At 51.8% G+C, this 57,671-nt stretch carries 44 protein-coding genes; 24 read left to right on the top strand and 20 right to left on the bottom strand.

Translation table 11 applies throughout. From position 1 onward, the window contains the following. Nucleotides 1-345: 345 nt before the first annotated feature. The 8 genes from CFLAV_RS24150 to CFLAV_RS37915 all read left to right on the top strand — a co-directional run bounded on the left by CFLAV_RS24150 (nt 346) and on the right by CFLAV_RS37915 (nt 9,511). Nucleotides 346-1,035 carry a vWA domain-containing protein gene (locus CFLAV_RS24150; protein WP_007417485.1) on the top strand — a complete coding sequence of 230 codons (690 nt, stop codon included), beginning with the start codon at nt 346-348 and terminating at the stop codon, nt 1,033-1,035. A 4-nt stretch (nt 1,036-1,039) separates the two neighbouring features. Further along, nucleotides 1,040-1,804, top strand: coding sequence for a PP2C family serine/threonine-protein phosphatase (locus CFLAV_RS24145; RefSeq protein WP_040549971.1), 765 nt, complete (start codon nt 1,040-1,042; stop codon nt 1,802-1,804). Beyond that, nucleotides 1,794-3,668, top strand: a complete 1,875-nt coding sequence (locus tag CFLAV_RS24140) for a hypothetical protein (RefSeq protein ID WP_150107568.1) — start codon at nt 1,794-1,796, stop codon at nt 3,666-3,668. The genes CFLAV_RS24145 and CFLAV_RS24140 overlap by 11 nt, the downstream gene beginning before the upstream one ends. 300 nt (nt 3,669-3,968) lie before the next feature. Beyond that, nucleotides 3,969-4,232 carry a helix-turn-helix domain-containing protein gene (locus tag CFLAV_RS24130; protein ID WP_237712449.1) on the top strand — a complete coding sequence of 88 codons (264 nt, stop codon included), beginning with the start codon at nt 3,969-3,971 and terminating at the stop codon, nt 4,230-4,232. Continuing rightward, complete coding sequence (locus CFLAV_RS24125; RefSeq protein WP_040549966.1) at nt 4,229-5,434, top strand: DNA cytosine methyltransferase; 1,206 nt, start codon at nt 4,229-4,231, stop codon at nt 5,432-5,434. Before CFLAV_RS24130 ends, CFLAV_RS24125 begins: the two co-directional genes overlap by 4 nt. After that, the gene (locus CFLAV_RS24120; protein WP_007417480.1) at nt 5,435-7,759 is read left to right on the top strand and encodes an ATP-binding protein; all 2,325 of its coding nucleotides are present in this window, start codon (nt 5,435-5,437) and stop codon (nt 7,757-7,759) included. Further along, nucleotides 7,756-8,754: a hypothetical protein gene (locus CFLAV_RS24115; protein ID WP_007417479.1), complete on the top strand. Its 999-nt coding sequence runs from the start codon at nt 7,756-7,758 to the stop codon at nt 8,752-8,754. Before CFLAV_RS24120 ends, CFLAV_RS24115 begins: the two co-directional genes overlap by 4 nt. Before the next feature lie 37 nt (nt 8,755-8,791). After that, nucleotides 8,792-9,511: an HhH-GPD family protein gene (locus tag CFLAV_RS37915; protein ID WP_007417478.1), complete on the top strand. Its 720-nt coding sequence runs from the start codon at nt 8,792-8,794 to the stop codon at nt 9,509-9,511. 49 nt (nt 9,512-9,560) lie between these two features. Here CFLAV_RS37915 and CFLAV_RS24105 read toward each other — a convergent pair whose 3' ends face one another. Further along, complete coding sequence (locus tag CFLAV_RS24105) at nt 9,561-10,367, bottom strand: HNH endonuclease (protein WP_007417477.1); 807 nt, start codon at nt 10,365-10,367, stop codon at nt 9,561-9,563. A gap of 88 nt (nt 10,368-10,455) precedes the next feature. On the opposite strand from CFLAV_RS24105, the gene CFLAV_RS24100 reads away from it, so the two are divergent. Then, nucleotides 10,456-10,701, top strand: a complete 246-nt coding sequence (locus CFLAV_RS24100) for a hypothetical protein (RefSeq protein WP_007417476.1) — start codon at nt 10,456-10,458, stop codon at nt 10,699-10,701. Between the two features lie 303 nt (nt 10,702-11,004). Here CFLAV_RS24100 and CFLAV_RS24090 read toward each other — a convergent pair whose 3' ends face one another. Beyond that, nucleotides 11,005-12,630 (bottom strand): alpha/beta hydrolase family protein, encoded by a 1,626-nt coding sequence (locus CFLAV_RS24090; protein ID WP_007417474.1) that lies wholly within the window; start codon nt 12,628-12,630, stop codon nt 11,005-11,007. Between the two features lie 9 nt (nt 12,631-12,639). On the opposite strand from CFLAV_RS24090, the gene CFLAV_RS36215 reads away from it, so the two are divergent. The 4 genes from CFLAV_RS36215 to CFLAV_RS24075 all read left to right on the top strand — a co-directional run bounded on the left by CFLAV_RS36215 (nt 12,640) and on the right by CFLAV_RS24075 (nt 17,719). Continuing rightward, nucleotides 12,640-13,143, top strand: coding sequence for a hypothetical protein (locus CFLAV_RS36215; RefSeq protein ID WP_202796951.1), 504 nt, complete (start codon nt 12,640-12,642; stop codon nt 13,141-13,143). A gap of 396 nt (nt 13,144-13,539) precedes the next feature. Next, nucleotides 13,540-15,303 (top strand): PLL family lectin, encoded by a 1,764-nt coding sequence (locus CFLAV_RS33030; protein WP_150107567.1) that lies wholly within the window; start codon nt 13,540-13,542, stop codon nt 15,301-15,303. Between the two features lie 180 nt (nt 15,304-15,483). Next, nucleotides 15,484-16,932, top strand: coding sequence for a dihydrolipoyl dehydrogenase family protein (locus CFLAV_RS24080; RefSeq protein WP_007417472.1), 1,449 nt, complete (start codon nt 15,484-15,486; stop codon nt 16,930-16,932). A 49-nt stretch (nt 16,933-16,981) separates the two neighbouring features. Beyond that, a complete protein-coding gene (locus CFLAV_RS24075; RefSeq protein WP_007417471.1) occupies nt 16,982-17,719 on the top strand; it encodes a YoaK family protein in 738 nt (245 codons plus the stop codon). A gap of 24 nt (nt 17,720-17,743) precedes the next feature. Here the strand turns inward: CFLAV_RS24075 and CFLAV_RS24070 are convergent, their stop codons facing one another. Next, complete coding sequence (locus CFLAV_RS24070; protein WP_007417470.1) at nt 17,744-18,496, bottom strand: FecR family protein; 753 nt, start codon at nt 18,494-18,496, stop codon at nt 17,744-17,746. A 360-nt stretch (nt 18,497-18,856) separates the two neighbouring features. On the opposite strand from CFLAV_RS24070, the gene CFLAV_RS24065 reads away from it, so the two are divergent. From CFLAV_RS24065 to CFLAV_RS24045, 5 genes are all read left to right on the top strand, one after another. Next, the gene (locus CFLAV_RS24065) at nt 18,857-19,273 is read left to right on the top strand and encodes a hypothetical protein (protein WP_007417469.1); all 417 of its coding nucleotides are present in this window, start codon (nt 18,857-18,859) and stop codon (nt 19,271-19,273) included. Nucleotides 19,274-19,313: 40 nt separating this feature from the next. After that, on the top strand, nt 19,314-21,101 hold the full coding sequence (locus CFLAV_RS24060; RefSeq protein ID WP_007417468.1) for a hypothetical protein: 1,788 nt from the start codon (nt 19,314-19,316) through the stop codon (nt 21,099-21,101). Nucleotides 21,102-21,182: 81 nt separating this feature from the next. Further along, entirely contained in the window at nt 21,183-22,421 is a 1,239-nt protein-coding gene (locus tag CFLAV_RS24055) for a DEAD/DEAH box helicase (RefSeq protein ID WP_007417467.1), read from the top strand. Between the two features lie 52 nt (nt 22,422-22,473). Next, a complete protein-coding gene (locus CFLAV_RS24050) occupies nt 22,474-23,868 on the top strand; it encodes a glycosyltransferase (RefSeq protein WP_007417466.1) in 1,395 nt (464 codons plus the stop codon). After that, on the top strand, nt 23,865-24,602 hold the full coding sequence (locus CFLAV_RS24045; protein ID WP_007417465.1) for a class I SAM-dependent methyltransferase: 738 nt from the start codon (nt 23,865-23,867) through the stop codon (nt 24,600-24,602). The genes CFLAV_RS24050 and CFLAV_RS24045 overlap by 4 nt, the downstream gene beginning before the upstream one ends. 28 nt (nt 24,603-24,630) lie before the next feature. Here CFLAV_RS24045 and CFLAV_RS24040 read toward each other — a convergent pair whose 3' ends face one another. After that, on the bottom strand, nt 24,631-26,361 hold the full coding sequence (locus CFLAV_RS24040) for a tetratricopeptide repeat protein (RefSeq protein WP_007417464.1): 1,731 nt from the start codon (nt 26,359-26,361) through the stop codon (nt 24,631-24,633). Between the two features lie 120 nt (nt 26,362-26,481). Next, entirely contained in the window at nt 26,482-27,486 is a 1,005-nt protein-coding gene (locus tag CFLAV_RS24035) for an aspartate-semialdehyde dehydrogenase (RefSeq protein WP_007417463.1), read from the bottom strand. 228 nt (nt 27,487-27,714) lie between these two features. On the opposite strand from CFLAV_RS24035, the gene CFLAV_RS24030 reads away from it, so the two are divergent. The 5 genes from CFLAV_RS24030 to CFLAV_RS24005 all read left to right on the top strand — a co-directional run bounded on the left by CFLAV_RS24030 (nt 27,715) and on the right by CFLAV_RS24005 (nt 37,017). After that, on the top strand, nt 27,715-28,905 hold the full coding sequence (locus tag CFLAV_RS24030) for a 3-dehydroquinate synthase (protein ID WP_007417462.1): 1,191 nt from the start codon (nt 27,715-27,717) through the stop codon (nt 28,903-28,905). A 101-nt stretch (nt 28,906-29,006) separates the two neighbouring features. Continuing rightward, nucleotides 29,007-30,404, top strand: coding sequence for an alkaline phosphatase family protein (locus CFLAV_RS24025; protein WP_040549961.1), 1,398 nt, complete (start codon nt 29,007-29,009; stop codon nt 30,402-30,404). A 12-nt stretch (nt 30,405-30,416) separates the two neighbouring features. Then, a complete protein-coding gene (locus CFLAV_RS24020) occupies nt 30,417-31,646 on the top strand; it encodes an outer membrane protein assembly factor BamB family protein (RefSeq protein WP_007417460.1) in 1,230 nt (409 codons plus the stop codon). 717 nt (nt 31,647-32,363) lie between these two features. Further along, nucleotides 32,364-34,697 (top strand): hypothetical protein, encoded by a 2,334-nt coding sequence (locus CFLAV_RS24010; protein WP_007417459.1) that lies wholly within the window; start codon nt 32,364-32,366, stop codon nt 34,695-34,697. A 31-nt stretch (nt 34,698-34,728) separates the two neighbouring features. Beyond that, a complete protein-coding gene (locus CFLAV_RS24005) occupies nt 34,729-37,017 on the top strand; it encodes a YfhO family protein (protein WP_007417458.1) in 2,289 nt (762 codons plus the stop codon). A gap of 75 nt (nt 37,018-37,092) precedes the next feature. On the opposite strand, the gene CFLAV_RS24000 is transcribed toward CFLAV_RS24005, so the two are convergent. The 8 genes from CFLAV_RS24000 to CFLAV_RS33025 form a co-directional block, all read right to left on the bottom strand. Next, a complete protein-coding gene (locus tag CFLAV_RS24000; protein ID WP_007417457.1) occupies nt 37,093-39,477 on the bottom strand; it encodes a glycosyltransferase family protein in 2,385 nt (794 codons plus the stop codon). Between the two features lie 119 nt (nt 39,478-39,596). Next, nucleotides 39,597-40,025 carry an ExbD/TolR family protein gene (locus tag CFLAV_RS23995; RefSeq protein ID WP_007417456.1) on the bottom strand — a complete coding sequence of 143 codons (429 nt, stop codon included), beginning with the start codon at nt 40,023-40,025 and terminating at the stop codon, nt 39,597-39,599. Between the two features lie 2 nt (nt 40,026-40,027). Continuing rightward, entirely contained in the window at nt 40,028-40,663 is a 636-nt protein-coding gene (locus CFLAV_RS23990; protein ID WP_007417455.1) for a MotA/TolQ/ExbB proton channel family protein, read from the bottom strand. A gap of 52 nt (nt 40,664-40,715) precedes the next feature. Next, nucleotides 40,716-41,705, bottom strand: coding sequence for a hypothetical protein (locus CFLAV_RS23985; RefSeq protein ID WP_040549954.1), 990 nt, complete (start codon nt 41,703-41,705; stop codon nt 40,716-40,718). 71 nt (nt 41,706-41,776) lie between these two features. Then, complete coding sequence (locus tag CFLAV_RS23980; protein ID WP_007417453.1) at nt 41,777-42,478, bottom strand: phytanoyl-CoA dioxygenase family protein; 702 nt, start codon at nt 42,476-42,478, stop codon at nt 41,777-41,779. Between the two features lie 126 nt (nt 42,479-42,604). Further along, nucleotides 42,605-42,988, bottom strand: coding sequence for a hypothetical protein (locus CFLAV_RS23975; protein WP_007417452.1), 384 nt, complete (start codon nt 42,986-42,988; stop codon nt 42,605-42,607). A gap of 16 nt (nt 42,989-43,004) precedes the next feature. Continuing rightward, nucleotides 43,005-49,121 carry an MG2 domain-containing protein gene (locus CFLAV_RS23970; protein ID WP_007417451.1) on the bottom strand — a complete coding sequence of 2,039 codons (6,117 nt, stop codon included), beginning with the start codon at nt 49,119-49,121 and terminating at the stop codon, nt 43,005-43,007. Nucleotides 49,122-49,150: 29 nt separating this feature from the next. Then, nucleotides 49,151-49,678 (bottom strand): hypothetical protein, encoded by a 528-nt coding sequence (locus CFLAV_RS33025; protein WP_007417450.1) that lies wholly within the window; start codon nt 49,676-49,678, stop codon nt 49,151-49,153. Nucleotides 49,679-49,714: 36 nt separating this feature from the next. On the opposite strand from CFLAV_RS33025, the gene mutS reads away from it, so the two are divergent. Next, on the top strand, nt 49,715-52,345 hold the full coding sequence (gene mutS / locus CFLAV_RS23960; RefSeq protein WP_007417449.1) for a DNA mismatch repair protein MutS: 2,631 nt from the start codon (nt 49,715-49,717) through the stop codon (nt 52,343-52,345). 6 nt (nt 52,346-52,351) lie between these two features. On the opposite strand, the gene CFLAV_RS23955 is transcribed toward mutS, so the two are convergent. The 7 genes from CFLAV_RS23955 to CFLAV_RS23925 all read right to left on the bottom strand — a co-directional run. Continuing rightward, nucleotides 52,352-53,269 carry a hypothetical protein gene (locus CFLAV_RS23955; RefSeq protein WP_007417448.1) on the bottom strand — a complete coding sequence of 306 codons (918 nt, stop codon included), beginning with the start codon at nt 53,267-53,269 and terminating at the stop codon, nt 52,352-52,354. Between the two features lie 80 nt (nt 53,270-53,349). Further along, on the bottom strand, nt 53,350-53,904 hold the full coding sequence (locus CFLAV_RS33020) for a DUF4190 domain-containing protein (protein ID WP_007417447.1): 555 nt from the start codon (nt 53,902-53,904) through the stop codon (nt 53,350-53,352). Nucleotides 53,905-54,007: 103 nt separating this feature from the next. Further along, nucleotides 54,008-55,198, bottom strand: coding sequence for a galactokinase (locus CFLAV_RS23945; protein ID WP_007417446.1), 1,191 nt, complete (start codon nt 55,196-55,198; stop codon nt 54,008-54,010). Between the two features lie 193 nt (nt 55,199-55,391). After that, nucleotides 55,392-55,781 (bottom strand): hypothetical protein, encoded by a 390-nt coding sequence (locus tag CFLAV_RS23940; RefSeq protein WP_007417445.1) that lies wholly within the window; start codon nt 55,779-55,781, stop codon nt 55,392-55,394. Then, nucleotides 55,750-56,712 carry a GYF domain-containing protein gene (locus CFLAV_RS33015; RefSeq protein WP_007417444.1) on the bottom strand — a complete coding sequence of 321 codons (963 nt, stop codon included), beginning with the start codon at nt 56,710-56,712 and terminating at the stop codon, nt 55,750-55,752. The genes CFLAV_RS23940 and CFLAV_RS33015 overlap by 32 nt, the downstream gene beginning before the upstream one ends. Before the next feature lie 72 nt (nt 56,713-56,784). After that, complete coding sequence (locus CFLAV_RS23930) at nt 56,785-57,264, bottom strand: GYF domain-containing protein (protein ID WP_007417443.1); 480 nt, start codon at nt 57,262-57,264, stop codon at nt 56,785-56,787. Between the two features lie 79 nt (nt 57,265-57,343). Continuing rightward, on the bottom strand, nt 57,344-57,671 hold a 328-nt coding region (locus CFLAV_RS23925), incomplete at its 5' end, for a DUF2752 domain-containing protein (RefSeq protein ID WP_040549948.1).

Below are 57,671 nucleotides of genomic sequence, written 5' to 3'. Positions count from 1 at the left end.
TATGCAGGGCCAGAGTGTTCTCCGCACAATGCCATTTTATTTGAAAGGAGCATGAGATATCCGCAGTTGAGAGGGGGAGGAGAGTTTTGGAGGAGGTGTTTATAAAAAGAATGAATCGATTTCGGGAGTTGGGCAACGTTCTTGCTAAGGAGGTATAGACATAGCGCATCCAGGCAGCCAATATTGCCTTAAAATAGGACATGTGGCTGTAAGAGGTGCCAAGAGGTCGGATGAAAGTGATGTGCGGACCATAAGACTTGGTTTCGCGAATTGGTGAGACTGTGGATAAAGGGACTGTGGATAAAGGGAAGAGGAATTAAGACAGTTAACGAACAGGAATATGCCATGAGTGACCAACTGCCATTTATTGATGTCGAATTCGTCGACAATCCGGAGCCGAGGTGCCCGTGCGTGCTGGTGCTGGATGTGTCCAGTTCGATGCGGGGAGCGGCCATTGATTTTTTGAATTTGGGTGTGGACCTTTTTGCCCATGATTTGACGCGGAGCCGGCTGGCGTGCAAGCGAGTGGAGACAGCCATCATCACCTTTGGTGACGGGGTGCATATTGTGCAGGATTTTGTCAGTCCCTCAGCATTCGTGCCGCCGCGTTTCGAGGCGGGTGGCAAGACGCCGATGGGTGAAGCGGTGGTGCAGGCCTGCGAGCTGTTGGAAAAAAGAAAGAGAAAATACCGGGCGGCAGGGGTGAGTTATTTTCGCCCATGGATTTTTCTGATCACGGATGGAGAGCCAACGGATTACGAAACGGCGAACTGGAGACAGGCGGTTGAGATTGTAAGAGCAGGTGAGGTGGATAAAAAATTAATGTTTTTTGGTGTGGCGGTGTCCGATGCGAATCAAGGGAAGCTGAATGAGTTGTGTCCAGCAAGCCGACCGGCGATCAAGCTGAACGGTTTGGATTTCCAAGGGTTGTTCACATGGCTATCCTCGTCGCTGAGGACGGTTTCCTCGGCCAATCCCGGCACGCAGGGAATCGTTCTGCCTTCCATCGCCGGCTGGGCCACAGTGAATGTCTAGAGCGATGTGGAAATTCGCAAACGCGTCAGTGCGTGGTTCGGCGCATTTGGAGAACTGCCTGCCATGCCAGGACTGGAGCACATTGCGAGTTGTGGGGCCGGATCGGAATGTTGTCATTTGCGCGTTATCTGATGGTGCGGGGTCGGCGCGTTTTGCTGATGAAGCTGCACAGTTGGTTTCGGAGGGAGCGATTGAGTTTTTCGCCCGCGAACTGAATGATCATCCTGATCCAGCGCGGGTCCTGGCAGCTTACGAGCGGCTGGATGGCAAGCTGATGATCCAGGAGCAGCAGAGAACGCTGCAGCAACTGGCTGCTGAACGACGGGCGCCAGTGCAGGATTTTGCCTGCACATTGCTGGTATCCGTGGCGCATCCGAAAATTTCCCTTTTCTTTCAAATTGGCGACGGGTGTTGGGCGGCCTCGCGAGGCGGGATTCTCGGAGCGGTTACGTGGCCGGCACAGGGAGAATTTGTTGGGCAGACTGAATTTGTGACTTCACCGACGGCGGCGAGTTCCTTTCAGATGGGGCGCATCGATGGACGGCTGGATTTCATTGTGGGGATCACCGACGGATTGGAACGGCTGGCGTTGGATATGAATGCGTGTATTCCGCATCCGCCATTTTTTTCACCACTGGCCCGCCGGCTCAAGTCGGAGATGAATCAGGAAAGTTTCAGTTCCGGTCTGCACCAATTATTGGAATCGGAGCGCGTATGCGCCCGAACCGACGACGACAAAAGCCTCGTTCTCATGGTGCATGATGAATGAAGTTTATGACGAGTCGGGAAGGATGCTGCCACTGGGCGACCAGTTTGCCAGCGGCGGCGAGGGGGTGCTTTATCGCCTCAAGGACACCGAGACGCTGTGCGTAAAGGTTTATCATGAAAAGCCGGACGTGGTGCAAACCCGGAAGTTGAAGTTGCTGCGGTCGCGCGCAGAGGCACTTTCAAAGGTGGCGGCATTGCCCAAGTCTTTGCTCTTCGCCGATGCGGATTTATCCAAGGTGGTTGGCATTCTGATTCCATTTGTGCGTGGGCATGAAATTCATGATCTCTACGGCACGCGGGCGCGGCTGCATCATTTTCCCAAGGCCAGTTTCAGGTTCATGGCGCATGTGGCGTATAATCTCGCCCACGTTTTCGATGAGCTGCATTGCCATGAAATTGTGATCGGGGACATCAGCGAACAAAATGTCAAAGTCCTGCCGGATGCCACCGTGCGATTGATTGATTGTGACAGCTTTCAAGTGGCGGATGAAGGGACGGTTTACACTTCGGATGTGGGGACGCCGTTGTGGACGCCGCCGGAGTTGCAGGGCAAAAATCTGGTTGGCCTGCATCGGGATGTGAATCATGATTTGTTCGGGCTGGCACAGTTGATATTTCTTTTGTGCTTTGCCGGGCGACATCCGTTTGCCGGTGTGCCACGCGGGGGAAAACAACTGACACCGGAGGCGGCGATCGGCGAATTCGCGTTTGCTTTCGCGCCGAAAGAACTTGGTTTGCCGCTCGCACCACCGCCGGGTTGTCCAGCCTTGACGGCGTTGCCGGGATGCATGCAGGAGCTTTTCATGCGCGCGTTTTTGAAGGGTTCGGAGGCGCCGAAGGCGAGACCGCAGGCGGCGGAGTGGAAGGAATGCCTGGAAGAATTGTTGAAAAACCTCACGGCGTGCGCAAATCATTCGGGACATATCTTTTGGAAAAAGGCAGTGGAATGCCCGTGGTGTTCCGTGATGCGTGAGACGGAGGTGGATCTCTTTCCATTCCGCGAAGAGCATACCAGTGACACAAGCATGCTGTTGAAGGAGGCGGATTTTATCACGCGCTTGCGCAGCATACGTCCGCATCCGTTTGCCATCGAGCCGCTGCCCGTCTTTGCTGATCTGGCACCCGAGGCGCTGCCATCGGAACCGGCGGGACTTTGGAATTCGCTGCAAAAAACAGTGGCTCTTGGCGGCTGGAAAAAGAATTGGCTGTCCACCGCGCTGGACGCGAACCAGAAAGCCCTGGCGGAAGCCGAAGCCTCGTTGCAGAGCGCCCCGAGTCAACAGATGCTCGTAGCGGATTATAACCGGGAGTTTTCCAAACTGCATGCCGTCGTCCTGCCGATGTTGCGCATGTTGAGCCGGCCGGGGCATGTGCGACGGGACATTGAAGGTGACCTGGCGGGGGATCGCAAGAAGTATCAGATGCAGGAATTTTTGGACGATTTGTTGTTGCGCGATGCGTTGGTGTCCGGGGTGGGATTGGGTGACAAGACGATGTTGCAATCGCACGGCATCGAAACGACGGCCGACATCACGGAAGCGGCATTGGCGAAGATCGCGGGATTGGGTGAAACGCAGGTTTTGGGATTGCTGGCGTGGCGCAAGACGTGTGAAGGGATTTTCAAATATGATGCGTCGAAGCCGATGTCGAATTCGTTGCGGCAGGAGATTGAGCGGCGGGTGCAGGAGCGGCTGGAGAAGCTGAAAGAGGAGGCGCTCGCGTGCGAGCGGAAGTTCGGTGAATTGCAAACGTTGTTCAATGCGCGGTTGCGATTGGTCCAGGCTCAACTGGCTCAACTCGCGCGACAACGTGAACAGGCCCGAGTGAATATCGCGTTTTTGCAGGAGCAGTTGGGGATGGAGTGAGCAAAATTGCGAATGGCGAATTTCGATTTTCGAACTTGAGGTCAGCCGCAGATGGACGCGGATTCACGCGGATGGGGAGAGCTTGGTAAATGCCCAATGACAAATGACCAAGGTCCATGGAATGGCCAATAAGCACGGAGCAGGATGGCTTGTTGCGTGTTGCGTGTGGCGCATGTCGCTGAATAGGGTGTTGAGGATTTCGAGTCTGGCTTCGGTTTTTTTCCTTTTGAAGAGGTTGAACATGGTGCTTCCTTGTCTGGCAATACTTGACCAATTGCCTGTGGACTTGACTCATCGTCCATGGACGAAGCTGGTTGGTCCATAGACGATGAGTCAATGCCATCGCATGATCCTGTTCTCAAGGCATTTGGGGACGCAGTTCGTACAAAAAGGGTTAGCAAAAAATTGACTCAAGAGAAGCTCGCAGAACGGGCTACTCTTGATCCGACGTATGTTAGTGGAATTGAAAGGGGCCTGCGTAATCCTGGTATCAAAAATGTTGCTCGCATTGCAAAAGCATTAGGAATCTCCATTTCCGAGCTTTGTAAGGGGGTGGATGCGTGAGTAAACGGCGCAGACGTCAACCGAATCTAACTGTAGTTGATCTTTTTGCAGGCTGCGGAGGACTTTCGTACGGATTAATGAAAGCAGGGTGGAAAGGTGTAATTGCCATCGAAAAGGATCCGATGGCATTTGCTACACTTAAACATAATCTCGTTGATATGGAGGAGCACTTTGCATGGCCAAAGTGGCTACCCACCACTTCGCATGATATAAAAAAGGTCATAAGGAAGTATCCTTCCGAGCTGAAGAAGCTTGCAGGAAAAATTACCCTCGTGGCAGGCGGACCACCGTGTCAGGGATTTTCCGTTAATGGTAAACGTCAGGAAAAGGACCAGCGCAACAGGTTGGTGAAATCATATGTTGCTTTCGTAAAAATTGTGAAGCCTAAGCTGCTTCTCTTCGAAAATGTGAGGGGCTTTACAATGGAATTTGCGAAAAATGGTTCAGGGGAGATTTACTCGGATAAGGTTTGTAAGCTCCTTCGAAAGCTCGGATACGATGTATTTGCAGACGTGATTGACTTTGCAGGATATGGGGTTCCTCAACGTCGACGGAGATACATTCTTGTCGGAACACTAAAAGGATCTGCTAAAGCCTTCTTTAAGCTTATAAAGAAGCAGAAGGTTGGTTTTTTGAAACGGAAGGGGCTACCTACAAGGTGCACGGTTTCACAGGCAATTCGTGATCTACAGAAGTGTAATGGGCTGATTAAGTCTCCTGATTCCAAGAGCTTTTTAGCTGGTACATATTCAACTCCTCAAAGTCGCTATCAGCGATTCTTGCGTGAAGGCGTGATTTCTGAGGTGCCCGACAGTCATCGCTTTGCTAAACATGAGAAATCCACAGTTAGGCGTTTCCGAGATATTCTTAGGCGTGCGCCGAAAGCTAAGCAAATTTCGGAAGAGTTAAAAGCTAAGTACAAATTAAAGAAAAGATCAATAACACCCCTCTGTGCAAACAGCGTGAGTCCTACTCTTACGAGTTTGCCAGATGACTACATTCATTATAGTGAGCCGCGCATACTGACTGTAAGAGAATATGCGCGATTGCAGTCTTTTCCAGACCGTTTTGAATTCAAAGGAAAATACACCACCGGAGGTAAACTTAGGCGACTAGAGGTTCCTCGTTATACTCAAATTGGAAATGCAATTCCACCGCTTTTTGCCGAGCAGGCAGGTTTAGCTTTACGGAAGCTTTTATAAATGCCAAATCTTCACTTTAAAACTAACGTTCTGCTCAAGAGCATCATTGGAAAAGATTTAATCAACAATGATAATATCGCAGTACTTGAGCTTGTAAAAAACGCATTCGATGCTGGTTCGAGGAAGGTCGATATTAGTTTCAAAAACATTTTATCGAACGATGACTCTGAAAATCCTATTTATTCCAAGCATTCTTCCAAAATTATTATTCAAGATTGGGGAAAGGGAATGGACTTAGGGGCGATCGAAAATAGGTGGTTGAATATCGCTTTCTCAGAAAAGAAAACTAAAAAGAAGGAGTTTGATAGAGTTCTTGCAGGGGCAAAAGGGATAGGCCGTTTTTCTTGCGATCGCTTGGGGCATTTTTTAGATATATATACGAAAACTAAGAAAGGTCCGATTGTTCATCTGAAAGTCAACTGGAAGGATTTTGAGATTGACGATGCTCCAGATAAGCGGATTGAAACGGTGCCAGTTGAGGTGGCTATCATCACAAAATCAACTTTTTTAAAGACCACACGCTTTAAAGGATTCAACCACGGTACGATTCTCGAAATTAGTAAGTTAAGGAGTGAGTGGAACGATGAAAAATTGTTGTCACTGCGTAGATACTTGGAACGCTTACTCAATCCAAATCAGGCCTTTAGTAAAACTCCCTTTTCATTATTTCTCGCCGCACCCGAATTTAACGAATCGGTAAGCGGCGAAATTAAGAACCAAATTTTTACTCGTCTAGATTTTACATCCACATCAATAGAGTCTCAAGTTTCGGAGGATGGGTCTACGATTACAACTATCCTTCGAGATAAAGGTCGACTGATTTTTGAATTAGTGGAAGAGAATAACCGGTTCCATCTTCTAAAGGGGGTGAAGGCTGTGATTTACTACCTCAATCCATATGCGAAAGGATATTTCAAAAAGATGACCGGTTTTGATAAGGTGCAGTTCGGCTCCATATTTTTATTTATTAACGGCTTCCGAATACCACCTTATGGTGAAGAAAAAGACGATTGGCTTGGACTGGATAGACATAAAGCGCAAGGTTACGCAAGAAACCTGGGCACAAGAGAGGTGGTTGGGCGAATTGAAATTGAAGATCCGCAGGGCTATTACAAAATTGTTTCTAGCAGAGAAGGAGTTGTCCGTGACACTCGAACCGAGCAAATTACCGACCGTAAGGGATTTTACTTTTTAGCTCATCGAAGACTGGAGCGGTATGTAACTGAAGGTCTGAACTGGGATAAGGCCCCTGACAGCTCGGTACGAGCCTTCGAGCAAAAAGCAAAGGAACCCGGTTGGAAATTTGACCCGAGTGAAGAAGTTTACACAGAGAGTGAAAAAGATAAAAGACTGCGAGTCTTACAAACTCTTGCTACGACAATCAATACAAGCCCAGATCAGGTCATAAAACTGTTTATTAATACTGAGCTAATCAAAGCTCTTTCCGAAGAAGAGGAAGAAAAGGTTCAACAGATAATTTCTGGATTTTCCGGCTACAGAAACAACTTAGCCTTAGCAACTACTTCTGCGCTTAAACGAGTCCAGGCGCTTTTTGAAAGGCAGAAAAAACGCCTTGAGAGTGTGGTTGCAGAAAAAGAGGAATTGGCGCAAAAGGTTGATTCACTAGCGGGAGAGAATTTGTTTTTGAAGTCTGCCCTCAGTACTGACTCAAAGGAAGTAATGGCTCTGCAACACCAGATCGGAATTTCCGCCAATCGAGTTGATAGAAAGCTTCTTGATCTGAAACGCGCGATTGAGACTGGCGGGAATAGAGAGAAGCAGTACCAATTGATTAATGTAATAAGTTTAGAGATAAGAAAAATACAAAGTGTATCGCGCTATGTTACCAAGGCTAACTTTTCTGTTGAAGCGAAATGGATCGAGGATGATTTGATAAAATTTATCAAAGAGTACGTTCAAAATGTCTATCAAGAATATCAGGAATTTAAGGTCAATAACACTCAGCTGAACATTGAAGTTTTGTGTTCGCCAAAGCTAAAGTGGCACACTCGATTTACACCTCTCGAGATCATAATAATATTAGACAACCTTTTCGACAATTCCCGTAAAGCGGGAGCTTCAGCAGTGGAGGTGAGTTGCCAATTACTCAAGGATCAGGTCTTGGAAATACGTGTTTTGGATAATGGCAATGGCATTATACCAGAGTGTGCAGACAAAATCTTTGATTTCGGATTCACAACTACGGACGGCTCCGGTTTAGGCTTATATCACGCAAAACAACTAATCACAAAAATGGGGGGAGAAATCAAGATAGGTCGAATTCTTAAAAAGGGAGCTGAAATCATAATACATCTAAAAAAATGAAACTTCATTACAGAATATTGTGGTTCGAAGACAACGCCGAATACGTTAAAGACGATTTTGAGCCAGACATTACCGCTTATCTAGACTCTTTTGGTTTTCAAGTTTCTATAGATTGGAGAGAAAGCCGTTCAGGAACAACCAAATATGATCTTTACGATCTCATTATCACTGATCTGAATTTAGCTGGAAATCATAAAGCCAATAATCACGGTGGGGTCTTACTGAAGGAAATCAGGGACCATCGAGTATACACTGAGATCCTTTTTTATTCAGGTAGCCCGGAAATGTTAACCAAAGAACTGAACAGAATTGGCCCGATTGAGCGGGTCTCTCTTTACGCGGGACGGGGTACGGGGCTTTTAGATAAAATAAAACAAGTTATCTTTCTGACCATACGGAAGGTGCAAAGTGTGAATAATGCTCGTGGATTAGTAATTGCTGAAACGATTGATATCGAATCGAAGATGCTCGAGGTAGTCGATGCCTTTCTTTCCCGGAATCTTGATGTCGTTCCAAGAGAAGTCAAAATCAAGCGCCTCCAAAGTTTTTTGAAGGAAAAAATAAAATTTTTAGAAAAACAGGCTCGTGCAGTTGCTGATTGCGATCCAGAGAAAATGGATGCCTTTTGCAAACAAAAGTTCTTAACAGCCTCAGATTCTCTGCGTCTATTTCTTGGGTGTGTCTCTGAGACGATCAGGTCTTTAAAAGAAGAAGAAAAGCTGGGAAATAAGTCTAAAGTGCTTGATGCTGGCAACAGAAGAACAAGATTGGAAGCGATCTTTGCAGAAATGAAGACCGTTGAGGGGGAAATTATAAGTTTACGAAATAGCTTGGCCCACGTGCGAGAAGAACAAAAAAGCGATGGTTCGATTGTCCTTAAAAACCGTAAACAGGACGGGGCCGAATTCATTTTTGACGATAAATGGTGTGTGAAGGTTAGAAAGGATTTGAGAAGGCATTCGCAAAACTTAGTAGAGCTAAGTTCTCTACTCTAGACGAATAAAGACATTTCACCTAAGTTCAGTTGGTGGAATGAAGTGTCTTCTAAATAAGCGGTCGAAAGTTGGTCATAGATTTGTTTTAGATAGAGAAATCGCTATATTCCAGAAGAAATTGTCGCATTGGTGGCGTGTCAATGCACGAGAATTTCCATGGAGAAATGACAATGCAACTAGCTACCACCTAATAGTTAGTGAACTGCTTCTACAACGGACTCGTGCAGAGACGGTTGAACTATATTGGCCCAAGTTTATTAACATTTTTTCTGATTGGGACACGCTTGCTAATACTTCAGAGAAAAAAATTTGCAAAATTCTTCAGCCATTAGGCCTATCTCGACAAAGAGCTCCCAGAATCAAAGCCCTTGCTGTCGAGATATGTACCGAGAAAGGACGTTTTCCGCAAACACAGGAAGACATTCTTTTATTGCCAGGTGTTGGACAATACATTGCTAATGCCATCCTTTTGTTTGTTCACGATGTTCCAGCTCCTCTCCTGGACGTAAACATGGCTCGCGTGTTGGAGCGGTATTTTGGATCTCGAAAGCTTGTCGACATTCGGTTCGATCCTTATCTTCAGTCTCTGTCGAAAATGATCGTAACGAATAACGATCCTCGGATGATTAATTGGGCAATTTTGGATCTTGGCGCACTCGTTTGTAAGTCTGCGAACCCGATTTGTAATCAGTGCCCATTAAAATCGAATTGCAGACATTTTCACCGTTCAGGTAGGTCACTGCGTCAAAGAAAGTAATTTAGTATTAACCTATCTCGGTATAAAAGTAAGCAGGCAAAGAATCCTTTTATTTAAAAACTTCCGTTCTATGGTATTTCAAGAATTCACGATTAGGTTCTGAAAGCTTTTCCGGCTGGCAGATTGTTTTGCCTTGATAGGCGGCAAAGTTTTTTTCTAGGGCTTCTTGGGGAAAATATTTTTCGAGTTCTTTGCTGAGGGTCAGGCGGAGGTTGTCGTCGAAAGTGACGAGGCCGGAGTCGAAGGCGGCGTCGTGGATGCTGGAGAGGCAGAGGCCGTTTTGGGGATCGAGGCGGTGTTCAGGGAATTGGCTCCATGGGACGATATGGCTGGCGACGAGTAGTTCGGGAACGGCGATGCCGGTGATGCAGCAGCGGTGTTGGTAAATGTTGAGAATGGTTTGCCGGAAGAATTGTTGGCTGCGGCGGACTTTGACGAGTGCGGTTTTCTCGGTTGGACCAGTGGGAGGCGTGAGAATTTTGGCTGGTTTTACTTTTACCCCTTTGTCGGAAATTTCGGCTTCTTTTTCACCGGTTGAAACAAAGAGATTTTGGAAGAGGTCTTCGCTTTGGATGCCGAGGGTATTCCAGTCTTTACGAAATTCTTTCCAAACCTCCCGGTCTTGTTCGCTAGCACCTGCGAGTCCTTTGATGCCGCGAGCTTGTTGCACGGGGTCGAGCGAGGCGAAGTTGCTGAGTTTCATGGCCAAGCTGTTGGCTGTGCGTCCCATTTTCTCGGCGGTTTGGATGATGATGGGATTGCGCGAGTGGAATTGGCCGAACTGCAGTTTGCAGTACAGGTTCATGGCGATGAGCAGTTGCTCGCGAGTCCATTTAACGGAGGGTGCTTTGGCCATAAAGCCAGGATGAGGAAAGTTGGAATATTCTGCGAGTGAAAAAGCTTGCCGGAAATGCGATTCCTGGCCAGGTAGTAATGCCCAGATTATGGAGAAAATATTTCATATTAAAATCGGGGCGAACGATCTTGGGCAGTTGTTGGATGGATTGGAGATCAGGGCGTCGGGATGGGAGAATACGGCGGAGTTTTTGCGGAGTGGGGAAATGCCGGAAGAGTTCTTTATTGCTGAGGAGTGTAGTGATGCGGATGAGGCGGAAAAGATTGGGCGGCATTATCGGAGCATCGTTGAAAAGATTCGGGGGCAGATTGAGGAGCAGGGAGGGTGGTCGTGAAGAGGAAAACGAGATTTCGGATTTGGAGAAGGGATTACGGCCCGACAAGGCAGTTTCCGACGGAGGATGTTTATGAGGACATAAATGTCGCAATACGGACGGCGTCGCAAATGACTCGGGAGTTAACGATTCTTGGAAAGAGTGGAATGTATTTTCCATATCCAGAGAGGAAGGCTCCAAATGGTTTTGGGCGGAGGGAATTTTACCGCAGAGATCCCAAAGAACGCAAAGAGGGAAACTAACTTTGAGACAGGATTTACAAGATTAACAAGATTGTTCACCACGGAGACGCAGAGGCTCCGGTCAATGCCTGCCTTTGATGACGCGGACCAGGGCTGATGAACCGGGTATTTTATCGGCGGGCATTGGTTCGAAACATCCCCCGAGGTGCTCGGCCAAAAACTGCTCGGCGCGCGCGTTGAAATCTGTCCCGTTCTCTGGCCGCGCGAAGCCATGGCCTTCATCAGGATAAAGAACGTAGGTGACGCTGCCGCCGTTCTTCTCAATGGCGGCAACAATCTGCTCCGATTCAGCCTGCTTGACGCGTGGATCATTCGCTCCGTGCCCGATGAGCAAAGGCCGCACGATCCTGTCCGCGAAATTCAGTGGCGAGGCATGGTGGAGCAGGTCTGCGTCCCTTGGGTCGTCAATATTCCCGACGCGCGTATCGAGCATCCCGCGCGCGCTCTTCCAATAAGATGGAATGAAGGCAAGGAGCGTCTTCAGGTTCGACGGCCCGACCACGTCCACCGCGCACGCGAACACCTTTGGCGTGAACGTCACTCCGGCCAATGCGCAATAACCACCATAGGAGCCGCCGAAAATTCCGATCCGGTGAGGGTCTGCGATTCCTTCCTTCACGGCCCAGTTGACGCAATCAATCAGGTCGTCGTGCATCTTGCGGCCAAATTCCTTGTTGCCGGCATTGAGAAGCTTTTTCCCATAGCCGGTTGAGCCGCGGTAATTTGGCTGCAGCACCGCGTAGCCACGATTGGCGAGCCACTGGGCATAAGGATAAATGAATCCCCAGGTGTCACGCAGCCAGGGACCGTCATGCGGGAATAGAACCATGGGCAGTTTCCGCGCCGGCACTCCGTTGGGCAGGGTAAGATAGCTGTGCATCTTTAGGCCATCGCGGGCGGCGATGACGATCGCTTGCATTTCCGCCAGCGGAAGTCCTTCCAACCTGGGACGGGTGGAGAAGAGGAAAAAGCCCTCTTTGGCCTTTCGATCCCATTTATAGAATCGCGGCGGCTGCCGGTCGGAATGAAATAAAACCAGCCAGGCGTCGTTCGCTGCGGTCCGGTTCACCAACCGAAAATCGCCGTCGTTAAGCCGGGCGAGGCCTTCGAAATCGGCCTTCACTCCGGGGTCAATCACGCGCCAGACGGTTCGTCCGGGCGCGAACGAGACCGCCTCCACCACACGCGTGTGAGGGTTGATGATGACCTCGCCCGCATCCACTTCGTCGCTGGCCGCGATGATTTTCTCCACGCCGGTGTCAATGTTTTTTTCCACCACGGCGGCTGTATCCCGCCCGATCGAGGATTTGAGAAAAAGCGACCGGCCGTCTGCGGTGAAATCAATCGTTTCCAGGATTTCGTCCGGACCGACCTTGAGGAGGGACTTCCATCCCTTGTCATCGTCGCGCACGCGGATTTCCGTGCCGCCGTCGGGTGTCAGCACTTCAGCCGCCCGGACGCGAAATTTCGGGTCCGTATGCCAATTGTGAACATCTCCGGGGTTTTCGGTGTCGAGTTCCATGGCGCCGTTTTTCAGGTTGAGCAGATAAACATCAAAGAGCGAGCGGTCGCGCACATTGAGCAGGACCATGGCTCCATCCGGGAAATCGGGATTCAATTTCACCGTGAGCGCCCTGACTCCCTGAAAGGGCGTGTAATCGCACACGTTGCCAGACTGGAGGTCCACACCGAAAAGGTGAAAATTCTCGTCACCGTCACTGTCCTGCAGATAGAGCAGGGTGCGATTGTTCTCCGCCCAGAAAAACTGGCGGATGCCGCGCTTTTTGTCCGCGGTGACAATCCTGGCGTCGTCGGAGCCAACGATTTGGACCCAGACCTGGAGGACGTTGTTGGTGTCCGGCTGCAGCCATGCCAGGTGTTTGCCATCGGGAGACAGCGCAGGGGTGTCCCGCTCAGGGTTTCCAAAGAGAATGTCGCGTGGAAATCATGGAAGGCAGTCAGTCAAAGAGGTCATCGCCGACGAGGCAGGCGTCGTCAGAACAGTGAGAGAGAGCATGCGGTGCAGCCTGTACTGATGAGCCCTTGTCATGCCCGGACATACTTGAATTTTGGAGCGGCTGTCAACGGGAATTCGGAAGGAGTTGAATCACGAAGGGGCACGAATTTTCACGAAGGAATGGCCACAAAGAGGCACAAAGGGCACAAAAGGGAGAAAAAATTTTTGATTTGCGATTTTTGATTTTTGATTGAGGGCGGTCCGCCTCCTTTTGCTCGGCGGCTACGGGGAAGAGGGTTAAGTTTTCAGTTTTCAGCGGGGCATTAGCGATGGTGATGGTGGGTAGTAGAGTTGGGGAACATTGGGCTTGACAGGATTTGGGGGTGGTTCAAAGTGCGGTTGTCTCACCATAAATACAAAACCCCTTAGCCGGGACAATTCAGTTGAAGTAGCGCGGTTGCTTGATCTTTCTGATTCTTGCGGACGGTCCTTTCGGACTCGTTTTTTCCAGACAGGGACCGGGGCTTCGTTGTTCGTCGCTGACAGAGTCGAGCTTTGATGCCTCACGACGAGTGTTTCGTGCAAAGTGCCCCACCGCTTCTCTTTCCACTGAATTGTCCCGGCACAGAAAGCACTACTATGAACTATACAAGAAAGGCCGTACCGATGGGACGTTCGGGACAAGGAACCGAAGCGTCGCGAAACAGGAATTCAGTTTTATTTTCATTTGCACTTCGTTGCCGGGCGTTGTGGCTGGGCATGGTCGTCGCCGCGTTGATGACTGTGGCTGGTTATTCTGCGCATGGGCAGACTGCAACGCTGATTGTCCATTCCAATGCGTGGCTGGGAGGATTGGGCGTGGATATTTTCAATAATGCCGGTGTGTGTTGTTGCGGTTGGGGGAGTTCATACACGATTTGTCCATCGAGCGGGCAGAGTGTGTATACGGGTTGCGAGTGGCAGTGTGTGGAGATGCCGCAGCGGTTGTACACGGTGCGTGGCTGGCATTGCGGTGCGTGGGCTGTCAGTTCTGCCTACCAGCTTTTTAATAATCCGGACGTGGGCACTTCCTACAACAATGGAAGCGGGTATGTGCCGGTTTCCGGGGATTTGCTGGTCTGGAAGTCGACGCTACCCAACAGCGGACATGCCGGGCATGTGGCGGTGGTGGATTATGTGGACTCCTACAATGTTTATATTTGCGAGCAGAATTCGGTTGCAACCGGGCGCGACATCATGAGTCGTTCAGGAGTGAACGGTTCGTCTCTCAGCCGTTCTGGATGGCCGGATCGTTACTTCTATGGCGTGGTGCACAATACGAATAACCCGTTCGGCAACCTGGCGCCGCCGATACCGTTGTGGACCTGGGCCTCGCAGCCGATCAACACCAATGCCGACGGTCGGCTGGACTTGTGGGGTGTAGGCACAGACGGGAGCGTTTATCACAATGTTCAATCGACGCCCAATGGCGGCTGGAATGGCTGGGTGACGACGGGATTATCCGGAGTGCAGAGCGGCGTCACGGTTGCCCGCAATGCGGACGGCCGGTTGGAAGCGTTTGCTCGCGGCTCGAACAACAGCATCTGGCACACGTATCAATCCACTCCTAATGGCAGTTGGAGCGCCTGGGCCGACCTGGTGAGTCCGGGAATGCAAGGCACCCCGGTGGTGGCCGTGGATATCGATGGGCGTCTGGAATTGTGCGCGCGCGGCACCAATAATATCGTGTATGATAATTTCCAGACCACGGCGGGTGGCAGTTGGTATGGCTGGATTAGCTTGAGCGGAGCCATCACTTCGGATCTCGCGGCAGCACGCGAACAGGATGGACGCGCTGAGCTTTACGCGAACGGGACTGGCGGGGCGGTTTATTATAATCATCAAGCGAGTCCGAGCGGGAGTTGGAGTGGCTGGGTGAGCCTGGGTGCGCCCGCCGGGGGAAGTCAACGCGTGCCGGTCGCAGCTCAAAATGCGGACGGCCGCCTGGAAGTCTATACGGTCGATACCAACCATGTCGTCTGGCACAATTATGAAACCACGGCCAACGGCGCTTGGAACGGTTGGGCCAGTCTGGGAGGATCGATCAGTTCCCGCATAACGGCCGGCCACAATCTGGATGGGCGCATCGAGCTTTATGGCGTCGGGACGGACGGGAATGTTTATCATAATTATCAATCTGCTCCGAATGGCGGCTGGAATGGCTGGGTGAGCCTGGGAGCGGGCGCAGCGATCAAGGCCGGCGACGCCGTTGCCGTTGGCAACAATGCGGATGGACGGCTGGACATCAGCATCGGCAGCACCACCAACGCGGTCTGGAACAACTACGAGTATCCCTCGGCGAACAGCACGAGTTGGAATGGTTGGGGTACCTTGGGCGGGAGCATCTCGTATCTGTTTAAATAAATAGATTAGCGGAAGGTTTTGCATGAGCCGGTCTTTGGGGAAGCCCAGAGGCCGGTTTTTTTATTGCGTGTTGCGTGGGGGACGTGGGTTTGGCGCCAGAATGTGTCGCATGCAGGGTATTCCCCATTGGAGCAATGACCAGCAGACTGTAAACATTCCTTTGGAACAGGGAGGCAGATCATGAAACCAAAAATGCAGGAGGATATACAGAGGACTCGTTCAAGCCCGGAAGAATACGAGCTCCTCGTGCTGGGCAGCGGGACGGCTGGCAAACTTATCTCCTGGACCCTGGCCAAACACGGGATGAAGACCGCCTCCATTGAGCGAAAATATGTGGGCGGTTCCTGCCAAAACATCGCCTGCCTTCCAAGCAAGAACGTTATCCATAGTGCAAAGGTCGCTTCGTACTTCCGGCGAAGCGAGGAGTTCGGCATCACCAAGGGGGATTGGAAAATCGACATGCAGGGCGTCCGTGCTCGCAAGCGCAAGATGGTCAAGGACCTGGTTGACATTCAGATTGATCACTACAAAGAGAGCGGAGCTGAGCTGCTCATGGGATCAGGACGCTTTGTCGGACCGAAAACCATCGAGGTTACCTCTGCCGATGGCGTTATACGCCTCCTTCACGGGAAACAGGTCGTCATCAATATAGGCACCCATGCAACCATCGATCCTACGCCGGGCCTGCGTGAAGTGAACCCCTTGACCCATATCGAAGCACTGGAGCTTGATCGCATCCCGGAACATCTCATCATTCTGGGAGGCGGCTTTGTCGGCGTTGAGTTCGCCCAGGCGATGCGCCGCTTCGGCTGCCGGGTGACGATTGTTGACCGCAACGCTCGTCTGATCCATCGCGAGGATGAGGACATCTCGGCAGCCCTGCATGAACTGTTCAGGGACGAAGGAATCGACGTGCTCACCGGCACGCGGATCACTCGCGTCGAAGGCAAATCCGGCGAATCGGTGAAACTGAGCGCCAACCGCAACGGCTCGGAACTCGTCCTGGAAGGCAGTGATATCCTGGTCGCGGCGGGTCGCACGCCCAACACCGACGGCATTGGTCTGGACCTCGCCGGAGTTGAAACCACCAGCCATGGGTACATCAAAGTGAATGAACGCCTGGAAACAACGGCACCCGACGTCTGGGCAGTGGGTGAGTGCGCTGGCAGCCCGCACTTCACACACATCTCGGAAAACGACTTCCACATCGTGCACGAAAATATCCTTGGCGGCCATCGCGTGACCACCGGCCGGCAAGTGCCGTTCTGCGTATTCACGGACCCCGAGTTTGCCCGGGTCGGCCTGAGTGAAACGGAGGCCAACGAGGGTGGCGTCGCCTATCGACTGGCGAAAATTCCACTCAGCGCGGTACAGCGAGCCCGAACGCTTTCAGAAACCCGGGGTTTCATGAAAGCCCTCATTGACACCCAGAGTGATCGCATCCTTGGCTTCAGCGTTTTCGGAGTCGAGGCGGGAGAAATCATGGCCAGCGTGCAAGTCGCGATGATTGCCGGGCTCCCTTATACAGCGCTACGTGACGCCATCTTTACACATCCAACGCTGCTCGAAGGACTAATCGCACTTTTTAATAATGTGACGCCTGCCTCCGTTCCCGCTTCCAAAGCGTAGGTTTTACAAGCATGAATCTCCCTGGATCATACCAGACAAAATCAAGCCAGTGCAAGACGCTGACGATGTGAAGGATTCAACTTCGCAGATCCACAGTTCCCGTTGTGCAAGGCTGCTCCCTGCCTTGCTCAGCGTGATCGCCGGCAGCGCGGATGTCATCAGCTTTCTCGGACTCGGCCTGTTCAGCGCACATGTTACCGGCAATCTGGTCGTCCTCATCGCACAGATATTAGGCAGGGGAACAGGCGCCGCCTGCCTCGTCCTCTCCTTGCCGCTTTTCATTCTGGTGCTTGGCCTTACGAGGTTGCTCGTCGCTGGCTTGGAAGCGCTTGGCATCGGCTCCTTGCGGCCTCTGCTCCTGCTGCAATTTCTGATGCTGGGCGGTGCTTTTGTTCTTTGCCTCGTCTCTGGCGACCATCGGGATTCAGGGGCGCGAAACACACTCATTGCCGGCCAACTGGCCGTGGCAGCCATGGCCGTCCAGAATGCACTGGTGCAGCTTTCGTTGCAGGGGACGCCCCCAACTACGGTGATGACGACAGACCTTACTCGTTTCATCATGGATGCTGGCGAAGTCTTATTGGGGCATAATCCAGCCGAGGTGGCCGAGGCGCGTCACCGAGCGAAGCATACCTGGCCAGTTATCATTGGCTTCATCGCAGGCGCTGGCCTTGGTGCGGTGTGCTTTGCGGCCGGAGGCCTAAAGTCCCTGGGCTTGCCCGCCGGCCTGGCCTTGCTTGCATTGGTCATGAGCCTGGCCATCAGGCCGGTTGGTAGAAAGCAATGATGATTTTGTGTGTTGCGTGTTGCGTCAGATTCCCGGGCGGAGGTTGGGTTGAGAGATGCGGGGACGAGGATGGTAGTGTTTGTTGTCGTCGATGCCGGAGAACTCGGAGTCGGCGGGGGCGGAGTCGTAAAGGATGTTTGGTTCCAATTGCATGGTCGTGGCAGGGCGACCTGGGTGTTTGGTTTCGAGGAGGGCAGTGCCCGTGCCGGTGAGGAATGTTCCGTCATCCTTCATGACGTATTCGCCGGGGTTTATTTTGGCGGTGCGATTGTCGCAGGTGGCCTGGTAATCGGATTGGGGTGGGAGTTTGCGGAGGTTGCCGATGACGTAGCCAGCGCGGAGATTGATGCGGGTGTGGGAGATGGTGCCGTGTTTGGTTTTTTCAAAATCAAGTCGGTCGAGGGAGACGACCGAGTTTTCGTAGATGTTGAGGGTGCTTAGTTTTTCGGTCCAGGTATAGAAAGGGTCGCGAGGTTGGTTGGGGTCGAAGCCATAATGCGGTTTTTTTTCAAGGAGAAGGGTGACTTGAGATTTGCTGCCAGCGGTTTGGATGACAGTGCCAGCGGCGATGCTGGTCCCTTTTTCGACCACTGCCCAGGTTTTGCCATCGGTGGAGTAGCGGGCTTTGCCATTGACGGAAGTGACTCGGGCAGTGGGTGGCGGGGCGTCTTTGGCGAAAAGGGCCGTGGGGAGGGTGAGCCACAGGAACGCGCAAAGGACACAGAAGAGTTGTGTTGCGTGGTGCGTATTGCGTGCTGGGCGTCGAATGGTTCTCATGGCGTGAAGGGCGGGTGGAGTATGAAGGAAAGGGTCGGGGAAGGAAAGAGAGTATTGAATGCGGAAGGAGCAACTGCAGAGAGCTCAAAACGGAAAAGGACGGATGGGTAACCGCGAATGGATCGGGATTCACGTGGATAGGGCAGGGTGGAATTTGTGAGTAATTATTGAAATATTTGTTGACAGAGTCGTAGAAGATAAGTATTTGTTGTGGCGTGTGAAAGAGGTCAATACCGACCTGAATTGTGGCTGTTATGTTTTATAAATACGACGTTTACGATAAAGTAATAGATCATATTGCAGTATGGACCGGTTAAACTGACTTAAACTGAGTTAGCCTTGGTTAAACTGAGATATAAAATGCATGTTCAGATTGTCATTTTGTCCAAGTTTCAAATTGGCGATGGTCTGGCGTTTGCTGTTCGTAATATATCTTATGGTGCGGAAGCCATCGGAAGGTATCGGAAGGTATCGGAAGGTATCGGAAGGTATCGGAAGGTTAAAATTTTTCCGGGTGGAATGATGCCATTAGGAAAAGAAATGGAGAGGTTGAACGTGACGAGTAACGAGTTGATCGGCGGGGGTAGTGTCATCACGATGGGTTGCCAATCGGCTGTGGCAAAGATTGATGAAGCGGATTGGGTGGGTGGAGTGACAGAAGTGGCGGAAGAGGTTAAAATAGGCTTTGAAGGGCAAAAAGGGGTTGGAAAATCGGTTGAAATATTGATTAGCGAGCGCTTGCAATCCTTCAGAAGGCAATCCATGCTAGCCGGATAAATTTCAAGCGCGACATTAAATAACGCGCCTTTTAGAACGCATGAGTACATCTCCAGAAGCTGAATTTAATTTGGAAAAGTTGTTCCTGCCCGCCTGGGCTCAGGAAGCACCGGCCGCAAACCGTTACGAAAAGTATACGGGCAATGAAACATCGGAGCGTCCTGAACGCCGTGGTGGTGATCGTGGTGGTCGCAGGCCGGAAGGCCGGGGCGGTCCTGGTGGGCCGCGTCGCGAAGGTGGCGGCGGTCGTCCGGGCGGTGCGCCGCGTGGGCCGGGTCAAGGTCAAGGTGGCTTTGGCGGTGAACAGCGTGGGCCACGTCGCGAGGGCGGCGGTGGATTTAATCGTGGGCCGGGCAGAGGTCCTGGTCAGGGTCGCGAAGAGCGTGGCGGTCGGTTTGACCGTGGCGAGCGTCGTGAGGCGCCGTTGCCATTGCCGGAGTTGACGGTGACTTATTTGCCGGATGACAAGGGAGTGGATTCGTTGTCGCGGCAGATCAAGATGAGCGGGCGTTCGTTCCCGTTGTTTGATATTGCGCAGATGATTTTGCAGAAGCCCGAGCGGCATTTGGTACGCTTCGAGGTGAAGAAGAAGCAGGATGGAACGGTGGCGCAGCCGTTGTTCCTGTGCGCGATCGATGATTCCCTGTGGCTTTCCGAAGAGGAAGCGGTGGCGCATGTGATGACGAAGCATTTCGGCATGTTCTATCAGGCGGAGAAAACGCCGACGGAACCGCCGAAGGGAACTTATACGTTCGTGGCGCAGTGCGGCATCAGCGGAGTGATTTTGGGCCCGCCGAATTATCATGATTATCAGAATCAATTGCGGCGGTTGCACGCGGAACGTTTTTCGCGGATGCCATTCGATATGTTTAAGTCGCGCGTGAAGATCGTGAAGGACGAGGCGACGGTGAAGAAGTGGGTGGAAGACCAGAGTTTCAAGACGGAATATATCTGCCTGAACGTGCCGGAAGCGGGACGATTGGCGAGTCGCGAGGATGTGGACAAACATTTCCGCGAAGTTCATTTGCCGAACATCATCAAGCAGGTGGAGAAGCACACGATGACGGGTGTGGCGGCGAGAGCATTGCGCGCGCCGGCATTGCAGCGTTTGTTGCGGAGCACCTGGGAAGATCAGCGGCGGTTCCCGTTGCAGATTGCGACGATATTGAGCCAACAATTTGCGGGTCACGGCTTGCAGTTCTTCAAGGTGAACAAGACGGTGACGCATGTATCGGTGGCGCGTCCGCATTATTTGGATTTGGATGCAACGCCGGTTTCCGAGCAGGTAAAGAAGATCGTGCAGTTCATCGATTCGAAGCCGAAGTGCACGCGGAAGCAATTGGTGGAAGCCTTGGCGCCGACGCCAAAGGTCGCACCGGCAACTCCGCCAACTGTCGCAACAGCTGAAGCTGCGCCTGCGTCCGCACCTGCTGAAGGTGCCGCACCGGCCGCTGCGCCAACTCCAGCAGAACCCGCGACCACGCCGGAACAGGCGGCGGTGATTGGAGATTTGCATTGGTTGATTCACCAGGGTCACGTAATTGAATTTGCCAACGGCATTTTGGAGACGGCCAAGAAGCCGGTTCCGAAACCGCCCAAGCCAGCCAAGGCAAAGCCTGCTGAAGCTGCAGCGGTTGCGGGTGGTGAATCGGCTGAAGGCCAGGCCGCGACTTCGGGTGAAGCAACGGCAACGCAGACTGAGGCGAGTGCCGGGGAGCAGGTTGCACAGGAAAGCTCCAGCACTGCTGAACCTGCGACAACACCCGAGCCGACAGCACCTGGTGCTTCATCGGATACGGAGCCAAAACCAGAGACTTCCGCGACTTAAATGGAGCGGATTGGGCTGGGTGGCAGGAGTTTAACTGAGTTAATTGACTTCCCTTGGGAAGTTTCGGTGCTAATTTGACGTATGGCTTTTAGTAATTTGGGTCTTTCGCAGACGATGGTCGATGGGGTTAAGGCCATGGGGTATGTTGAGCCTACACCAATTCAGCTTCGTGCAATTCCGCTGATCCTTTCCGGACAGGATGTCATTGGCAGTGCCCAAACCGGCACCGGCAAAACAGCCGCGTTCGCCTTGCCGATTCTCTCAAAACTCGAAAGCCATCAGCCCCGCCCGAGGCTTTTGATTCTGGAACCGACCCGTGAGTTGGCTGCCCAGGTGGAGACGGCCATTCGCGATTTTGCGCGGTTCACCAATCTCCGTGCCGCAGTGTTATACGGCGGGGTTGGCTATGGCCGCCAGATGGATGCTTTGAAAGCCGGGGTGGATATCATCATCGCCACGCCTGGACGTTTGCTGGATCATTTGGAGCGCGGGACATGCAAATTCGACCAGATCAAATATTTGGTTTTGGACGAAGCGGACCGCATGCTGGACATGGGTTTTCTTCCGGATGTTCGCCGCATCGTCGACAAATGCCCGCGTGATCGGCACACCTCGCTTTTTTCCGCGACTGTCCCACCGCAAATTGAAACACTCATCAAATGGGCGATGAAGAATCCGCAGACGATTGAGATCGGTGCGCGACGTTCACCCGCCGAAACGGTGAAGCATGTGATCTATCCGGTGGCGGAGGATCAAAAGAGCGATTTGCTCAGGGAATTGTTGGAACGGGTGAATTACGATTCGGTGATTGTTTTTTGCCGCACCAAACATCGGGCTGATCGAATTGCGATTTTGTTAAAACGAAATAATCACGCGGTGGCGGTGCTGCATTCGAATCGCACGCAACGCGAGCGCGAAGATGCGTTGAAGGGTTTTCGCAACGGGCGGTTTGAGGTGTTGGTGGCGACGGATATTGCCGCACGCGGTTTGGATATCGCCGACGTGAGTCACGTGATTAATTACGACGTTCCGCAACATCCCGAGGATTACATTCACCGCATTGGCCGTACCGGGCGTGCTGCAGCCACTGGTGATGCGTTTACGCTGATGGTGGCGGAGGATTCGCAACACGTGCAATCCATCGAGCGCTTTATCGGCAAGAAGGTGGAACGGATCAAGCTCGAGAATTTCAACTATAAGTACACCGCACTGTTCGAGGAAGGGAAACCAGGTCAACCGCAGGGTTACGAGCGCAAGGTTAAAGGAGTGCGCTTGAGTGGCGGATATTATTTCGGGCCAGCCAAGCGTCGGCGTCGTTAAGCATGGCATTTGCGCTCGCCAGAATCCGGTTTTTCCATTACCAGCATAGCGAATGATTGACCGTCGAGCGTTCTATGAGCAGCGGGCGCCCTGTCGTTTGCGGGAAACGAATCGCTATTATCAACAATCGCTTCGCAACCATTATGGATTTTTAGTTCCTCCAGGTCTGCGGGTTTTGGAGGTGGGTTGCGGGGTTGGTGATTTGCTCGCAGCAGTCAAGCCGTCCAAAGGTGTGGGAATAGACTTTAGTGAAGGGATGGTAAAGCTTGCCCGGGAACGCCATCCGGACCTGGAATTCAAGGTTGCCGATGCGGCGGAATTTTCGAGCACTGAAAAGTTTGATTACATCATTCTCTCCGATCTGGTGAATGATTTGCCTGACGTGCAAGGTGTGCTGGAGCATTTAAAAAAAGTTTCGCATTCAGGCACGCGACTGGTGCTCAACTTCTTCAACAATCTCTGGCGACCAATTCTGGGTGGTGCGGAAAAAATGGGAGCCAAGGCTCCAACCCTGTTGCAGAACTGGCTTTCACTGGATGACATGACCAACCTACTGCATCTGGCAGGTTGGGAGGGCATCAGGACCGAGACCCGGTTGCTTTGGCCGGCGGGAACGCCGTTGGTTGCGCCGCTGATAAATCGCTGGATTGCTCCGTTTCTTCCACATTTTTGTGTCACCGTCGTTGTTGTTGCGCGTCTGAAATCACAACCCGATTCCCGACCGCAATACAAATGTTCTGTCGTAATTCCCGCTCGAAATGAGGCAGGAAATATTGAGGCGGCAGTGCAAAGAACTCCTGAGATGGGATTGGGGACTGAGATTATTTTCATCGAAGGCCATTCCAAGGACAACACCTGGGAGGAAATTCAGCGCGTTGCCGTCAAATATCCACAGCGGGAAATCAAGGTTCTTAAACAGCAGACCAAAGGCAAGGGCGGGGCAGTGCGCGAAGCATTCGCTGCCGCGACTGGTGATATTCTATTTATTTTGGATGCTGATTTGACGATGCCACCCGAGGAATTGCCAAAGTTTTACGAGGCGGCGCGATCAGGGACGGCAGAATTTGTGAATGGAGTGCGCCTGGTGTATCCCATGGAGGACGAAGCGATGCAGTTCCTGAATATGCTGGCAAATAAAGCCTTCGGTCTTACTTTCAGCTGGCTCCTGGGCCAAAATATCAAGGACACCCTCTGTGGGACCAAGGTTCTATTCCGTTCGGATTATGAGCTGATTGCGAAGAACCGTTCCTACTTTGGTGACTTTGATCCTTTCGGGGATTTTGATTTGATTTTTGGCGCCGCGAAACTAAATCTGCGCATGGTCGACCTGCCGATTCGCTATCGTGCACGCACCTATGGTGAGACGAACATTCATCGCTGGAGCCACGGTTGGTTGCTGCTCCGGATGGTAATGTTTGCCGCCCGCCGCATGAAGTTTTTAAAATGATTCCGCTGGAGCAACATCAGCTTGAGATTCAGAAAAACCTGCGCGCCTGGAAAGCCAAACCATTGTTGCAGCAAATTTACGCCGGGTTCTACCAACAAATCATTGCGTTAATCGATCGGCAAATGCCCGGACGAATAATTGAAATCGGTTCAGGCATCGGCAATTTAAAACAGCATTTACCCGAAGCCATCAGCACGGACCTGTTCGCAAATCCCTGGCTCGACATCGTGTGCGATGGCTATGACCTGCCCTTCAAAAACGAAAGTCTCTCACACCTGGTGTTGTTCGATGTCTTTCATCATCTCGAAGCGCCGAACGCATTCTTGGCAAAGGCGAAGCGTGTGTTGAAGCCCAATGGCCGGCTGATTTTATTCGAGCCATTCATCAGTTGGAGCAGCCATCCTGTGTATGGTTTGTTGCATCATGAACCGGTGGCGTTGAACGAAAGGATAAACTTCGATCATTCATTTCCACCGCCGCGCGATTATTATGCGGCGCAAGGGAATGCCACCAGGCTGTTCTTCCGCAAGGAAACTCCAAGCTGGCCGGAGCAATGGAACGTCTTCCACGCCCAGGCGTTTAGTAGTTTTGGCTACCTGCTTTCGGGTGGCTACAGCAAGCCCGCACTTTATCCTGCCAGTTGCTTCGAGTTCACTGAGCTTTTGGATGGTGCTCTTTCGCATTGGCCGAGGCTTTTCGGCGGCAGATGTCTTGTTGGATTGTCCCCGAGATAGGGTGCACCGACAATTTCCCAGTCAATATCTATTGCAACCCGGAAGGATGGCTTGGGAGTGTCTTTAAGCGGATCAGGTACACTTCAGCTTCATTAGTCCTTCCCTTCATTTGCAAAGCGATGGCCATATTCTTTATGGCAGACGCATTTTCCGGCTCACGTTGCATGACTTTTGAAAACTGGGCCATCGCCTGGTCCAGCTTTCCCAATTGAGCGTATGCCACACCCAGGTCATTCAGCGAGGGCATAAGATCGGGGGCGAGGCGCATGGCTTCGGCATAGGAGGCGCTGGCTCCATCCAGATCGCCGGTTTCCTTAAGGGCGTTGCCGAGTTGATGATGCCCCTCTGCAAAGGCGGGTTTAATTTGGATAGCCTCTCTTAGTACTTCAACTGCGTTGGTGAACTGGCCATGATCCACATGTGCCTGGGCCAGACGCATCTGCAGGTTAAGCCGCGCACTGGCAAGTTTCGGTTCGTCCTTCCACGGGCGTAGAATTGCCTGGAAAAATCCGACGCTTGTCTGCCACATAAAGGTTTGCTGATAGCTCATGGAGGCAAAGAGCAGAAGGGTAACTGTCGATGCACCAAGTAAAAGCTGGCGTAAACGAAGATGTGCCCAGAGTTTGGCCAACAAAGCTGAGAGCAAAATAGACCAGCCAATGCTCACGACCAGACTGTAACGGTCAGAAGGGTAGTGAGGATGCTCAGAAATGCCCAACACTGGAACCAGGAGCGCTAAATAACAGATCCATATTACGAAAATCCCGGGCCAGAGGCGGCGTCGCAAAAACAAAATCAAACTTAACCCCACCACCAGGATCGCACTCAATAGGAATGGCAGGTCGAGGGGCTTGAATTCAAGCAGTTGAATCGGGACCGGAGTAAGATTAAAAGGCAGAAAAGGTTTCCAAATGTAATAAGCCCAGATGAAGAATCCTTGCATTACCCTGGAGGCAAACCCAAATTCCGCCAGACTTGCGGGATTGCTCCACATGGTGCTGGCAGGATGGGATCGAATACGGAGGTTTAACCAACCAAAAAAGACCGCAATCGCCAGGAACACGAATTGCTCCGCCCAGACTTTGAATGCCTCCCTGGACAACCAACGGGCAGGATCTAATTCCAACCGTCGCAAAGGAAAAAAGTTGAGCCCCCAAAAAACGACAAAACCGCCCAGAGCGAGAGGGAAACTCATCAAGGAAATGATAAAGAGAAGCATGCTTAAACCCACGTACAGTTTCGGGTTCTTCACCTCGGCTGCCCGCAGATAAGAAAATATGGAAAGGAGAAAGAAAAAAAGCGGCTGTACATAAGCTAACTCTACCGCCCAGGCGGTACTTTCAACTCGCAACGGATGGACTCCCCAGAAGGCGGCGCCAAGTGCAGCACAGATCGCAAATTGAGGCGGCGCCGTTTCCCTGGCAACATTTCTGGCCAGCAAAAGCAGCTTATGGATCAGCAAAAAAACCAGGCCAGTATTGGCGGCATGAAAAAGCAAAACTATCAGGTGGAAGTAAAAGGGTTTAAGGCCAAAGCACGCCTTTATTGCCGACCAGGTAAACCAACAGAGTGGTTGATAGCGCCAGACGTAAGTAGTGTCCGTAGAAATCCACTTCAGCTGATCCAAGCCCAGGCCGGTGAGATGTGGATTGAGGTAGATATTGGCATCATCGTCCCAGGGCAGGAATTCGGCACTCAGTACGGGATAAAACACCGCGCAAACCAACAGGAACAAGATCAGGAAAAGACGAGTTCGCATTCGCCGTTCATTTGCGTAGCCTGGCGGAGTCGAAGACATGTAGCGCTATACAATTACCAATGGCTAAACCAAAGGCAACTTGATTTCGCACCGTTGTTGAGACGGCAGGGACTATCGACTTTATTTGATCAGCTCTTCAGCAATCTGCACCGCATTGAGCGCAGCGCCCTTGAGCAGTTGATCGCCGGCCACCCAGAAGCAAAGACCGTTGTCGAGCGCGCAATCCATGCGGAGTCGACCGACCTGGCAGTTATACTTCTCAGCCACGTAGAGCGGCAGCGGGTATTCAGCTTTTTCGGGAGCATCCACAAGGTCCAGGCCGGGAGCCTTGGACAGAACCAGTCGGGCACTCTCCACAGAGACAGGCTTCTCAAATTCGGCACTGACAGCAATGGAATGAGCGCGATAAACCGGCACGCGTACGCAGGTGACACTGGCGCGGAAGGAGGCATGATGCATGATCTTGCGACCTTCATTTTCCATCTTCATCTCTTCCTTGGTATAACCTGTCGGTAGGAAGGAATCCACATGGGGCAGTACGTTGAAAGCAATCTGATGTGGGTAAACTTCTTTCGTGACCGTTTTGCCGGCGACGATCTGCCCAACCTGCCGCTCCAATTCTTCAATCGCCTTGGCGCCAGTGCCGGAAACGGCCTGGTAACTGGATGCAAAAATACGTTTTACATTAAATGCCTGATGCAGTGGATACAATGCCATCAAAGTGATGGCGGTCGTGCAGTTCGGATTGGCGATGATGCCTTTGTGCTTTTTAACATCAGCTCCATTGATTTCCGGAACAACCAGGGGAACGGTGTCATCCATGCGGAAATAGCTGGAGTTATCGACAACGACACAGCCAGCTTTGACTGCAGCCGGGGCGAATTCCTTCGAGATGCTGCCACCTGCACTGAACAGAGCGATATCAATCCCCTTGAAAGAATCTTTAGTCAGCTCTTGAACCGTAATCTCCTGCTCCTTGAGTTTAAGCTTTTTGCCAACCGAACGGGCGGAAGCCAGCAAAGTCAACTTGCCCACGGGAAAATTACGTTTTTCCAGTGTCTTAATCATTTCGATGCCGACGGCACCCGTCGCACCGACTATTGCTACATGCGGATTACGATTCATAAAAGCGGGCGAATATACCAATAAACCACCTGAAAGTCATCCCTAAAATATCGTCCACCGTTACGTATTTTTAAAACGAATTCCTTAAGAACAGCCTATAAAAATCCAAAGTGTTGATCATCGGTATTCAACCCGAGTTCGCCGGCGAAAGGATGTTGGGATGGGCCACCACCACTTTTTGATTAAATAAATCTCGAATCGAAGCGTCCAATCCCACAGAATAAGGTAATGTCGATGATTCATCGGACAATTCAGGTCGGGTTTGATCTGCGCGTGTTTTTCACGCAGAAGGTCTTTGCTCCGGCCAACCCGCTCCTTCAGGAAGTTTTAACTCGCGACAAAAATGAGCGGGTGCATGGTGTGCTGGTCGTAATTGATGAGGCGCTGTCTCAGTCCCGGCCGGAATTGGTTCAGGAGATTGAATCTTACTTTTCCACGGCATCCAAACGCTTAAAGCTGGTCTGTCCGCCAATGATCATTGAAGGCGGCGAGCGAACCAAGAACTCCTATTTCCATGTTTCCGAAATTCACTCTCACATCGATCGCTATCACATCGACCGTCATTCTTATCTGATCGCAATTGGGGGAGGGGCTTTATTGGACATGGTGGGATTGGCTGCCTCGACCGCGCATCGCGGAGTTCGGCATATCCGTATTCCGACCACGACCTTGAGCCAGGCTGATTCCGGTGTGGGGGTTAAAAATGGAATCAACGCCTTCGGTAAAAAGAATTTTATTGGCACTTTCACTCCGCCCTATGCGGTGGTCAATGATTTCGACATGCTGTTGTCGCTTACGGACCGCGATAAACGCGCGGGCTATGTGGAAGCAATCAAAGTTGCGTTGATCCGGGACAAAGGGTTTTTTGAAGAAATCGAGCGTGATGCCGGTCTGCTGGCTCAATTTCAGCCGATGGCGATGCATCACTTGATTCGTCGTTGCGCCGAGCTGCATTTGAATCATATTGCCAGTTCGGGCGACCCGTTTGAGTTCGGATCAGCCCGCCCGCTCGACTTCGGACATTGGGCAGCGCACAAGCTGGAGCAACTTTCAGAATATAAAATACGGCATGGCGAGGCGGTGGCCGTCGGTATTGCGCTGGATGTCGTCTATTCCCGCAAAATGGGTTTTATCGATTCAGCCTCGACCGAGAGAATTTTGAAACTCCTCGAGACACTGGGATATGAGTTATACGCGAACGAGTTGCTGCACGTGGATTCCGATCATTCACTTTTGGTGCTGAAAGGGCTCGAGGAATTCCGTGAACATTTGGGTGGTGAACTCACGATCACCTTGTTAAACGGGTTGGGCTCCGGCTTTGAAGTGCATGACATGGTATTGCCTAAAATCGTCGAATCGATATTCGAGCTTCAGGATCGGCATAACCGTCGCGCAAAGATTGTTCCGGCCTTTGGCTGAGTTTTTAATTTCGATTGGAAGTTGGAATTTTCTTCGTTGGCCGGCTTGCTTGTTTATTTCCTCCGTGCTTATTTGTGCCCGTCCGTGGATAAATGGAACTCATGAAGCGCACAGCGGTCATTAACGTGGTTGGACTCACCGAATCACTTCTCGGTCCTACTACTCCACACATCAACCGGTTTGTTTCCAAAGGTGCCAGGGCGAACATTGTTCCTCCATTTCCCGCTGTAACCTGCACCTCGCAATCCACCTACCTGACTGGACTGCCTCCTTCGCAACACGGAATCGTTGCCAACGGTTGGTACAATCACGAGCAGGCCGAGGTGCAGTTTTGGAAACAGTCCAACCATTTGGTTCACGGGCGTAAAATTTGGGAGGAGCTGCGGGAATTGGAGCCTGGCTTCACCTGCGCGAAACTTTTCTGGTGGTACAATATGTATTCCACCGCCGATTACTCCATCACACCACGGCCCATGTATCCGGCCGATGGACGGAAGGTGTTCGACATCTATTCCTGGCCATTTTCCATCAGGCCTGACATCAAGAAGGATCTCGGTGAATTTCCATTCCCTACATTTTGGGGACCGGGAGCAGGAGTGCAAACTCCACAAGGCGCACCGGATGCCTGCTCACGCTGGATTGCTGAATCCGCCAAATGGATCGAGACCAAATATTCTCCCACGCTGAGCCTCGTTTATTTGCCGCACCTGGATTACAATTTGCAACGGTTGGGACCAAAACATCCGGGGATTACCGAGGACCTGCGGCGGATCGATTCCATTGTGGGCGATTTAATCCAATTCTTCGAGCAACGTTCAGTTCGCGTGATATTGCTTTCAGAATACGGAATAACCCCGGTCGATACGCCCATTCATATCAACCGGATTTTACGCGAAAACAATTGGCTCGCCGTTAAGGAGGAGCTTGGCCTCGAGTTGCTGGATGCAGGTGCCAGCAGAGCGTTCGCCGTAGCCGATCACCAGGCCGTGCATATTTACCTCAACGACCCCTCCATCGAAAACAAGGTCCGCGCCGTGATCGAAAAAGTACCGGGTGTGGCCGACGTGCTCGACCGCAAGCAACAGGAGGCTCGAAGGATCAATCATCCGCGCTCCGGCGATCTCATAGCCGTTTCACACGAGAACGCCTGGTTCACCTATTACTACTGGTTTGACGACAACAAGGCCCCCGACTTTGCGCGCTGTGTGGACATTCATCGCAAGCCGGGCTACGACCCGGTTGAACTCTTTCTCGATCCGAAAATTCCGGCCGTGAAACTGAAGATTGCGCTCAAGTTATTAAAGAAGAAGCTTGGCTTTCGGATGTTGATGGACGTGATTCCACTCGATGCCACCCTGGTGAAAGGCTCGCACGGGTGCAGACCGTCAAATCCAGCTGACTATCCGATCTTCATTACTTCCCAACCAGAGTTGTTGGCCAATGGACAAATGAACCCGACTGACGTTTACCATCAAATCAAGCGTCATGTGCTACATTGATGCACCATTATCATGATGGCTTTAAGGGTATTCTTCACAGCGTCTGTTATTGGCGCCTTGCTCAGTTGTGCAAAGGCTGAAAACTGGCCCGGCTGGCGTGGGCCGCGCGGCGATGGCACCAGCTTGGAGAAGAATGTTCCCGTGCATTGGAGCACCACGAGCAATGTTTTGTGGAAGATCGAACTGCCGGGCAGCGGACATGCCTCGCCGATCCTCTGGGAAGACCGCGTATTTATTGTTACAGCTCTTTCAGATACACAGGATCGCGTGCTGCTCTGCCTGGATCGTAAGAATGGAGAAACGCTCTGGCAGAAAACCGTTCTCACCGCTCCATTGGAGGGAAAACATCGGCTCAATACCTTTGCCTCCAGCACGCCCGTAACCGATGGAGAAATGGTTTACGTCGCCTTTTTGGATAAAAAGGAGATGCTGGTCGCTGCCTATGATTTTAAAGGAGAGCAAAAATGGGTGGTGCATCCCGGTTCCTTCGCCAGCATGCATGGTTTTTGCAGTTCGCCGGTTCTATTCAAGGATAAGGTCATTCTAAATGGAGATCACGATGGCGATGGTTACATCGTCGCGCTGGATCGAGAAACAGGGCAGACGCTCTGGAAAACCCCGCGCCCGAATCATACCCGCAGTTATTGTGCCCCGGTGATCCGGGAGTTGGGTGGTCGCACGCAAATGGTGCTTACCGGGAGTAAATGCGTTGCCAGTTATGATCCGAATAATGGCAAATTACACTGGATCATCGATGGTCCAACCGAACAATTTGTTGCCTCGCCGGTTTACAGTGAAAAGACCGGGCTCATTTACATCACCGGCGGTTTTCCGGAACATCATATTCTTGCCATCAAACCTGATGGACAGGGGAATGTCACCAAAACGCATGTGGCCTGGCATTCGATGAAGGGGGCAGCGTACGTTCCATCGCCCATCATTTCCGGGGATTATTTCCTGATTGTCTCTGATCAGGGAATGGGAAACTGTTTCGACTCCAGTTCAGGCAAAATTCTGTGGCAGGAGCGATTCGGCGATCACCATGCCTCCCTGGTTTCAGCCAACGGCCTGGTTTATTTCCTGTCCGACGATGGGGTTACTCGAGTGGTAAAACCGGGAGCGGAGTTTCATCTGGAAGCGCAGAATGAACTGGGTGAAACCTGCTTTGCCTCCCCGGCAATCAGCAATGGACAGATTTTCATTCGAGGCGACAAACACCTTTTCTGTTTCGGTGGAAAGTAGCCTTTCTGCTTTCGCCCCTGCACCCAATCGACCGGCTCTTTTTTCTCAGGACGGACGCATCTTAATGCCTCCGCAATCCGGCGTAAAAACACTTGGTTTTGCGAATTGCCGCAACTCCGAAATCCTGCCAGGGCCAATGCGTCAGCAATAGAAACCGCCCTGGACCAAATAATGAATTGAACTGGAGTGACGCAAAACCACTACTGTTCAAAATTGAATTTGGAATTTATCGGGGCAAAGCCAATTTTAATGCGTATTTAAAGGGATACTGATTGACCTGCTTCTGAGCCACAGAGGGGCTAGAGGGTGTACTTAACTTTTAAATGTTCTTTTGCATCTTGCTACCGTTGTAAGGCTTGCTTTGATTTTAATTTCGCACTCGCGCAGATTCCGAATTGCGTAAGTTTCTCATCCAGAAGCCTCTGCTGAAAAGTCAAGAACACGCTCTAACCTGTTTTCTAAAGCAGCAACTCATTTCAGGTTATATCTCGAACAAAAGCATAGCCGTCAACGTTCCAGATTGCCTATTTTGGACAGCAGTGACGAAAAACAAAATACCCTTATTGAAAACCAGCAATAAGGGTATTTTAAAAACTGTTCGGCTTCGTGTCGAGAGAAATGAACTTGCGGCAAACATTTTGAGGGGAAACCCATTTGGATGCGTTCGTCCTGACTTTTTTCTTGGGTTTATGGTTCGGTCTGGCAAATTGGGTTAGCATGATTTTAAGTGAGACGAAGGTCTCCACTGAATCCAGTTCCGCGACGCATGATTTAGGCGCTTGGTTTACTCCGGGCCGGTTTGCCGCACTTTTGGGTATTCTCTTATTCGCCACTTTTCCTGAAATCATCACCGGACAAGCCACGTTTTTTTATCGGGACTTCGGCGTTTTTACCTATCCCACGGCTTTCTTCCATCGTCAAAGTTTTTGGAACGGAGAGGTGCCCCTTTGGAATCCATTGAACAACTGTGGAATTCCATTCCTGGCCCAGTGGAATACCTCTGCCTTGTATCCTCCATCGCTGTTTTATCTGCTCCTGCCACTTTCCTGGTCGTTGGGCGTATTTTGTGTCGGGCACCTTTTTTTAGCAGGTATGGGCATGTACTTCCTGGCTTACCGTTGGACAGGAAATCGCTTTGCGGCGGCGGTTGCTGGCGTGGCCTTTGCCTATAACGGTCTAAGCTGGCACTTGTTGATGTGGGTAAGCAACCTGGCTGTTTATGCCTGGATGCCGTGGGTAGTGTTCAGCGTGCAACGCGCCTGGCGTGAGGGTGGACGGCAGACCATTTTAGCCGGATTGGCTGGGGCGATGCAAATGCTCGGCGGAGCGCCTGAACTGATTTTGCAAACATGGTTGTTTATCGGGCTGCTCTGGCTTTTGGAATTTGCCGAGGGCAATAGTAATCGCTCAAAAATGATTGTTCGATCGCTTGGGCTTGGCTGTCTCGTGGGAGGTTTGTCTGCGGCGCAACTGTTGCCTTTCATGGATCTGCTGTCTCACTCACAACGCGATACCAACTACAGCGATGCAGGCTGGGCAATGCCTCTATCAGGACCCGCCAACTTTCTCGTGCCGCTCTTTCATTGTTTTGCTGCGGGGCATGGTGTGTTTGTCCAATACGAACAGTATTGGACCGCTTCTCATTATGTGGGAATTGGGGTTGTCGCTCTCGCTCTCCTGGCCGCGTGGAAGGTGCGAGATAAGCATGTTTGGTTGCTAAGTGCAGTCACGATTTTCAGTATTTTAATTTCCTTGGGCACGCAAGGTCCCATTTATACACCTCTAAAGACAGTCCTGCCACAACTTGGCTTCATGCGCTATCCCATAAAATTTGTGGTGCTGGCGGTATTTGCCCTTCCATTACTCTGTGCGTACTCGATGACTTGGATACAAACTGACTTGTCCAATTCGAAGGGCTCGCGCTTTTCGATCATGACCGTCGGTTTCGTCCTCCTAGGTTTGGTGGGCTGGATTATTTGGTCTGCCCAATCTCAACCGATGATAAAGGATAATCTGACGTTGACCTTCATGAATGCAGGAATGCGGAGTATCCTGTTGATCCTTATTTTAGGAGTCACGATTCTTTTCCAACGTGCGACGCTGCTTAAAAAGCAATTGATTCTCGGCACCTCGCTGCTGGTCCTGCTCTGGGTCGATATTTACACCCATGCTCCCAATCTCACTCCAACTGTTCCACCCCAGGTTTATGAACCCGATATAATGAGGAAGGAACTGATGTTAAATCCCAAGTCACAAGTGGGTGAGCCACGCGTGATGCCCAGATTGGCAACCATTGAGAAAGTCCGGTACACGAGCCTCAACAATCCCAAGGTGGATTATCTCTGTCGCAGGCTGGCACTCTATGACAACTGCAACCTGCTCGATGAAATTCCGAAGACGGATGGTTTCTACTCACTCCTCTTGCGGGATTCCGACCAAGTGGCAGGGCTGCTCCTGACCGCGGATGCGCAAGGTTGGAACCTGGAAGGGCTGAAGGACTATCTTGGCATTGGCTACATTAACTCCAATGCCACAAACTCCGAGAAATTCGCGGAATGGCTGCCGCGCAAATCGGCTCTGCCATTGATTACCGCGGGACAGCAACCCATCTTTGCTGATGGCACCAATATCTTGAGGAGCATGTTTCAGCCGGAGTTCAACCCGCGCGCAGTTGTTTTTCTGCCAACGATTGCAAAATCACAAATCTCGGCAACGAATGCATCAACAGTAAAGCTGACTACGCACCAGCTCTCAGCAACCAGGCTCCAGTTTGAGGTGGATGCCAAAACCCCGGCTTTGGTAAGTGTGGCGCAATCTTTCTATCATCCCTGGCACGCCTATGTAGACGACCAGCCGGTTACGTTGTGGAAAGGCAATTTTGCTTTTCAAGTCCTGGAAGTGCCGGCCGGAAATCATTCGGTAAGATTGGAGTATAAGGATCGAAGCTTTCAGGTTGGGGCCTTGATCTCAGTACTGACGCTTTTTGGCAGTGGAATTGCTTGGCTCTGGTTTGGCAAGAGGCCGACATCAATTGCTTCGCCAGCTTGCTGATGCTTGATTAGCATCGTGTTCTGGCCTGAATATGATAGATTCGCAACCTGCTATTAACGATAAGACCGCCACCGGTAGCCCCACCGGTCCCGGGTTGGACTCCTGGCTGACTCCCAGCCGGTTTGCCGCCATTCTTGGCATTTTGATCGTGTCCTGTTTTCCGCAGGTAGTGGGCGGATTCGAGACTTTTTATTATCGGGATTTCTCAGGCTTTGGTTACCCACTCGCCTTTTATCACAAGGAAGCGTTCTGGCGCTTCGAAATGCCACTTTGGAATCCGTTCAGTAATTCCGGCATGCCGTTCACAGCCCAATGGAACACACTCACATTATACCCGCTTTCCATTTTCTATCTGCTGTTTCCGCTGTCGTGGTCTTTGGGAGTTTTCTGCCTTGGCCATCTTTTTCTTGCGGGCATGGGAATGTATTTTCTCGCCTATCGTTGGACAGGAAACCGCTTTGCCGCAGCTGTCGCAGGCGCGGTCTTTGCCTTTAATGGGCTGACGTGGCATTCGCTCATGTGGCCCAACAACATTGCCGCTTTAGGCTGGATGCCCTGGGTGGTTTGGTTGGTTGAGCGCTCCTGGCGGGTGGGAGGTCGCGGCATGGTGCTGGCGGCGCTTGCGGGCGCAATGCAGATGTTGTCCGGTGCGCCGGAAGTAATCGCCCAGACCTGGGTGTTACTTGGGGTTTTATGGCTGGTGCAAATAGTTTCGGGCCAAGTGCCGCGAGGCAGAATGGTGTTGCGTGCTGTTGGAGTTCTAATTCTGGTAAGCAGTCTCGCAGCAGCGCAGTTGCTGCCTTTTTTGGATCTGCTTTCCCATTCCCAACGGGATAAGGGTTTCGCGGATGCTCAATGGGCAATGCCTCTTAGCGGATGGGTGAATTATCTCGTTCCGCTTTTCCGGCCGCAAGGCGGAGTTGGTCAAACCGGCCAGTACTGGACCAGTTCATACTATTTGGGAATAGGCACGGTCTTGTTGGCGTTGATTGGCATTTGGCATGTGCGGGGAAACTTTATTAAAATGCTCATCGTATTGGCAGCCTTCAGCCTCTGCATGGCCATGGGCGATAATGCTGTGTTCTATCCCGCAGTTAAGCACATCTTCCCACAAATCGGGTTTATGCGTTTTCCCATCAAATTTGTGGTGATGGTAACTTTTGCCGTTCCCTTGATCGCGGCTTCCGGAGTGAACTGGATTCAGAACCTTCAAGAGGAAGACCGGACCAAGGCTTGGAAAGAGATAAGAATTGTGGGAGCCGTGCTGCTTGGCCTGATCATCATTACAATTTGGTCGGCAGGACGAAGCAAAGGGAATTCTGAAGACATTAACCTGACCATCAAGAGCGGATTTGGTCGCGGATTTTTTCTCGTTCTGATTCTTGGCTGGTTCCTGATGCTCCAAAGGCAGAAGACCGTGAAAATGCAACGAATCTTGCAAGTGATTTTGTTAATCCTGCTTTGGATGGACGTTTTCACCCACTCACCCAATTTGAATCCCACCGTTTCGCGTGCGGTGTACGCTCCGGACGCAATTAGGGATTACATGAAGCTGGGCGATCAACTGAGGCCCGGAGCGTCCCGCGCGATGTTGAGTTTGGAGGCCATGAATAATCTGCAGTTTCATGAGGTTACCAATGCCCAGATTGACGTTAGCGGAAGAAGGCTTGGCTTCTTTGGCAACTATAATTTGCTCGATCATGCTTCCAAGTTTGATGGCTTCTATTCCCTGGATATTAAGGAGTACAAGGAGGTTGTGGATCGAGTGTATCTTACGAGCAACAGCCTGCCAAAAATTCAGGATTTTCTGGGAATATCACTTTATAGTTCCACGAATGGCATGGATTGGACTAATCGTAATTCGTTTCTGCCAATGATCACCGCGGGCCAAAAGCCACTCTTTGCAGACGGGAGCAACGCGATGAACGCGGTGTTTGACGAGAAATTCGCACCTGCGCAGGTGGTATATCTCCCCACAGCAGCGAAGGGGCAGATTCAGGCCGACAATCCGGCCGAGGTTACACTGGGAACGCCCAAAGTTTCGGCCCAGCATCTGGCGATCGAAGTGGATGCCAAATCACCTGCGATGGTGGTAGTGGCGCAAGCCTTTTATCATCCGTGGCAGGCCTTTGTTGATGGTCAACCAATAAAACTATGGAGGGCAAATTATGCTTTCCAGGCGCTGGAAGTTCCGTCTGGGCATCACCACGTCGAGATTGTTTATAAGGATCGCGCCTTCCAGACGGGTGCTGTTATCTCCTTATTGGCCTTGCTAAGCTGTGTTGCCGCCTGGTTCATGGCACGTCCTCAAGCGGGGTAGAACTCCAATATATTCCTTAAAAAGAGCAGTTCCTTCTGCTGTTGAAGAGGCTTTTGAATTTGGGTTGCTGGATCATTATAACGCTTCGGACTTTTCTGAAACTTTGCGTGTGGACCAAAAAAGTCCTGCGCCAACGCCCAGAGAGAGGATGGAAAGGAGGGCTCCAACTTCAAAGGCCCGATCTTTATATTCCAGGCGCACATGGCTTTGACCCGGTGGTATTTGCCATGCCTGAAAATGATAATTTGCCGGATAAATTTTCACCTCCTGATCATTTATCCAGGCGTGCCATGGATGATAAAACGACTGTGCTGCCACCATCAGAGAAGGAACTGTTGCTGCCACCTCCAACTCAATTTTTTGGGCCGCCAGAGTTTGCGACAGAATTCGGACCTCACTGCGGTTGGAAACTGTGATCTCATCTTTTACCTCCATCGGTAAATAAACGATCGCGCGCGGGTCGAAGTTCGAATCAGCCAGCGCGGGCAGCATGTTGGTGCGATCGGTAAATATGGGTTTTTGACCACCCGTTATCATGGAAAGAAATGAGTTCCTCGAAACGAATTTGAAAATATCGTCCGGCGCGGTTTCAATTGAAACCCCCACGAAGTCCAGGAAAGGGGCCGAATGGGCTCCCAACAGGGCTCTAACCCCAAGGTCAGACTCGAGATAGAGCGAGTAGAAGCCGTTGAGGGTCGGGGTTTCATCCAGAAGGTTGCTGTTTAGGAACAATCCTTTTCTGAGAAAGAGGAAATCCTTCCCCACGTCTCCGGACGTGCCTTCGAGCATCTGTTTCGCGGCGGTTCCAGAAATAAGTGCACGGGACTGGCCGTTTTTGGGAGAGAGATTTGTTTGAAAAAGTCCCGGCTGTAAAACATCGCGAGACGTAGTCGGATTTTGGGGCGGTGCGTGTAGATTTACATCGCCCCAGAGGAGAACAGGCAGGCCGAACGCCAGGATTGCCTTCCATTTGACTGCTTGAAAACGTCTCAAAGCAGCTAGTCCACTCAAAGTCAAAGCCAGAAAAGCGAGCCGGATCACACCGTTGCGGCAGGTTACCTGCCATTCTTCGTGGTCGGCAGGCCGTAAATGCGCAAATGCCATCAGACCTAATATTACCAACGCAACCACGCTTCCCACAACGAGGAGGGATCGTGATGGCTGGTTGGTCCTGGATTCGTTTACCCATGGTAATTCCGCAATCGCAAATGCCGCCAGGAGCGGAAGGGCAAAGACAGCCAGCAAAATGAACTTAACCGGGTGCGCCATGAAACCGATGGGATGAAAAACGATTTTTAATGCTCTGAAGAAAAGTCCGTTTTCACCCATGGCCAGCAGGATGCCCAGCAAGGCAATAACTGCCAGGAACCATACTCGTGGTTTCCTAACGCGCCAGATAGCCCACATTGCCAGTGCAACTACTGCGATCCCGACATAGTAAGAGGAGGTCCAATACTGGTTGTCCTGGAAATAAATTCCCTTGCGGGTAAGAAAACAGCCGAACAGGGGAACAAAAAAATTGGCCCAGCCTGTGCCCGGTGTGGACCAGTTCATCTGCGCATAATCCGAATTTCGCTGAGAATGCGCGATGAGATCCAAAAAGGGAAAAAGTTGTGCGGCTGAAAGTCCGGTGACCAAAATAATCACGCCAAAAAAGCGGATAATTCCCGTCCAGCGCGATGATTTTTCCAAAACAAAATATCGGACAAAAATTGGCAGCACCACCAGCCAGGTCATCAAGATGGTTTCCGGTCCGCCACTCAGCATCTGAAGGCTGCCAAGGAGAGCCGCCCATAACACAGCACGGCCACCCCGCTGCCAGGCTTTTTCCACGCTCCATATGACCCAAGGCATCCAGCTGTAAGTGGCCAGGTGGCTGGGCCACATTATGAAGTTTAGCGAAAGGCCATTGAAGGCAAATGCCAATCCAGCGATCGAGGCGGCGAACCGGTTGCCGGTCCATCGATGCGCCAGAAAATACATTCCCATTCCGGCGATCCAGATATGTACCAGGCAAAAGATCCCCAATGACCAGTCCAAAGGTAACATCAGGTAAATAAGGGAGAGCGGATAGAGCGTGATGGTGTTAAACTGTGCGAGGAATGGAATGCCACAGTTGTGCAGGGGGTTCCACAAGGGCAGTTCATGTCGCCAAAAACTTTCCTTATGATAATAGGCGACCGGGTAGCTAAATAAACCAAAATCCCTCGCGATGAAAGATTGGTTTCCAAAAATGACCTCGGGAAAAGACGCCAGGATGAGAACCGCGAGTAAAAGGCCAAACCGTACGGGCGTGAACCAAAGCTCAAGTAATCTTCCGTCGATTGCCGAAGTAGCAGCGGTGCCGGGAATCGGTTTAGTTTCTAATGTTGAGTCACTCAGAACGGTGCTTCCTATGAGCTGACAGGTTGTTTGAGGTAACAGCAGGGCGGGAAGTGGCCAAAAGGATACTTCTTCCAAAGTTGGAGCCGCGCTGTGCCTCAATGCAGGTTTTGGTCAGCATCAATTTTCGAAGTAGATTGTTCAATTGAGCTCCCCGTGACAAGTCTCGAAAATAATTCGAAGACCAACCTGCACCCTCAAGGTTTCCCTGATTGCCTGGTGAAAGCGCTGAGCGATTGAACCTTTGATTCCTTCACGGCATCCATGACTTTCACCACCTGACCCCAAGGCGCGCCTTTGTCGGCATTCAAAGCCACTTTTGTCTGGGAATTTCTGCTGACCGCAGCTTGCAACTCACTTTTTAACCGGTCCAGAGTCATGGGCGTGGCGTCAGGACCGAAGCGCAGGTTGCCGGTGGGTTCGATAATGATGACCAAAGGAGGATTCTCGCTCGCGCCACTCTTGAGGGCCTGGGAGGATTCGGGCAGAGCCAGCTTCAAGGCGTTCTGAGGCTTCTTGAAGGTAGTCGTGACCATCAGGAAGATGAGCACCACAATCAGCACGTCGATAAGGGCGACGATGATGATGGCTGGCGGTTGGCGCTTTTTACGGATGAAAAACCGCATGGTTATTTCTTTGTGCTTACAGTCTTTTCAACGGTTGAGACCGGCACTGCCGCCCGGTATTGTCGCCGGATAAATTCTTCACAAACCGTTTCCATTTCGACGGCCAGCATTTCCACTTTTTTACTGTAGTAACTCCAGGCGATCAGGGAGGGAATCGCAATCAGCAATCCCATCATGGTGAAATTCAAAATCAAAGAAATACCCTGTGCCAGCGCTGTATTGTCCGCCAGGCTGGACTGGCTGAGACCGCCGAAGAGTGTCATCATGCCGTGAATGGTTCCAACCAAACCAAGGAGCGGGGCGATGCCGACAACGATTTCCAACACTACCAGGCCGCGTTCCAGTTTCACGATTTCCTGACGCGCGCGAGTTTGCAGGGCGCTCTCGGTTTCCTCCTTGGGCAGTTCCATATGTTCATCTGCCGTCAAAAGCAAACGGGCGAGCGGGGATGATTTTTCGTTTTGCTCACAGATGCGGCGCAGTACTGGCCGGTCGGCTGGCGTGCGACAGGCATCAGCAGCATCTTCGACAGCGCCCGGAATGTTCTTGCTCCAGCGCAGAGCCAATCCCCGTTCAATGATGAAAGCCAGGCCAACGATTGAGGTCAGCGCCATTACTATGCCAAAAAATATTGCCATGTTGCGTATATTCTGGACTGTTTTGACAGTCCTTTATTCACCTAAGTGGTAATCAATAAATATTGAAAGTAAACGTTATTTCCCGGTAATCGGCCCCGATTACTTTTCTCATGTCACTGGGCCAGCGCTCATAAGGGGCTGAGTCGGTGATGGCTCTTTGACAAAGGTATCCCATCAAAGTCCCCGCAGTGTTCCGAAGCACTTTTATTTCAGAGATGCGACCGTCATAATACAAGCGAAATTCCAAAGTAACCTTGCCTGCCGACTCCATCGTTACGGTTTGTTCATCCATGAGCGTGTACCAGCGGAGACTGACTGCGCGAACGAAGGCGGCGTCATATTCTCCAAATGGGGTCCCTTTGACATCGAAAGAGGGATCGACCATTTTCCGTTTCACCCCTCCCTCCTGTTTCATGGCCATGCCGGGAAGTGGCGCCACCTTGCCAGCGTCGGCCAAAGTTCGGGGACGTTTGTGAGTGGTTCCATCAGACTGGCCGTTGGAGTTTTCCACCTTGCCATCGCCCGGCTTTTCGGCAGGTTTGGCCATGGCCAGATCACCCACTTTGGGGCCGCCCTTCGGTTTCGGTTCCTGGGTTTCCTCTTTTTGTTCAGGCCCTTTCTGAGCGGCAGGTTGCAAGGGAAAGGGTTTGCGATCTTCAGACGTTTGGGTCTTTGGAACGTCTTTTTGCTGGCCTTCAATTTTCGGCTTGTTGGACTGGATATCAGTGTCCTTATTGGCTGCCAACGCATTCGCGGCGGAATAATAGGTCGCATCCTTCGGTTTTTCCTGGGTGACCTGTGAGGGGTCCACGTCGATGAACTGAAGCTGGATTTCCTGTTGGGGGAGTTGTTCTGCAGGATGCAGTTGGACGTTCGGTTGCGCGGCAGAGAGTGCTTGTTGGGCTTTTTTTAACCAGGACAGGGAACGGAGGTGTTCCCACCACCCGAGCCTTTGGCCAGTGTAATATATGCCCACAAAAACCAGGTGAGCAGTCAATGAAATGATGAAGGCCCAGACCAAAAGATCTTCGGTCGAGCGCATCCATTTTTCATTTAGCCTGCTGGTGGCCATATCCTGCAAGGATGCCGTAGGTTGAGATTGTGGGCAACTGTTTACGAATGCTCCTGGAATGCCCATGCCAGGCCGTGCGGGAGTGGAGCGGACGCAAATTCCAAATGAATTACCCGGCGATGGCCGGGTTTGGTTGCAGTTGAGGAGGCATGCAGGATTAATGGACGCATTAAAACAACTCCACCGCTTTTGACCGTGCAGGGAACTGCCGGAGTATGCTTTCGCTGATTTGTAATTTGTTTTGCATCCAGCTTGCCTTGAGTGTGAGAGCCGGGCAGAACCTGCAACGGTCCGTTTTCAAGGCCGCAATCATCGAGGTGCAATCGGACAGTCACCATTTGCTCAAGTATGGAAGTCGGCGGTTGCACGTGGAGCACGCCAGCCTTCGTGGACCAGGGGCCGAAACCTTCCAAATCCACCCTGGTGTTTACAGCAATGGATAAATCCTGGTGCCAGGCGACTTTCCAATTGGCATCGGGCGTTTTATCGAAGAGTAGACTACGAACAGGAAATGCGCTTTTGCCCAGAATAGGTTCGACCAGGTTCCGAATGGGAGGCGAATCGGCGAGTTGGCGAACTGCGGAAACCTCTTCCATCAAATTCCTCATCGCATAGAGCCCTTTGCTTTTGGCAGGGTTCTTGAGGGACTCAATCGCGTGAACCAGAGTTGCCACTGTTTCTGGAGACACAATGTCCTCCAGGATGGCGTAACCATTCTGCTCCAGATTCTCAATCCAGTTCATTAAACATCACCATATCCAAAAAGATGTTCTATAAAATGGAAATTCTTCGCGCGAAACTATAAAACGGCACGACGGCCTTGCCGAATTCTTTATGAAATTTTGTTTCCTTCAATCTCAAGCCCATGCTTAAGGCATGGCGGAGGGCTGGGAACTTATGATTTGCACAGTCGGACTTGGCGCCTTATTTCCTGTTTTTAACGGGATAATGTAGTAGTTCCATCCATTGCATTCACCTTGACCCCAGATCTTGGGTGATGCGCTCGAACTAACATTCACCCCGGGCGGGATTTGTGCAGGCGGCAGAATCGGTGCGGTTGGACGCTGCTCCAACCACGATAATTTCTGCTCCAGGGTGTTGAGCTTGGATTCCAGCGACTTAACCTGTGAAGCGAGTTCTTCAATTCTCTTGTTTGACTTCGCTTCGTTCGGTTGCTTCTCGTCAGCGGTGAGACGGGTGATCGCGCAGGCAATGATGGCCAGGGCGAGGAACGACATCCACAATCTTTTCATACTTTTTCTCCAGGAGTTATTTTGCTTCGTCGACGTTGATTTTTATCTCCGCTCCATTGCAACGGATTTCCGGCACATACATCGCGTGACCCACGACAGGTAGCGCGTGAAACTGGCCAGGCACTTCGGCACGGAGATTGTATTTAATTTCCCAAACACCTTCCGGTAATTTGTCGATAAATAGTGCCACCTTGCGGTCTCGCAATTCCTGGTAAACCCAGCGTGTGCGCCCCGTGTGGTCGTCATCCTGCGACGGGGCAGGAGTTGGAACTGAAACTGGGCGGATGGCGCTTGCACCTGAGGTAAGTACTCGACGTTTGGTGGCGCGTGGCGGTTGAGGTTTAGCTGGTGCAGGTGTTGTGGATGGTGCGTTGGTGCCGAATTTGCGCTCGACCGATCCGGATTTCAGTTCGTTGGCGTAAAGCGACTCACCGCTACGCACTTCCACTGCTTCCAAACCAGCTGGTTTGAGATCCTCAAACAGTAGGTACTCATAATTGTTCTTGGCTTCGATGGTCAGAACTGTTTCCACGCGTTCACCGCTCTTTACCGATTCACCATCGTTTAACGGCTGGCGGTCATACACATAACCTTTCAGCAGGGTGGGGCGACCAACCAATTTGTAATATTGCCGGCGCACAAAGATTTCATTGCCTGCCGGAGTGATTGGTTCCTCGAGACTGAAGAATTTGGCATTGGCGGCAAAGTAAATAGGCCCTTTTCCAGCGGTCCGCACGATCCTGATTTCGTTTTCACCATCACGAATCAATTGTGTATCCACCGGGAATTGGCTGGGAGCATTGAAGGCATCCGTGCCCGAAACTTTCTTTTTGGCAATGGATTGTCCGTTAACCACGAGTTCATATTCGAGGTCGGGCGAGAGTTCGCCACTGACCCGGAGATAATCGTTCATCGCCAGGACGGTGATGGCGGTATCACGCGTGTTACTCCATTGCGCGCCGCGCCGATTTTTGATGAGCCAGTTGGTGACGGGTTCGATAAGTTTGTTTTGCGGATCAATCGCCAGCATGGCTCGTAGCGCAAAAGCGGTCGCTTCAATGCCACCATCGGACCAGCGCCAATACAAACCATCTTCACCCCAATGCGCGGTGCCGATGACAGCGGCATTTGATTGTTGCGCACCCTGCATGATCACCGAAGTGTCAGGCTTGTCATCACGCTTCACCCCGTTCTCCAGATTGGCGATGAGTGTTTTTGCCCTGTCTTGTTGGTGGAGATTGTGAGCACTGAGAGCAAAGAGCGCGCGGGTGTAAGCATTGAGTTGATCGCGCTTATTCCAGAGATTGTCGGAAGCCTTTGCGATGAACGGGCTCATCAGTTGATCATTGAACGGCGAGTAATACACGCTCAAGGCGTGCAGCATCCATGCCTGCATGTCTGGATTCTCCTCCTCTTCAACAAGGCGCTTGCTGAGATAGTCCGCGCCGCGATCTAAAACATCTTTCTTGATCTCAATCTTCGCATCCCGGGCGAGAGCGAGTCCCCAGACCACGTAAGCCGTCATCCAATGATCGCTCTCGCCCTGCTTCCACCATCCCCAACCTCCATCGGCATGCTGAAAATCGTAAAGTCGATCCAGTCCTTGTTTCACCATCTCATCCAGCTTTTGCAAATCCTGTTTGCCATTCGGATGTGTCGCGGCAGCGTTGGTCTGTTCGATGCCGCCAAAGACGCGGCTCATCACATCTTCGGGATTCAGCCCGAGATCTTTAAGTGTCTTGGCTGTGATGGCCGCAGGGAGGAAGCGGCTCATGGTTTGTTCCGTGCAGCCATACGGATAATCGATCAGATAGGGCAAGGCATCGAGCATGGTTACTGCCATGCTGGGGGTGACTTGCACGATCAATGAAGTAGATTCAGGCTTTCTCTCCTTGGGGATATTGAGTTTCACAGTGACATCATCACCCCGTACCTTGCCGGACTTGGAAATGAACTTCTCGATGCCGTGCTCGTAAATGGGATAGGATTTTTCCATGGCATCGGCGTATTTGCCTTCTCGGGCAAATGCTTTCAACTTAGCCATTCCTGGCTTTGTTACGGTAACCACCCAGTCTACCCGGGCCTCCCCTTGAGCAGGCACCTTTACTTCGAATGGAACTTCGCGGTTAGGATGCGGGTCTCTACCGTTAGGGCCCACCTTCAGCTCCAGGCCTTGTATATCAAGTCCGGGCTCCCTGATCTCCATGGCTTTATCCGTATTATTGTTAATGATCGCAGAGATTGTCACTTCATCGCCAACCAGGAAAAAGCGTGGTGCCTGCAGGCGGACAATCAATGGCTGTTTGGTGCGGGTCGTATTGGTGGCCATTCCAAATTGGTTGGCGTCAGTCACCGCCCGAGCCGTGGCTCGCCAACCAGTCAACGAATCGGGGTAGGTGACTTTGATGGTCGCCTTTCCATCCTCACCCGTAGTCACATCCGGCTTCCAGAGAATGGTGGAACGGAAATCCGAGCGTACCTGCACTGCGGGCTCCTGCTCGGGTGCTTGTCCTGGAGCTTTCTGCTTTTCTGCCACCGACAATTTGTTTTCCTTTGCCATCCGTCGTCCCAACATTGGCGCGGCCGCTGCCGGTTCGTTTCCCGCCATTCCACCCGCTAATGAGGCGCGGCCTTCGCTTTTTGCCAGCGAGTCGAAAGCGAATTGGGCAGTAGCCATGCCGTTATAATACGTGTCTTTGTTCCTATCAAGGCTTTCAAAATCAGCATCCTTTCTATTGCGTTGGTATTTGGATTCCTCACGATCTCTTTCATCCATCAACTGATTTTCATTTCCCGGCACCAGTCTGGCGTAGCTCTTTTGGTTGAAGGTGCTTTGGGACTGGATCTCCTGCTGGCGCTTTTGGCCGTAATAGAATTGGCGTGGATCGCCAGCATAATCGGACTGGATGTAGTAAACCGATTCATCCACCAGGCCGAAGGAGACTTCAGCCGGCACGGGCTTGTTATTGTAATCGCGCGTTGTGATGGTGAATGTGCCTTGTTCGCGCGGTTGATATTGTTCACGATCTGATTTGACCTCCACATTCAGGAAGTTGCGTGTGGGTGGAACGACAACTTGCTTTGTATCAGTGAAGATTTGACGATCGCTGAGCAACGTTGCATTGAGGAAGACATTCGGCACATGTTTCTCTTCGATGGGCAGTTCCACCAGTTTTACCGTGCCAGTAACATGAACGAGTTGGTAACTATACAGGTCCTCGCCTTCAACGCTGAAGAGCACGTAACGATCATTGGTCGGAACACTCAGCATGACCGGCGCCTTTTGGCCGACACGGAAGGTGTCCTTATCAACGATGATTTCCAAACCGCCGTGACGATAGCCCAACTCAGTGGTCGAACCTGTCGCCACCCAGACATAAGTCTCTGCCTGAATCGGCGCGGCTGGACGCGTATTCGTTTTTGAGTCCTGGCTTGTCCAACTAATCCGATAATAACCTTCGCGCTCCGGCGTGAAGGTGAGTTGTGCCGTGCCATTGGTATCCGTCTTCAGTGTGCGTGTTAAAATTTCATCGTGTTGATAGCCACGGAACTTGAGTTGCCAATCGTGGCCATCCGGCTTCGCAGGTGGAGGCGGGAAAATCATGCTTTGGTTGCGAATGCGTTTTAACTCATCCCCCTTGATTTCCTTGCCCTCGGGATTCAGCCAGATTTCATACCAATAGTCGCGGGTGACCTTGACGTTACCCTCGGTTTCCACTGGTTGCTCATTGGCGTCGAGGGCCTTGAAATCGACGGTTACCTTATCCTGCGGTCGATAGAGATTATGCTCCGGTTCAGGGTAAACGTAGTAACGTTGTTTGGTGACACGGACGGTTCCGTTGCCAACGATTTCACGGCGGCTGGCATCGGTGACGCGGGCTTCAATGCGGTATTCGTAATCCTGTCCTGAACCGCGCGGCGTATCGAACGTTAACTTCGCCTTGCCGGTAACATCTGTTTTGATGGTTTCACGTTTGATGATCTGGCCGTTGCCACTGTAAGAGCGAGAGTACTGATAGCCGGGTGACATGTCTTCATAGAACCAGGGAAAGTCGTGAGGGCGATACCAATAGTGATAAAATGGATTCTGGTACACGACTACTTCCACACTCGCATCCGACACCGGGCCGCCGAAGTAATAATCCGCCTGAATGTTGACTTCGACTTTTTCGCCAGGAATGAAGGTTTTCTTTTTGCCATCCTCTTCAGGCGTTTGAACACTAACCTTGAACTCCGGCAGTTTGTATTCTTCGAGGCGGAACAGCGTGGCGTTGCCAATCTGTTTAGTGTGAGCCGCATCCTCCCAGAAAGTCACACGATATTCGCCCAGCGGCATGTTGGTGGTTAAATCCAGCGAACCCCACGCACTGCCAAAGGCGTTCAAACTGGCCTTATCCGCCTTGACCTTGGTTCCACGCGGATCATCAATTTGGAATTCGATCGTTTGGTTAGCTGGCGTTGAATAGACGGAGCCATTGTGGCGACGGGCAATGAATTTCCACTGCACCGTTTCTTCCGGGCGATAGGCGGGACGATCGGTGAACGCGTAAATGCGCCAGGGCTGATCTTGATGTTGGTAGCCGTAGTAGTAATTGTTTCCGGCGCTAAAGGCCTGACGATCTTTGGAAATGGCGCTCGCAAACAATTCCACATTGTTGTTGTCAACCCGCTCGGTTAAGTCGAATACCGCGATCCCGTCTTTATTCGCATCCTTGGACATTTGACGCACATGCCAATGGTTGTCCCGGTAATAGCGTTCCCATAAGCTGACCCTGGCATTGGCTAGCGGGGCACTGTTGAGAGCATTCGCCACGTAAACCAAAGCCTGCTTGCCGGAAGATTTAAGCACGATGGCAGCGTCGGTAATCAAAATGAGATCTCGGGCACTCACGTCACCACTTTTTGCCTCGAGGATGTAAGCCCCGGGTGGAAGTTTGCCATCGAGTCGCACCGTATCGTTGCCTGGTTTGTAATCGCCTTTGTCATTGGTTTCCCGCGACCATGACTTGATCTTTTCGCGGCCACCCAGATTGATGGCGTGCAACCAGTCCGGATGTTGATCATCCCGCGCCTCGAATTTTACGTCGTCAGGAAGACTCACCGGGTATAAAGCCAGATCAAGGTGTTTGATATTTCGCCAATTCAGGGAATACTGAATTTCAGAATCGGGCAGGAAGATATTTCCTACGCCAACGCTTAGCTGTGGATCGATGATGCCTTTGATTTGCTGTTGAGCTTGCTCCCAGTAGCGGGTTTCACCTTGCTTAAATTCGCTGGTGATCTTCTGGAACAAAGCGAGGGCTTTATGATAGTCCGGTTCCTGGCTCCAGTTCCCGTCTTTGAGCAGGATAATGCGGCCGTAGCTTGTCATCCAAACTCCGTAGTTATAAAGAGCGTCATCGTACCAATCGGTTTTTTTGCCCAGCTTGATGGCACCTTCGAATTCTTCCACCACGCGTTGACGTTGATCCCAGTCGCCGCTTTGATTGCGCAGAGTCATCGCCAACAGGTAATGGGCGTGGGCCTTGTCCTCCTCTGTTTTAGCAATCGTGAGAGCATTATCGAGGACGTCCACGGGAATGTTATTTCCCCAATAACCATAGTAATAATACGGGATTTGCAGATTGGCAGGTTTGGCCATGGTCCAGACGATTTTTAGATACCGTTCGCGGGCAACAGCGAGATCACTTTGACCAGCCCACCAATCGAGAGCGTGTTGATAGTGGGGCCATCCTCCGCCCCAATCATTATTATTCCGACGAGTCCAGAAGAAGTCTCCCAAAGACTCTTCCACTTCCGCCCAGACGCGATCGTGCTCATCCTCCCGTTGACGATCGCGCACCAGGACTTCGAGATCATGGCGGGCAGTTTCAAATTTTGTATTATCCGAGGTTTGGGTGGCGGCTTGGGAACGCCAGAGAGTGTCGGCAAGGCGGAACTTAACCCAGCGGGTGTCATTGGTTGACAAGGGCAGCTTCCCGGCCCGCTCGTACACATCATGCGCTTTGGCGTAGGAACCTTCGGAAAAAAACTTTTCTGCTTCAGCTTTTAGTTGCTGGTAATTGGCGGTCTGACCAAACGATGGAACAAGGCTGCACCAGATGACGAGGGAAATTAGCAAGATGGCCTTCATGTGAAGAGTGTGTGCGGGTGGCGAAGGAACTATTTTTTGTCGGACTTGGGAGCTGGCGGTTTTGGTGTGTGTGGCGCAACGACTTTGCCCATGACGGGCGACACGCTGACTTCGCCCATTAGCAGGCGCGGTGTCTTAATCCCGAGTCCGGCTTTAATATCATTTTTGGCTTGTTCGATGCGGACTTTCAAACCCGTTCCCGGTTGGGAAGTGTCTTCCTCACGGTTTGCGGCGGCAATATTGATGATGGTGAAGACGATCAAGCCGACGCCGCCGAGCAACATTGCCTGCGCGCGTTTCCAAGCTTTCGCGAGGCCGACAGGGCAGTCGTCAGTTAGTACAGTTCCGTCCGCGCGTTGGTAAAAGCGCGTGCAAAGCTTACCTTCTTTGGATTTGACGAGAGTTGCCGCGTCGCCGGAAGAAAGGGCGGAGAGGTTATAAACGTTTTTCTGACAAAGGTTGCAGAAGCGCACCTGTTCATCGCCTTTCATCTCCTCCCAACGAGCAGTGCAGGGCGATGCGACCCGTAATTTCAACGGCAATTCAGTTGTTTTCATATCCCACTACCTCCATTGGACGGAGTAACCAAACAAATGCTCCCGAAAAGAGAGTTTTGCCGGAATTTTTGCTTTCACCTGACGACCAATTCCAGTGTAACCTATCGGCTGATGGCTGCCGATAAGCAACTGACTCCGATGATGGCGCAGTATCGCCGAATAAAGGGCGAACTGCCGAAGGACGCTATTTTGCTATTCAGGCTTGGGGACTTCTACGAAATGTTCTTCGAAGACGCGCAGGTGGCCGCGCCGTTGCTCAATGTGGCGCTGACCAAGCGGGGTGTGGTGCCGATGTGCGGCATTCCATTCCATGCGGCGAACAATTACATTTCCCGTTTACTGAAGGCCGGCCGGAAGGTGGCCATTTGTGAGCAGTTGGAGGAAGCGCGGCCCGGGCAATTGGTCAAACGTGATGTCACCCAGATTCTGAGTCCGGGAACTCACTTTGATGAGCGGATGCTGGCGGCGGAGAAGAATAACTTTCTCGCCGCGGTTTATGGCGTCGGCAAGAGTTTTGGATTGGCACTGGTGGATTTGACCACCGGCAGTTTCAAGTGCACTGAGTTGGAAACCGAGGCCGCGTTGCTGGCGGAGTTGGAACGGTTGCGTCCGGCGGAAATCATCCTGCCATCCGAAGCGGCGCGGTTGCACGAGTTGTTGAACAGCAATTTTCCGATCCTGAACGGGTACGAGGATTGGGTATTTGCCCCGGAGACGGCACTGTTTACTGTGCGCGATCATTTCAAAGTGGCGTCGCTCGATGGGTTTGGCCTCAAGAACAAAGGCGCCGCGACTGGCGCGGCAGGGGCAGTGTTGCATTATTTGACCCAGCATTTGCGTCGAGATGTGGGGCACTTGACGTCGCTTTCCTGTTATCAAGCGTCCGATTACTTGACGCTGGATATCATCACCCTGCGGCATCTGGAGATTTTGGAACCGCTGCACCGGGATGCAGCGAAGAATGCGACGCTCTACGGAGCATTGAATCGGACGGTGACTCCGATGGGCGCGCGACGATTGCGCGATTGGTTGTCGCAACCGCTCGCGGATGCCAAAGCGATTGGCTGCCGTCAAAATGCTGTGCAGACCTGGATGGAAAATGTCTCGGCGCTGGAACAGTTTCGAGCGCAGTTGACCCAGGTGCGGGATTTGGAACGGACGCTCGGACGGCTAAGCGCCGGAACTGGGAATGCGCGGGATTTGGCGGCGTTGCGATTGGCTTTGGAACAAGTTCCCATGCTGCGCTCCATTTTAGCTGGATTGCCCACTTCCGGCGCAGGGAACGGACTATTGCAGGAAGCGGAAGAGATTTCAGAACCATCATTGCTCGGGGAACTGGGATCGCAAGTGGTGGAACTGCCGGACTTGATCGACCAGATTGCGCGAGCGATTGCGGATGAACCGCCGCTGGCATTGAAAGAAGGCGGATTGATTCGCGATGGATTTGACCCGGCGCTGGATGAATTGCGCGCCGCTTCGCGGAGTGGTAAGGATTGGATAGCCAAGCTTCAGCAGGATGAAATCGAGCGCACGGGGATTAGTTCGCTGAAGGTGCGGTTCAATTCGGTGTTCGGTTACTACATCGAGGTGACGGCCAGCAATTTGAGCAAGGTGCCGCAACATTACATTCGCAAGCAGACGATCGCCAATGGTGAGCGGTTCATCACTCCTGAGTTGAAGGAGATGGAAGGCAAAATCCTGGGAGCGGAGGAGCGCAGCATCAAACTGGAATACGAATTGTTCCTGCGTGTGCGTGAGGTGATGCTGGCTCGTTTGCCGGAAATTCAGCAAACTGCATCGGCACTCGCGCAACTGGATGTGCTCGGTTCCTTCGCTGAAACGGCGCGGCTTTATAGTTATTGTCGTCCACAAGTGGGAACGGAAAATGTGGTGAATATCCGGGATGGCCGCCATCCGGTGTTGGAACAGAATTTAAGCGAGGAACGATTTGTCTCAAACGATACGCAGTTGGATCAACAGGTGCAGGTGGCGTTGATCACCGGGCCGAACATGGCGGGTAAAAGCACCTATATCCGGCAGGTGGCGTTGCTGGTTTTGCTGGCGCATACGGGATCGTTTATCCCGGCGGCAGAAGCGCGGGTGGATTTGGTCGATCGTATTTTTACCCGCATTGGTGCGAGCGATGATCTGGCGCGGGGACAGTCCACCTTCATGGTGGAGATGAGCGAGACGGCAAATATTTTGAACAACGCCACCGCGAAGAGCTTGATTATTTTGGATGAGATTGGTCGTGGCACGAGCACCTTCGATGGACTGAGTCTGGCCTGGTCGATCGTGGAGCACTTGCACAACCAGGTTGGCGCCAAGACATTGTTTGCAACACATTACCACGAGTTAACGGAGTTGGCTGGACGATTGCCGCGCATCAAGAACTACAATGTGGCGGTGCGGGAGTGGAACGATCAGATTGTCTTCCTGCGCAAGATTATCGAAGGCGGCACGGATAAGAGTTATGGCATCCAGGTGGCACGACTGGCAGGCGTGCCAAAAGCGGTGATTGAGCGCGCCAAGGAAATTTTACACAACCTCGAAGAGTCGGAGCTCACGCCTGAAGGGAACGTGCGGCAACAAGCGCGTCATCGTGCCGAGCGGGACAAGTTGAAGAAGCTCGCTCCACCGCCGCAGTTGGATTTGTTTGGAGGTTAGACTCCCTCACTTTTTCCGAGGAGTCTCTGCTGCCCAAGAGTGGAATTGGCGACTGATGATGTCGTACTTCACCGGCTCAGTTTCCTTGTGCTGGTGGCAGTAGATGAGGACGCCGTCAGCAGCGCGATGGGCGCGTTTCATGGTTTCTTCCACGTAGGCTGGTTGGGAGCCATTCGGGAGCGTGCTGTAAGGGGTGGCGTAGACGTCCACGATTAAGGGCAGTGAATTGCCAAAGTAACCTTTCATTTGCCGAACCTCTGATTCCACTTGATTGGGGTCGTCCAGATTCATGTGGGTGGATTCGGAGAGGTAGGGGAAGAGGATGCCATCCAGGAGATTGGTGTAGGCTGGATTCAGTGGTGTACGGGTTGCGACAAAGTACCAACAAGGAACAAAAGCGAGCTTGGGATTTTGTTGGTGAGCCAGTTCGAGACTTGATTTGAGCTTTTCTGGAGTGAAGAAACTGAGATTTGAGGAAAAGTCATCGATGCTCCAGGCGACGAGGTTGGGATAATTCCGACTGAGTTTGCCAAGCTCAGTGGCCCAGCGTTCGTAGTCGAGGCGGAAAGGTTCGGAGGAAAGAGTGCCGTATAGTGGTGGAGCTTCGCTGGGTGGCACGAGGGTGACCCAGACCTTGATATGATGCTTGCGGGCGATCGGAAGGAAGGCATGAAGATCTTCCCAATCGTTCGTGTTGTGCCAGATGAGCCAGTTGTAGGTGTTGGCACGTTGATCGACCAATTCGGAGATGAGGTGGTTGATGTCAATGTGTTGATTCGGCAGACGTGGCTCGTTGTCGTAAGTGCCGAAGCATTCGTGAATGGCGCTTTGACGGTTGGTGTAGCCGGAAGCCCTTTTGAAATGGTTAGCTGCGCAACCGGTGAGCGATGCCACCAACAGCAGGCTGCACAAGATCTTATTCATGTTTTATATCTCAAGCCCCTCGAGCGCCCGGATAGGCAATCGCATAAACCTGCCACTGGTTGAGAAGGTGAGGCACGTTTTTATTCCAGGCTATGGCCTGGAATATTGCATCTTGGGGGTTCTTGCAAGTTGCCCAAGGTATAAGTTCCGCCAGCCGGACATTCGGGAAGTGTACTGGAAGTTCCACGTCCCAAATAACGTTTGATGTTTTCCCAGGTCGGTTCAGCGTTTGCAGCAGCCTTGGTCTCCAGCGCCCATTGTTGCTTTGCGCCGTCGATTTGCGCCAGGTTATTGTGACAGGCTCGTTGGTTGGAGGCGGTTGCTTTGGAAATCATCCCTCTGGTAGCAAAGGGAAGGGCGACAAACACCGCAATTGCAAGGACACTAAGCATGGTGCCGATCCAACCCGTAATAATTCCGGCGGTGGCGAATCCAGAGCCGGTGAGTGTGCCAGCAGAATTGCGAATTTTGGTCTTGCCGATTTTTCCGCAGATGATGGCTGGAATACCGGAGAGAAATCCCAAACAAACCAGGCTGAGAATTCCCATTATCATGCTGGCAATGGCCAGACCCGAGCTTTCAGGAGCAGGGTTGGAACTCGGTGCCGGGTTTACGGGTGGAAGTGGATTGCTCATGGTCAGCTTTGAATTTGGTTCTAGTTACCTTCTGTTGATGCGCGTTTGATAGCGATATCAGGAAGGCATGTAAAGGCCAAAGCTGACTGCATCTAATAATTGATCAGGCTGCGCCGTCCACGATTTGACAAAGAATTGGCTGGGTTTTGTGTCCGCCACGCTTTTCGTATTCGCGAGCCATGTATTCCATGAAAGCGGCAGCTTCGTGATGTCGGACAAGATTGATGGTAGCGCCGCCGAAGCCGCCGCCGGTCAAGCGCGCTCCGAGGCAGCCGGGATGTTTGCGGGCGATTTCGACGAGCAGGTCCAGTTCGGGGACGCTGTTCTTGAGGAAATCGCGGGAACTTTCATGGCTTTGGAACATGTATTGGCCGAATTGTTGATGGTCATCCTCACGCAGGGCGCGTTCGGCGAAGACGACACGCTGGATTTCGGTGACAATGTGGTGGGCACATTCATATTCGCGCTGAGTGAGTTTGGCTTTGCTGGCATCGAGCATTTTGGCATCGGCCGAGCGAAGGGAGGTAATGCCCAGTTTGCGGGCTGCGCCTTCACAGTTGTCGCGAAGTTCGTTGTAACCGCCTTCGACGAGGGAATGTTTCACGCCGGAGTTACAGACGATGATGGCTTCGCCTGGCATCGGGGAGAGTTCAACCGTCAGGGCACGGAAATCAATGTCCATGACGTGCCAGGCCTTGCCGAAGAGGGAGGAGATTTGGTCGAGCAAACCGACTTTAACACCGACGAATTCGTGTTCTGCTGCGCGACAGATTTTGGCGATGTGCAACTTTTCCGCGTGGGTTGGAACAGGAACTACGCCTTTGGAGTCGGGTATTGGGGCGGCGGCGAGACCGGTTTCACTCAAGGCGTAAGGGTGCAATTTGCGGATAATCAAGGCAGTGGCGACTGAAAGAGCGGCGGAACTGCTCATGCCTGCGCCCATGGGGATGGTGCCGTGCACGACAGCATTAAAGCCGGTGAAGTGAACGCCGCGTTTATACAATTGCGCAAGGACACCCTTTACGTAATCGGCCCAGGGAACGGCGGGATTTTTTTTGAATTCGTTAGCGGAGAAGATTTCCTTTTCGGGAAATGATGAGGAAACGAGTTGGATCTTGCCATCGCTCCGCGGAGAGGCGGCGATTTCAATATATTTGTCCACCGCCAGGGACATGACCAGGCCCTCATTATAGTCGGTGTGGTTGCCGAGCAGTTCGAGGCGGCCGGGCGCGCGAACGACATGGACAGGGGGAGCGTTGAAGTGGCGTTTAAAATGTGTTTCTACTTCGAACATAATGCAAATTTCAGATTAGCAGATTTTCAAATTATGGGACAAGATGGATGCTGATCAGCCGCCAACGAGGCTTTTCCTGCTGGCCAATGGAAAGTGTTTTCAAATGGCATTGGCGGTTACAATCGTGGGCCGGACTCAGTGCGATCATGTCTTAACCAATGCCACAGGTTTTGGAGAGGGTCACGCGGAAATGTCAGCCATTTTTCGGAGGCGGCGGGATGAAAGGCGGTTTGTTTGATTCCTTGCGTTTCGCTTCACGCAGAACGCTGATGCTGGTAATCCAGGACAAGAGCCATGAAGTTCCGAAAACAATCAGAGCAACTTTTCCCAACCAAGGATAGGGCGGGGCATCAAGCGGTGAATCGCCAATCTGGCTGTACAGGGCATAGAGGAGTTGCACAAACCAACCTATGAAGAGACCGAACCCAAGGAGAGCAATCGCCAATTGGATGGAGCCTTCCAAAAAACGACCTGCCATTAAAGAACCCAGGCCCGGAGTGGCGAACTGATTCATGAGCACGCAGGAATAAGCTCTGGAAGCGGTAAGCGGCTTACGTGCCTCGCGAAGTGAAAATGTCTTCATAGGCATACATCAACGAAATGAGCGCGATCGGCAGAGTGACCAGCGCGCCAATGAAGCAGGCAAAAATGCCGGCGAGAGAGATCACTCCGTTAACAATGACCAGCGCGAAAATGGTGAACCAGTGCCTGGTTACCACCTGGCGGCTGATCTCCATGGAATCCCAGAAGCCCAGTCGCCGATCGACCACCAACACGGTGCTGAATATCCATGCGATGGAGAGGTAAATGCCCGGCACCAGGCAAAAGGCGAATGCGATCATGGCAAGAATTCCTTTTATGAGTCCCAGTAATGCGAGTTGGCCAGGTACCTGGGTCACGCCGACGAAGGCATCACCGATTTCGGCATTTTGTCCCCGGATGAGCTTTAAATAATAATTATAGAGTCCGCCCATGAAGATTTCGGAGACGCACATGCTGAGCAGCCAGGTGAAGGGAATCAGAAGAAGCAAGCCCACGGAGATCTGAGGTGGGGCAGTTTCCGGGCTGGTTTGGTTGAGCAAGTGGCCAAGAAAGTATTTCATCAGCGCCTGAGTGGCCGGGCTGGAGGTAAGGCCAATGAGTTGGTTGATGATGGCCGGGATGGCAAATGACAGAAGACTGATGCCCACGACTGGCAGAAGGTTGGCTTTGACAAGTTCCCAACTCCGCTTGATGCAATTTCCAATGTCCACATAATAATCCCTGTCGACTACGTCGGCCAGCGGCAGGGGGGCAAAGGAACCTGGTGAAACAGGCGCGCCAAGGCCGGGGGGCGGAGCAGGATTCAAGACATCCGAGAATTCTGAATAAAGGTGGAGAGGCTTCCAGTCTATGGCACCCGGGCCTTGGGCCAAGGTCTGACCATTGGCACGGCCTTCAGCAATCCATTCACGGATTTCAGCGGCGCTAACCGGGCCGTATTCCTTCTGATCTGCTCCTATGATCTTATACATAATCAAAGACGGTTATCATGCAGGTGTCTGCGTTATCGCAATCGTACTCCAGATTTAATGGGACAGGCAGCATTACTTTCGCCTTAGGGCAGCACTGGCGATCAAAATGATGACGATTAAATAGAGCAGTCCGAATAAACCGCCGAGGATGATGCCGATCAACGCGTGCACCCGCCCTTTGCTGCCGGGGTGGGTTTGGGCGAATTTCAGGCCGCGCAAGCCGAGGACAAAAGCGGCGATACCAAGGAAAAATCCAATCACCGGTATAAACGAGAAAATGCCAAGATAATACGCAATCAGGGCCTGCGGATTTTTGTAGGGGATGATGGTTGAGATGCCATCGTCGGCCTTTGTGCTTGAGGCGCTCAGTGGTGGAAATTTTGGCAGGTCGTTGGCGAATTCGGAGTAGGAATTCAGAACTTTCCATTGCGTTTCGCCGTCGAATTTGACCAGACTTTGTGCTGTTGCCCGCCCTTGACCAATCCATTGCCGTAACTGGTTGGCGTCTATCGGCCCGTATTCCCTCTGGTCTGCCCCGATGATCTTATACATAAATGAAAGCCACTGCGAAAGCTGACGCCATTAATGATGCCATCGATCGCGCCACAAACAAGCCTTTGGTTGAGAGCTCCTATTTTGGAGGGGCCAGGAATGTAAATGGTGGATGGGGAATATTTCTGAGGACAGTGAAAAGGATCAGCACAATCCCGAGGAGAATCATGCCATATCCGGAGAAGGTTATTGGGGGCAGGGAGTGGCCCTTGATTTTCGGTGCCACGAGCCGGATGCCCATGTACGCGAAGACGGGAAGGGCCAGGATAAATAATGGATTACACTGAAGGCCGGTCAGGAAATGACCATGCACAAGATGATACAACGACCGCTGAGCGCCGCAGCCCGGACAGTACAGACCGGTTAACTGATAAAAATAGCACTTCGGATAAAAACCGTATTGCGAG

The sequence above is a fragment of the Pedosphaera parvula Ellin514 genome, from assembly GCF_000172555.1.
GTDB lineage: Bacteria > Verrucomicrobiota > Verrucomicrobiia > Limisphaerales > Pedosphaeraceae > Pedosphaera.
The sequence above is the reverse complement of the archived record's forward strand: the minus strand, read 5'-3'. Positions and strand labels throughout refer to the sequence as shown.

Coding starts and splice junctions, on each gene's coding strand:
- CFLAV_RS24150 (WP_007417485.1), top strand. CDS start 346: ATGAGTGACCAACTGCCATTTATTGATGTCGAATTCGTCGACAATCCG.
- CFLAV_RS24145 (WP_040549971.1), top strand. CDS start 1,040: ATGTGGAAATTCGCAAACGCGTCAGTGCGTGGTTCGGCGCATTTGGAG.
- CFLAV_RS24140 (WP_150107568.1), top strand. CDS start 1,794: ATGATGAATGAAGTTTATGACGAGTCGGGAAGGATGCTGCCACTGGGC.
- CFLAV_RS24130 (WP_237712449.1), top strand. CDS start 3,969: ATGGACGAAGCTGGTTGGTCCATAGACGATGAGTCAATGCCATCGCAT.
- CFLAV_RS24120 (WP_007417480.1), top strand. CDS start 5,435: ATGCCAAATCTTCACTTTAAAACTAACGTTCTGCTCAAGAGCATCATT.
- CFLAV_RS24115 (WP_007417479.1), top strand. CDS start 7,756: ATGAAACTTCATTACAGAATATTGTGGTTCGAAGACAACGCCGAATAC.
- CFLAV_RS37915 (WP_007417478.1), top strand. CDS start 8,792: ATGAAGTGTCTTCTAAATAAGCGGTCGAAAGTTGGTCATAGATTTGTT.
- CFLAV_RS24105 (WP_007417477.1), bottom strand. CDS start 10,367: ATGGCCAAAGCACCCTCCGTTAAATGGACTCGCGAGCAACTGCTCATC.
- CFLAV_RS24100 (WP_007417476.1), top strand. CDS start 10,456: ATGGAGAAAATATTTCATATTAAAATCGGGGCGAACGATCTTGGGCAG.
- CFLAV_RS33030 (WP_150107567.1), top strand. CDS start 13,540: ATGAACTATACAAGAAAGGCCGTACCGATGGGACGTTCGGGACAAGGA.
- CFLAV_RS24080 (WP_007417472.1), top strand. CDS start 15,484: ATGAAACCAAAAATGCAGGAGGATATACAGAGGACTCGTTCAAGCCCG.
- CFLAV_RS24070 (WP_007417470.1), bottom strand. CDS start 18,496: ATGAGAACCATTCGACGCCCAGCACGCAATACGCACCACGCAACACAA.
- CFLAV_RS24065 (WP_007417469.1), top strand. CDS start 18,857: ATGCATGTTCAGATTGTCATTTTGTCCAAGTTTCAAATTGGCGATGGT.
- CFLAV_RS24060 (WP_007417468.1), top strand. CDS start 19,314: ATGAGTACATCTCCAGAAGCTGAATTTAATTTGGAAAAGTTGTTCCTG.
- CFLAV_RS24055 (WP_007417467.1), top strand. CDS start 21,183: ATGGCTTTTAGTAATTTGGGTCTTTCGCAGACGATGGTCGATGGGGTT.
- CFLAV_RS24050 (WP_007417466.1), top strand. CDS start 22,474: ATGATTGACCGTCGAGCGTTCTATGAGCAGCGGGCGCCCTGTCGTTTG.
- CFLAV_RS24045 (WP_007417465.1), top strand. CDS start 23,865: ATGATTCCGCTGGAGCAACATCAGCTTGAGATTCAGAAAAACCTGCGC.
- CFLAV_RS24040 (WP_007417464.1), bottom strand. CDS start 26,361: ATGCGAACTCGTCTTTTCCTGATCTTGTTCCTGTTGGTTTGCGCGGTG.
- CFLAV_RS24035 (WP_007417463.1), bottom strand. CDS start 27,486: ATGAATCGTAATCCGCATGTAGCAATAGTCGGTGCGACGGGTGCCGTC.
- CFLAV_RS24030 (WP_007417462.1), top strand. CDS start 27,715: ATGTCGATGATTCATCGGACAATTCAGGTCGGGTTTGATCTGCGCGTG.
- CFLAV_RS24025 (WP_040549961.1), top strand. CDS start 29,007: ATGAAGCGCACAGCGGTCATTAACGTGGTTGGACTCACCGAATCACTT.
- CFLAV_RS24020 (WP_007417460.1), top strand. CDS start 30,417: ATGATGGCTTTAAGGGTATTCTTCACAGCGTCTGTTATTGGCGCCTTG.
- CFLAV_RS24010 (WP_007417459.1), top strand. CDS start 32,364: ATGATTTTAAGTGAGACGAAGGTCTCCACTGAATCCAGTTCCGCGACG.
- CFLAV_RS24005 (WP_007417458.1), top strand. CDS start 34,729: ATGATAGATTCGCAACCTGCTATTAACGATAAGACCGCCACCGGTAGC.
- CFLAV_RS23995 (WP_007417456.1), bottom strand. CDS start 40,025: ATGCGGTTTTTCATCCGTAAAAAGCGCCAACCGCCAGCCATCATCATC.
- CFLAV_RS23990 (WP_007417455.1), bottom strand. CDS start 40,663: ATGGCAATATTTTTTGGCATAGTAATGGCGCTGACCTCAATCGTTGGC.
- CFLAV_RS23985 (WP_040549954.1), bottom strand. CDS start 41,705: ATGCGCTCGACCGAAGATCTTTTGGTCTGGGCCTTCATCATTTCATTG.
- CFLAV_RS23980 (WP_007417453.1), bottom strand. CDS start 42,478: ATGAACTGGATTGAGAATCTGGAGCAGAATGGTTACGCCATCCTGGAG.
- CFLAV_RS23975 (WP_007417452.1), bottom strand. CDS start 42,988: ATGAAAAGATTGTGGATGTCGTTCCTCGCCCTGGCCATCATTGCCTGC.
- CFLAV_RS23970 (WP_007417451.1), bottom strand. CDS start 49,121: ATGAAGGCCATCTTGCTAATTTCCCTCGTCATCTGGTGCAGCCTTGTT.
- CFLAV_RS33025 (WP_007417450.1), bottom strand. CDS start 49,678: ATGAAAACAACTGAATTGCCGTTGAAATTACGGGTCGCATCGCCCTGC.
- mutS (WP_007417449.1), top strand. CDS start 49,715: ATGCTCCCGAAAAGAGAGTTTTGCCGGAATTTTTGCTTTCACCTGACG.
- CFLAV_RS23955 (WP_007417448.1), bottom strand. CDS start 53,269: ATGAATAAGATCTTGTGCAGCCTGCTGTTGGTGGCATCGCTCACCGGT.
- CFLAV_RS33020 (WP_007417447.1), bottom strand. CDS start 53,904: ATGAGCAATCCACTTCCACCCGTAAACCCGGCACCGAGTTCCAACCCT.
- CFLAV_RS23945 (WP_007417446.1), bottom strand. CDS start 55,198: ATGTTCGAAGTAGAAACACATTTTAAACGCCACTTCAACGCTCCCCCT.
- CFLAV_RS23940 (WP_007417445.1), bottom strand. CDS start 55,781: ATGAAGACATTTTCACTTCGCGAGGCACGTAAGCCGCTTACCGCTTCC.
- CFLAV_RS33015 (WP_007417444.1), bottom strand. CDS start 56,712: ATGTATAAGATCATAGGAGCAGATCAGAAGGAATACGGCCCGGTTAGC.
- CFLAV_RS23930 (WP_007417443.1), bottom strand. CDS start 57,264: ATGTATAAGATCATCGGGGCAGACCAGAGGGAATACGGGCCGATAGAC.